The 55775-nt window shown below is 71.5% G+C and carries 56 protein-coding genes and 1 pseudogene (1 of these 57 running past the window's edge); 22 read left to right on the forward strand and 35 right to left on the reverse strand.

What is annotated here, in order from left to right:
• Positions 1–110: 110 nt before the first annotated feature.
• Positions 111–2039, reverse strand: coding sequence for a molecular chaperone HtpG (htpG, locus tag NIE79_RS04470; protein ID WP_238677329.1), 1929 nt, complete (start codon positions 2037–2039; stop codon positions 111–113).
• A gap of 150 nt (positions 2040–2189) precedes the next feature.
• On the opposite strand from htpG, the gene NIE79_RS04475 reads away from it, so the two are divergent.
• Positions 2190–2888 carry an SDR family oxidoreductase gene (locus tag NIE79_RS04475; RefSeq protein ID WP_238677330.1) on the forward strand — a complete coding sequence of 233 codons (699 nt, stop codon included), beginning with the start codon at positions 2190–2192 and terminating at the stop codon, positions 2886–2888.
• Positions 2889–2949: 61 nt separating this feature from the next.
• On the opposite strand, the gene NIE79_RS04480 is transcribed toward NIE79_RS04475, so the two are convergent.
• Entirely contained in the window at positions 2950–4404 is a 1455-nt protein-coding gene (locus NIE79_RS04480; RefSeq protein WP_238677331.1) for a M28 family peptidase, read from the reverse strand.
• A gap of 202 nt (positions 4405–4606) precedes the next feature.
• On the opposite strand from NIE79_RS04480, the gene NIE79_RS04485 reads away from it, so the two are divergent.
• Positions 4607–7384 carry an ATP-binding protein gene (locus NIE79_RS04485; RefSeq protein WP_238677332.1) on the forward strand — a complete coding sequence of 926 codons (2778 nt, stop codon included), beginning with the start codon at positions 4607–4609 and terminating at the stop codon, positions 7382–7384.
• Between the two features lie 14 nt (positions 7385–7398).
• On the opposite strand, the gene NIE79_RS04490 is transcribed toward NIE79_RS04485, so the two are convergent.
• Both NIE79_RS04490 and NIE79_RS04495 read right to left on the reverse strand, forming a co-directional pair.
• Positions 7399–8157 carry a hypothetical protein gene (locus tag NIE79_RS04490; RefSeq protein ID WP_238677333.1) on the reverse strand — a complete coding sequence of 253 codons (759 nt, stop codon included), beginning with the start codon at positions 8155–8157 and terminating at the stop codon, positions 7399–7401.
• Positions 8154–8654 carry a SigE family RNA polymerase sigma factor gene (locus NIE79_RS04495; protein ID WP_238677334.1) on the reverse strand — a complete coding sequence of 167 codons (501 nt, stop codon included), beginning with the start codon at positions 8652–8654 and terminating at the stop codon, positions 8154–8156. Before NIE79_RS04495 ends, NIE79_RS04490 begins: the two co-directional genes overlap by 4 nt.
• Before the next feature lie 138 nt (positions 8655–8792).
• On the opposite strand from NIE79_RS04495, the gene NIE79_RS04500 reads away from it, so the two are divergent.
• A complete protein-coding gene (locus NIE79_RS04500) occupies positions 8793–9623 on the forward strand; it encodes a DUF3152 domain-containing protein (protein ID WP_238677335.1) in 831 nt (276 codons plus the stop codon).
• A 13-nt stretch (positions 9624–9636) separates the two neighbouring features.
• Here NIE79_RS04500 and NIE79_RS04505 read toward each other — a convergent pair whose 3' ends face one another.
• The 3 genes and pseudogenes from NIE79_RS04505 to NIE79_RS34190 form a co-directional block, all read right to left on the reverse strand.
• Positions 9637–10284 (reverse strand): hypothetical protein, encoded by a 648-nt coding sequence (locus tag NIE79_RS04505; RefSeq protein ID WP_238677336.1) that lies wholly within the window; start codon positions 10282–10284, stop codon positions 9637–9639.
• Positions 10285–10410: 126 nt separating this feature from the next.
• Positions 10411–11115, reverse strand: coding sequence for a S1 family peptidase (locus NIE79_RS34185; RefSeq protein ID WP_443677164.1), 705 nt, complete (start codon positions 11113–11115; stop codon positions 10411–10413).
• 3 nt (positions 11116–11118) lie between these two features.
• A pseudogene (locus NIE79_RS34190) lies at positions 11119–11592 on the reverse strand (snapalysin family zinc-dependent metalloprotease); the annotation flags it as partial.
• Between the two features lie 241 nt (positions 11593–11833).
• Between NIE79_RS34190 and NIE79_RS04515 the strand changes: the two are divergent.
• Complete coding sequence (locus tag NIE79_RS04515; protein WP_238677338.1) at positions 11834–12397, forward strand: AMIN-like domain-containing (lipo)protein; 564 nt, start codon at positions 11834–11836, stop codon at positions 12395–12397.
• A 36-nt stretch (positions 12398–12433) separates the two neighbouring features.
• Here the strand turns inward: NIE79_RS04515 and NIE79_RS04520 are convergent, their stop codons facing one another.
• From NIE79_RS04520 to NIE79_RS04550, 7 genes are all read right to left on the reverse strand, one after another.
• Entirely contained in the window at positions 12434–13012 is a 579-nt protein-coding gene (locus NIE79_RS04520; RefSeq protein WP_238677339.1) for a dihydrofolate reductase family protein, read from the reverse strand.
• Positions 13009–14208 (reverse strand): RNA polymerase sigma factor, encoded by a 1200-nt coding sequence (locus NIE79_RS04525; protein ID WP_238677340.1) that lies wholly within the window; start codon positions 14206–14208, stop codon positions 13009–13011. Before NIE79_RS04525 ends, NIE79_RS04520 begins: the two co-directional genes overlap by 4 nt.
• 20 nt (positions 14209–14228) lie before the next feature.
• On the reverse strand, positions 14229–14582 hold the full coding sequence (locus NIE79_RS04530; RefSeq protein WP_238677341.1) for a YciI family protein: 354 nt from the start codon (positions 14580–14582) through the stop codon (positions 14229–14231).
• A gap of 39 nt (positions 14583–14621) precedes the next feature.
• The gene (locus NIE79_RS04535) at positions 14622–15035 is read right to left on the reverse strand and encodes a DUF6069 family protein (protein WP_238677342.1); all 414 of its coding nucleotides are present in this window, start codon (positions 15033–15035) and stop codon (positions 14622–14624) included.
• A 236-nt stretch (positions 15036–15271) separates the two neighbouring features.
• A complete protein-coding gene (locus NIE79_RS04540; RefSeq protein WP_238677343.1) occupies positions 15272–16234 on the reverse strand; it encodes an exonuclease/endonuclease/phosphatase family protein in 963 nt (320 codons plus the stop codon).
• A 44-nt stretch (positions 16235–16278) separates the two neighbouring features.
• Positions 16279–17106, reverse strand: coding sequence for a peptidoglycan-binding domain-containing protein (locus NIE79_RS04545; protein ID WP_238677344.1), 828 nt, complete (start codon positions 17104–17106; stop codon positions 16279–16281).
• Positions 17107–17283: 177 nt separating this feature from the next.
• Positions 17284–17640 (reverse strand): L-rhamnose mutarotase, encoded by a 357-nt coding sequence (locus tag NIE79_RS04550; RefSeq protein WP_238677345.1) that lies wholly within the window; start codon positions 17638–17640, stop codon positions 17284–17286.
• A 166-nt stretch (positions 17641–17806) separates the two neighbouring features.
• Here NIE79_RS04550 and NIE79_RS04555 point away from each other — a divergent pair, with 166 nt between their 5' ends.
• The 8 genes from NIE79_RS04555 (at position 17807) to NIE79_RS04590 (ending at position 25960) form a co-directional block, all read left to right on the forward strand.
• Entirely contained in the window at positions 17807–18487 is a 681-nt protein-coding gene (locus tag NIE79_RS04555) for a response regulator (RefSeq protein ID WP_238677346.1), read from the forward strand.
• Between the two features lie 12 nt (positions 18488–18499).
• A complete protein-coding gene (locus NIE79_RS04560) occupies positions 18500–19951 on the forward strand; it encodes a sensor histidine kinase (protein ID WP_238677347.1) in 1452 nt (483 codons plus the stop codon).
• The gene (locus NIE79_RS04565; RefSeq protein ID WP_238677348.1) at positions 19948–20847 is read left to right on the forward strand and encodes a Gmad2 immunoglobulin-like domain-containing protein; all 900 of its coding nucleotides are present in this window, start codon (positions 19948–19950) and stop codon (positions 20845–20847) included. The genes NIE79_RS04560 and NIE79_RS04565 overlap by 4 nt, the downstream gene beginning before the upstream one ends.
• Positions 20848–21226: 379 nt before the next feature.
• Positions 21227–21409, forward strand: coding sequence for a hypothetical protein (locus NIE79_RS04570; RefSeq protein ID WP_238677349.1), 183 nt, complete (start codon positions 21227–21229; stop codon positions 21407–21409).
• Positions 21406–22752, forward strand: coding sequence for a glycosyltransferase (locus NIE79_RS04575; RefSeq protein ID WP_238677350.1), 1347 nt, complete (start codon positions 21406–21408; stop codon positions 22750–22752). The genes NIE79_RS04570 and NIE79_RS04575 overlap by 4 nt, the downstream gene beginning before the upstream one ends.
• Positions 22753–22902: 150 nt before the next feature.
• Positions 22903–23532: a TetR/AcrR family transcriptional regulator gene (locus tag NIE79_RS04580; RefSeq protein WP_238677351.1), complete on the forward strand. Its 630-nt coding sequence runs from the start codon at positions 22903–22905 to the stop codon at positions 23530–23532.
• A 33-nt stretch (positions 23533–23565) separates the two neighbouring features.
• Positions 23566–25059: an MFS transporter gene (locus NIE79_RS04585; protein ID WP_238677352.1), complete on the forward strand. Its 1494-nt coding sequence runs from the start codon at positions 23566–23568 to the stop codon at positions 25057–25059.
• A 109-nt stretch (positions 25060–25168) separates the two neighbouring features.
• Positions 25169–25960 (forward strand): maleylpyruvate isomerase family mycothiol-dependent enzyme, encoded by a 792-nt coding sequence (locus NIE79_RS04590; RefSeq protein ID WP_238677353.1) that lies wholly within the window; start codon positions 25169–25171, stop codon positions 25958–25960.
• A 42-nt stretch (positions 25961–26002) separates the two neighbouring features.
• On the opposite strand, the gene NIE79_RS04595 is transcribed toward NIE79_RS04590, so the two are convergent.
• Together NIE79_RS04595 and NIE79_RS33570 are read right to left on the reverse strand one after the other, a co-directional pair.
• Complete coding sequence (locus NIE79_RS04595; protein WP_238677354.1) at positions 26003–27202, reverse strand: RtcB family protein; 1200 nt, start codon at positions 27200–27202, stop codon at positions 26003–26005.
• A 128-nt stretch (positions 27203–27330) separates the two neighbouring features.
• Complete coding sequence (locus NIE79_RS33570) at positions 27331–27456, reverse strand: hypothetical protein (RefSeq protein WP_274523609.1); 126 nt, start codon at positions 27454–27456, stop codon at positions 27331–27333.
• A gap of 137 nt (positions 27457–27593) precedes the next feature.
• On the opposite strand from NIE79_RS33570, the gene NIE79_RS04600 reads away from it, so the two are divergent.
• The gene (locus NIE79_RS04600; protein WP_238677355.1) at positions 27594–28559 is read left to right on the forward strand and encodes a helix-turn-helix transcriptional regulator; all 966 of its coding nucleotides are present in this window, start codon (positions 27594–27596) and stop codon (positions 28557–28559) included.
• Between the two features lie 37 nt (positions 28560–28596).
• On the opposite strand, the gene NIE79_RS04605 is transcribed toward NIE79_RS04600, so the two are convergent.
• The gene (locus NIE79_RS04605; RefSeq protein ID WP_238677356.1) at positions 28597–29904 is read right to left on the reverse strand and encodes an RICIN domain-containing protein; all 1308 of its coding nucleotides are present in this window, start codon (positions 29902–29904) and stop codon (positions 28597–28599) included.
• Positions 29905–30061: 157 nt separating this feature from the next.
• Here NIE79_RS04605 and NIE79_RS04610 point away from each other — a divergent pair, with 157 nt between their 5' ends.
• Positions 30062–31249: a spore photoproduct lyase family protein gene (locus tag NIE79_RS04610; protein ID WP_238677357.1), complete on the forward strand. Its 1188-nt coding sequence runs from the start codon at positions 30062–30064 to the stop codon at positions 31247–31249.
• A 3-nt stretch (positions 31250–31252) separates the two neighbouring features.
• Here NIE79_RS04610 and NIE79_RS04615 read toward each other — a convergent pair whose 3' ends face one another.
• The gene (locus NIE79_RS04615) at positions 31253–32101 is read right to left on the reverse strand and encodes a M15 family metallopeptidase (protein ID WP_238677358.1); all 849 of its coding nucleotides are present in this window, start codon (positions 32099–32101) and stop codon (positions 31253–31255) included.
• Positions 32102–32340: 239 nt separating this feature from the next.
• Here NIE79_RS04615 and NIE79_RS04620 point away from each other — a divergent pair, with 239 nt between their 5' ends.
• Complete coding sequence (locus tag NIE79_RS04620) at positions 32341–33378, forward strand: LacI family DNA-binding transcriptional regulator (RefSeq protein ID WP_238677359.1); 1038 nt, start codon at positions 32341–32343, stop codon at positions 33376–33378.
• Positions 33379–33510: 132 nt separating this feature from the next.
• Here the strand turns inward: NIE79_RS04620 and NIE79_RS04625 are convergent, their stop codons facing one another.
• The 3 genes from NIE79_RS04625 to NIE79_RS04635 form a co-directional block, all read right to left on the reverse strand.
• Complete coding sequence (locus NIE79_RS04625) at positions 33511–34359, reverse strand: peptidylprolyl isomerase (RefSeq protein WP_238677360.1); 849 nt, start codon at positions 34357–34359, stop codon at positions 33511–33513.
• A gap of 70 nt (positions 34360–34429) precedes the next feature.
• Positions 34430–35638, reverse strand: a complete 1209-nt coding sequence (locus tag NIE79_RS04630; RefSeq protein ID WP_238677361.1) for a D-alanyl-D-alanine carboxypeptidase family protein — start codon at positions 35636–35638, stop codon at positions 34430–34432.
• A 47-nt stretch (positions 35639–35685) separates the two neighbouring features.
• Complete coding sequence (locus NIE79_RS04635) at positions 35686–36414, reverse strand: MerR family transcriptional regulator (RefSeq protein WP_238677362.1); 729 nt, start codon at positions 36412–36414, stop codon at positions 35686–35688.
• A gap of 166 nt (positions 36415–36580) precedes the next feature.
• Here NIE79_RS04635 and NIE79_RS04640 point away from each other — a divergent pair, with 166 nt between their 5' ends.
• Complete coding sequence (locus NIE79_RS04640) at positions 36581–38875, forward strand: ATP-binding cassette domain-containing protein (RefSeq protein ID WP_238677363.1); 2295 nt, start codon at positions 36581–36583, stop codon at positions 38873–38875.
• A 141-nt stretch (positions 38876–39016) separates the two neighbouring features.
• Here the strand turns inward: NIE79_RS04640 and NIE79_RS04645 are convergent, their stop codons facing one another.
• The 5 genes from NIE79_RS04645 to NIE79_RS04665 all read right to left on the reverse strand — a co-directional run bounded on the left by NIE79_RS04645 (position 39017) and on the right by NIE79_RS04665 (position 43736).
• Positions 39017–39436, reverse strand: coding sequence for a protein-tyrosine phosphatase family protein (locus tag NIE79_RS04645; RefSeq protein WP_372471413.1), 420 nt, complete (start codon positions 39434–39436; stop codon positions 39017–39019).
• Positions 39437–39985: 549 nt separating this feature from the next.
• Entirely contained in the window at positions 39986–40549 is a 564-nt protein-coding gene (locus NIE79_RS04650; protein ID WP_238677364.1) for a hypothetical protein, read from the reverse strand.
• 580 nt (positions 40550–41129) lie between these two features.
• Positions 41130–41774: a response regulator gene (locus NIE79_RS04655; RefSeq protein ID WP_238677365.1), complete on the reverse strand. Its 645-nt coding sequence runs from the start codon at positions 41772–41774 to the stop codon at positions 41130–41132.
• Positions 41765–42943, reverse strand: coding sequence for a sensor histidine kinase (locus NIE79_RS04660; RefSeq protein ID WP_238677366.1), 1179 nt, complete (start codon positions 42941–42943; stop codon positions 41765–41767). Before NIE79_RS04660 ends, NIE79_RS04655 begins: the two co-directional genes overlap by 10 nt.
• A gap of 10 nt (positions 42944–42953) precedes the next feature.
• Positions 42954–43736: a DedA family protein gene (locus NIE79_RS04665; protein ID WP_238677367.1), complete on the reverse strand. Its 783-nt coding sequence runs from the start codon at positions 43734–43736 to the stop codon at positions 42954–42956.
• Positions 43737–43818: 82 nt separating this feature from the next.
• On the opposite strand from NIE79_RS04665, the gene NIE79_RS04670 reads away from it, so the two are divergent.
• From NIE79_RS04670 to NIE79_RS04680, 3 genes are all read left to right on the forward strand, one after another.
• Positions 43819–44517 (forward strand): carbon-nitrogen hydrolase family protein, encoded by a 699-nt coding sequence (locus tag NIE79_RS04670; protein WP_238677448.1) that lies wholly within the window; start codon positions 43819–43821, stop codon positions 44515–44517.
• A 221-nt stretch (positions 44518–44738) separates the two neighbouring features.
• Entirely contained in the window at positions 44739–45179 is a 441-nt protein-coding gene (locus NIE79_RS04675; RefSeq protein WP_238677368.1) for a VOC family protein, read from the forward strand.
• A 44-nt stretch (positions 45180–45223) separates the two neighbouring features.
• The gene (locus NIE79_RS04680) at positions 45224–45721 is read left to right on the forward strand and encodes a DinB family protein (RefSeq protein WP_238677369.1); all 498 of its coding nucleotides are present in this window, start codon (positions 45224–45226) and stop codon (positions 45719–45721) included.
• 9 nt (positions 45722–45730) lie between these two features.
• Here NIE79_RS04680 and NIE79_RS04685 read toward each other — a convergent pair whose 3' ends face one another.
• A complete protein-coding gene (locus tag NIE79_RS04685) occupies positions 45731–46606 on the reverse strand; it encodes an alpha/beta fold hydrolase (RefSeq protein WP_238677370.1) in 876 nt (291 codons plus the stop codon).
• A 71-nt stretch (positions 46607–46677) separates the two neighbouring features.
• Between NIE79_RS04685 and NIE79_RS04690 the strand changes: the two genes are divergently transcribed.
• On the forward strand, positions 46678–47202 hold the full coding sequence (locus tag NIE79_RS04690) for a GNAT family N-acetyltransferase (RefSeq protein ID WP_238677371.1): 525 nt from the start codon (positions 46678–46680) through the stop codon (positions 47200–47202).
• Here the strand turns inward: NIE79_RS04690 and NIE79_RS04695 are convergent.
• The 6 genes from NIE79_RS04695 to NIE79_RS04720 all read right to left on the reverse strand — a co-directional run bounded on the left by NIE79_RS04695 (position 47192) and on the right by NIE79_RS04720 (position 52083).
• Complete coding sequence (locus tag NIE79_RS04695) at positions 47192–47833, reverse strand: histidine phosphatase family protein (protein WP_238677372.1); 642 nt, start codon at positions 47831–47833, stop codon at positions 47192–47194. The genes NIE79_RS04690 and NIE79_RS04695 overlap by 11 nt on opposite strands.
• 33 nt (positions 47834–47866) lie before the next feature.
• Positions 47867–49330, reverse strand: a complete 1464-nt coding sequence (locus NIE79_RS04700; protein WP_238677373.1) for a serine/threonine-protein kinase — start codon at positions 49328–49330, stop codon at positions 47867–47869.
• Between the two features lie 98 nt (positions 49331–49428).
• Positions 49429–49632, reverse strand: a complete 204-nt coding sequence (locus NIE79_RS04705) for a hypothetical protein (protein WP_238677374.1) — start codon at positions 49630–49632, stop codon at positions 49429–49431.
• Between the two features lie 2 nt (positions 49633–49634).
• Complete coding sequence (locus tag NIE79_RS04710; protein ID WP_238677375.1) at positions 49635–50678, reverse strand: LacI family DNA-binding transcriptional regulator; 1044 nt, start codon at positions 50676–50678, stop codon at positions 49635–49637.
• 135 nt (positions 50679–50813) lie between these two features.
• Positions 50814–51701 (reverse strand): Sco1979 family transcriptional regulator, encoded by an 888-nt coding sequence (locus NIE79_RS04715; RefSeq protein WP_238677376.1) that lies wholly within the window; start codon positions 51699–51701, stop codon positions 50814–50816.
• A 142-nt stretch (positions 51702–51843) separates the two neighbouring features.
• On the reverse strand, positions 51844–52083 hold the full coding sequence (locus NIE79_RS04720; RefSeq protein WP_091406718.1) for a DUF397 domain-containing protein: 240 nt from the start codon (positions 52081–52083) through the stop codon (positions 51844–51846).
• Positions 52084–52347: 264 nt separating this feature from the next.
• Here NIE79_RS04720 and NIE79_RS04725 point away from each other — a divergent pair, with 264 nt between their 5' ends.
• Positions 52348–52998: a GGDEF domain-containing protein gene (locus NIE79_RS04725; protein ID WP_238677377.1), complete on the forward strand. Its 651-nt coding sequence runs from the start codon at positions 52348–52350 to the stop codon at positions 52996–52998.
• A gap of 100 nt (positions 52999–53098) precedes the next feature.
• Here the strand turns inward: NIE79_RS04725 and NIE79_RS04730 are convergent, their stop codons facing one another.
• Positions 53099–53335 carry a GntR family transcriptional regulator gene (locus tag NIE79_RS04730; protein ID WP_238677378.1) on the reverse strand — a complete coding sequence of 79 codons (237 nt, stop codon included), beginning with the start codon at positions 53333–53335 and terminating at the stop codon, positions 53099–53101.
• A 629-nt stretch (positions 53336–53964) separates the two neighbouring features.
• A complete protein-coding gene (locus tag NIE79_RS04735; protein WP_238677379.1) occupies positions 53965–55038 on the reverse strand; it encodes a phosphotransferase enzyme family protein in 1074 nt (357 codons plus the stop codon).
• 229 nt (positions 55039–55267) lie between these two features.
• Between NIE79_RS04735 and NIE79_RS04740 the strand changes: the two genes are divergently transcribed.
• Positions 55268–55775, forward strand: the 5' portion of a protein-coding gene (locus tag NIE79_RS04740) for a flavodoxin family protein (RefSeq protein ID WP_238677380.1). 137 nt of this gene lie beyond the right edge of the window; only the first 508 of its 645 coding nucleotides appear in the window; its start codon is at positions 55268–55270; its stop codon lies off the right edge, out of view.

Here is a 55775-nt window from a genome sequence, read left to right on the forward strand (position 1 = left end):
CGAGCCCAACGGGGTGGCATCGCCTGCTGGCCGGGTCGGGTGGCGCCGCGCCGTGGAGGGGCCCGGCCGGCGGGCCCGCTACTCGGGCGGGCCGCCGGCCGGGCGTACGCCTACAGGGTGCGCGCCAGCCGGTCGGCGAGCGTCCGGGTGAAGCGGGCCGGGTCGGTCAGCTCACCGCCCTCGGCGAGCACCGCCAGGCCGTGGAGCAGCTCGGCGGTCTCGGTCAGGGCGGCCGGGTCGCTGCCCTGCTCGTGGGCCTTGCGCAGCCCGGACACCAGCGGGTGACCGGGGTTGATCTCCAGGATCCGCTTGGTCGTGGGGATCTCGTGCCCCATCGCCCGGTACATCTTCTCCAGGGTCGGGGTGAGGTCGTGGGCGTCGCCGACGACGCAGGCCGGTGAGGTGGTCAGCCGCGACGACAGGCGGACCTCCCGGACGCTGTCCGTGAGAGTGGTCCCCAGCCAGTCGAGCAGCCCGGCGAACTCCTGTCGCTGCTGCTCGCGCTCGGCCTCGGCCTGCTGCTTCTCCTCGTCGGTGTCCAGGTCGATCTCGCCCTTGGCGATCGAGCGCAGTGGCCGGCCGTCGTACGTGCCGACCCGCTCGACCCACACCTCGTCGACCTGGTCGGTGAGGAGCAGCACCTCGTGCCCCTTGGCCCGGAACGCCTCCAGGTGCGGAGAGTTCTCGATGGCGGCCCGGGACTCGCCGGTGGCGTACCAGATGTCGCTCTGGCCGTCCTTCATCCGCGACACGTAGCCGGCCAGGTCGGTGGGCTCGGCCGGGTCGTTGGTGGAGGCCACCGACAGGATGTCCAGCAGGGTGTCCCGGTTGTCGGTGTCGTCGATCAGCCCTTCCTTGACCACCGCGCCGAACTCGGTCCAGAAGGTGCGGTAACGCTCGGCGTGGTTGGCCTTGAGGTCCTTGACCGTGGCGAGGACCTTCTTGACCAGGCGGCGGCGGACGATCTGGATCTGCCGGTCCTGCTGGAGGATCTCCCGGGAGATGTTCAGCGACAGGTCGTGCGCGTCGACCACGCCCTTGACGAAGCGCAGATAGGTCGGGACCAGCGCCTCGCAGTCGTCCATGATGAAGACGCGCTTGACGTAGAGCTGGACGCCACGGCGGCCCTGCGGGGAGAACAGGTCCAGTGGGGCGTGGCTGGGCAGGAAGAGCAGCGCCTCGTACTCGAAGGTGCCCTCGCCCTTCATGTGCACGACCTCGAGCGGGTCGGCCCAGTCGTGGCTGACGTGCTTGTAGAACTCGTTGTACCCGGCGGCGTCGACCTCGTCGCGGGGCCGCGCCCAGAGCGCCTTCATCGAGTTGAGGGTCTGCACCTCGCGGGTGGCGGCCTCACCGTCGGCGCCGGGGCGTTCGACGCTCATCCGGATCGGCCAGGCGATGAAGTCGGAGTAGCGCTTGACGATCTCGCGGACGGTCCACTCGGCGGTGTAGTCGTGCAGGTTGTCCTCGGTGTCTGCCGGCTTGAGGTGCAGCGTCACGGTGGTGCCCTGCGGCGCCTCGTCGACCGCCTCGATCGAGTAGGTGCCCTCGCCGGTGGACTCCCAGCGGGTGGCGCCGGTCTCGCCGGCCTTGCGGGTCAGCAGGGTGACCCGGTCGGCGACCATGAACGCGGCGTAGAAGCCGACGCCGAACTGACCGATGAGGTCCTGCTTGGCGTGGGCGTCGGCGGACTCGCGCAGGTGGCGCAGCAGCTCGGCGGTGCCCGACTTGGCGATCGTGCCGATCAGCTGGACGACCTCGTCGCGGGTCATCCCGATGCCGTTGTCGCGCACGGTGAGGGTGCGGGCGTCGCTGTCGATCTCCAGGGCGACGTGCAGGTCGTCGGTGTCGGCGACGAGGTCCTTGTCGACGAGGGTGGCCAGCCGGAGCTTGTCCAGTGCGTCGGACGCGTTCGAGATGAGTTCCCGCAGGAAGACGTCCTTGTTCGAATAGATCGAGTGGACCACCAACTGGAGGAGCTGACGCGCCTCGGCCTGGAATTCCAACGTTTCGGCCTGGTTGCTCACACCGTCTCCCATCTCGGCTCGTGCGAAGGTTCGCGGAAAGGATACGAGTCGTCACCGGTCGGGGTGTGGGCGCGTCCGGGTCGTATTCCCGATCCGGTCGGTCCGCCCACGTGACATAGCTGACTTTGCCTAACAGAAGTCAGGTCGGATAGCGTGACGGCCATGAAGATCGCTGGAAGCACCGCCCTCGTCACCGGCGCCAACCGTGGCCTCGGCCGGCACCTGGCCGCCGAACTCCTCGCCCGGGGCGCCACCGTCTACGCCGGCGCCCGCAACCCCGACAGCGTCGACCTACCCGGCGTGACGCCGGTCCGCCTCGACATCACCGACCCCGCCTCGGTGGCCGCCGCCGCCGAGCTGGCCGGCGGCGTGAACCTGCTGATCAACAACGCGGGCATCGACACGCGGACCGACCTCCTCGACGGCGACCTGGACCTCGTCCGGCTGGAGTTGGAGACCCACTACATCGGCACCCTGTCGACGATCCGGGCGTTCGCGCCGGTCATCGCCGGCAACGGCGGCGGAACGATCCTCAACGTGCTCTCCGTGCTGTCCTGGTTCGGCTCCCCCACCCACGCGGCCTACAGCGCCGCCAAGTCCGCCGAGTGGGCGATGACCAACGTGCTGCGCGTCCAACTGGCCGACCGGGGCGTCCGGGTCGCCGGCCTGCACGTCGGCTACCTGGACACCGACATGGCCGCAGACATCACCGGCCCGAAGTCCGACCCGGCGGCGGTCGCCCGGATCGGCGTGGACGGCATCGAGGCCGACGCGTACGAGATCCTCGCCGACGACCTCAGCCGCCAGGTGCAGGCCGGGCTGGCCGGCGGCGTCGCCGCGCTCTACCCGCAGCTCCCCTGACCCACGACGCGACGGGCCGCCACCGGGAAGAACCGGTGGCGGCCCTTTGTCGGGTACGCGGTCAGCTCGCCTGCAACGTCACGTCGTCGATCACGAAGGTGGTCTGCAACGACGAGTCCTCGGTGCCGGTGAACCGCAGCGTGACCGTCTGCCCGGCGAACGCGGCCGCGTTGAGGCTGCGCTGCACGTAACCGGTAGCGGCGTTGAGATTCGAGTACGTCGCCAGCGTTGTCGAACCCGCCTGCACGGTGAGCCGGTCGTACGCCGTGGAGCTGGTGGTCTCGGCGGTGTCGATGTGCAGCCAGAACGACAGCGTGTACGTGGAACAGCCGGCGGGCAGTGTCACCGACTGCGACAGACTCTCGGTGCGGGTGCTGCCGTATCCGTTGAGCCACGCCTTGTACGACCCGGTCCGGGCCGGCTGGCCGCTGGCGTTGGTGATCACACCGGAGGACGCGGTCCACGGCGTGCTGCCGCTCTCGAAGCCACCGTTTCCGACCACCTGACCGCCGGTGCAGGTCGGGGTGCCGCCGCCCACGGCGAGCTGCCACAGTGCGTACGCGACGCCGTCGGCCGCCCGGTTCAGCACTGTGGCGCTGACGTTGGCGGTGGTGTCGCAGGACCGGTGGTAGCAGGGGTCGTACGCGGAGTTGGCGGTGCCGCCCCACTTGGCCGCCTGGGCGCTGGTCTTGCGGGCGCTGGCGCCGGCGGCGTAACCCGAGGTGGGGATGCCTGCCTGCTGGAAGTAGTAGTCGTCGGAGCGGCCCTGGCCCTCGACGTTCTCCTCCGGTTGCAGGCCCAACGAGTCCCAGTACGCCTTCAGCGGCGCCGCAGTGGTCGAGCTGACCCGGTTGATGAAGTAGCCGCCGTTTGTCGAGCCGACCATGTCGAAGTTGTAGTAGCCCTTGATGTAGCCGCGCTGGGTGGCGCTGAGCGAGTTGACGTAGAACCGGGAGCCGTTGAGCCCCTGCTCCTCGTCGGTCCACCAGGCGAACCGCACCCGTTTGGTCACTGTCGGGTTCTGCGCGGCCAGGACCAACGCGTTCTCCAGCAGGGTCGACGAGCCGGTGGCGTTGTCGTTGATGCCCGGACCGGCCGAGACGCCGTCCAGGTGCGCGCCGAACATGACCACCTGGTCCGCCGGGCCGCCGGGCCACTCGGCGATGAGGTTGTTCGAGGGGTACCGGCAACTGGAGCAGTACTGCTCGCTGACCGTGTAGCCGGCCGACTGGAGCCTGGTCTTGACGTAGTTGAGTGAGGCGGTGTAGCCGGCCGAGCCGGCCCGTCGGTTGCCACCGTTGCTGGTGGCGATGGCGTTGAACTGGGTCAGGTGCGCCTGGACGTTGGTGATGGAGATGTCCGGCGCGGCCAACGCGGCGGCGGCCGCGGCGATCGGCCGGGTCACCGCCGTCGTCGTGGTCGAAGGTGACGCGGTCGCCGGCTGGGTGGCCAGCGTCACCGTCATCCCGGCGAACACGGCAAGCGCGATTCCCGCGCTCAGCGTTCTGCCTCTCATGGGGGCTCCTCGGGGTTGGAGAGATACCCGAGACACTTACAGATATCTATTTATTGAGCATCGGTCGTTCGTCCCGAACCGCCGCCGCTTCGACGATGGGTACCGGCGTCGGCACAGGTGAGTAGAGGTGTCAGGATGGGTAGGTAACGCGGCAGGGGTCGTCGGGCCCGGAACGGGGGCTTGCGATGGGGTCGGATCGAGCGTGACACGACCCAGTACTGACCTGTTCCTCGGCGGCGGCGACACCGGGCGGTTGATGGCACGACTGGACTGGGCCGGCACTCCGCTCGGCCCGGTCGGCGAGTGGCCACAGAGCCTGCGCGCCGCCGTCCGGATGGTGCTCTCCTCCCGCTATCCCATGCTGCTGCTCTGGGGTGAGAGCTACTCCCAGCTCTACAACGACGCGTACTCCGCGCTGATCGGCGACAAGCACCCCGACGCGCTCGGCGACGACGTACGGGTGACGCTGGCCGAGGGCTGGAACGTGCTCGCCCCGCTGATCGAGGAGGCCATGGCGACCGGCGTGGCCAGCTGGGTCCCCGCGCTGCAACTGCTGCTGGAGCGGGCCGGCTACCGCGAGGAGGCGTACTTCAGCGTCTCGCACGCCCCGGCCCGCGACGACGACGGCCGCACCGTCGGCGTACTGACAGTGTGCAGCGAGGTCACCCAGCAGGTGGTCGGCGAACGCCGGTTGCGTCTCCTGCGCGACCTGTCAGTGCTCGGCGACGGGCGCACTGTCGACGTGGACGCCACCGGCGCCCGGCTGATCGACGTGATCGACGGCCACCCCCTGGACGTCCCGTTCGCCGCCATCTACCTGCGCGACGGCACCGCGCTACGCCGGGTCGCCTGCACCGGCGGCGACCACTGGCACGCCGTGGCCCTGCCGGACGCCGTCGAGCTGACCGACCCGGGCCCACCCGCGTACGCCTGGGGGCTGGCGGACGCCGCCGAGGGCCGGGCGACACCGGTGACCGACGTCGCCGACCGGCTGCCACTGCCCGCCGGCCCGTGGAACGACCCGGTCCGCACCGCGCTGGCGCTGCCGCTGCCCTCCGCCGACGAGGATCAGCCGATCGGCGTCCTGCTCGCCGGGGTCAGCCCCAGCCGAGGGCTCGACGAGGCGTACCGCTCCTTCCACCAACTGCTCGCCCAGCAGATCTCCGTGGCGTTGCGAAACGCCCAGGAGTACGAGGAGGAGCGGCGCCGGGTCGAGGCGATGGCGGAACTGGACCGGGTCAAGACCGACTTCTTCGCCAACGTCAGCCACGAGTTCCGTACCCCGCTGACCCTCATCCTCGGCCCGCTGACCGACGCGCTCACCGACGCCACAGCGCCGTTGGCGGCGGTGCAGCGGGAGCGGGTGGAGACCGGCTGGCGTAACGCCACTCGGCTGTTGACGCTGGTCAACAGCCTGCTCACCTTCTCCAGCCTGGAGGCCGGGCGGGCGCGCAGCGACGCCCGGGTGGTCGACCTGGCCGCGCTGACCGCCGAGCTCGCCGGAGTGTTCCGGGCCGCCGTCGAGCGGGCCGGGCTGACCCTCGAGGTGAGCTGCCCACCGCTGCCCCGGCCGGTCGCTGTCGACCCGGTCAACTGGGAACGCATCGTCACGAACCTGCTCTCCAACGCGCTGAAGTACACGTTCATCGGCCGCATCCGGGTGACTCTCGACGCCGACGACGAGGAGGTGCGCCTCACCGTCGCGGACACCGGCATCGGCATCGCGGAACGGGACCTGCCAAAACTCTTCGAACGCTTCCACCGGGTGCGGGGCGCCCGCTCGCGCAGCCACGAGGGGACCGGCATCGGCCTGGCCCTGGTGCACGAGTTGGCCCGGCTGGAGGGCGGCGACGTGCGGGTGACCAGCCAGGTGGGCGTCGGCAGCAGGTTCACAGTGACGCTGCCCTGGTCGGCGGCGCACCGCACCGCGGTCACCGGGCCGGCGGTGGACGCACGGGGCGACGCCGCCCGCGCCGCCGTCGAGGAGGCGATGGGCTGGCTCACCGAACCGGACGACGCGCTGACCGAGCCCGATCCCGCGTCCGGGCCGGCCACTGACGAACTGGCAGGGGCCCGGATCCTGCTCGCCGACGACAACGCCGACATGCGGGCGTACCTCACCCGGCTGCTCACCGGGCAGGGCTGGCGGGTGCGGGCCGTCACCGACGGCCGGCAGGCCCTCGACGAGATCCACCGCGACCTGCCCGACCTGGTCCTGACCGACGTGATGATGCCGGTGCTGGACGGCTTCGACCTGGTGCGCCGGCTACGCGCCGACCCGGCGACCCGGACGCTGCCGGTGCTGGTGCTCTCCGCCCGCGCCGGTGGGGAGGCCAGCGTGGAGGGCCTGAGCCTGGGCGCCGACGACTACCTGGTCAAACCCTTCGCCGCGGCCGAGTTGATCGCCCGGATCCGGGCCAGCATCCGCCGGGCCCGCGACCGTGCCCCGGCCGCGGCCGTGGCGGGCGACCCGGCGACGGTGGCGACCCCGACTCCCTCGGCTCGACCCGCCCCGGTCGGCCCCGGCACGCCGGCCCCGGCGGCCGAACCTGTCCGCGACGCGTCAGTGCTCGGGCAGGCGCCGGCCGACCCGGACGGGTTGGGCGACGTTCTGGACGTCGGATGGACGTACCCGTCCGCGCCCACCTCCGCCGCCGCGATGCGTCGGGACGTCCGGGGCGCGCTGGACGACCTGGACGTCGACCCGGACGTGCTGGAAGATCTCCTGCTCGCCGCCTCGGAGGCCATGAACAACGCTGTCGAGCACGCGCAGCGGCCCAGTCGTCCGGAGGTACGGGTGCGCGTGCAGGTCGGTGGCGGGCTGAGCCGGATCTCGGTACGGGACTTCGGCACCTGGCGGGACCGCCGGCCGGCGATGGACCGGGGACGCGGCGCGCTGCTGATGAACGCCTACGGCGACGTGTCGCTGGTCTCCACCGCCGAGGGGACGACGGTGACCATCGAGCGTCGACTGGCCTGAGTGCCGGCGGCGCGTCAGAGTCGGCGGCCGCTGCTGTCGTGGGCGATGATGCCGTCCAACCGCTCCCCCGGGGTGAGCTGCGCCGGGTCGAACCAGAAGATCAGCACCTGCTTGTCGACACTCCAGCGCGCCACTCGGGCGTCGACCTGCCGACCGTCGACCGTGCCGATGATCCGCTTGGCGGGGCCGACGAAGTAGCCGAAGGTGGGCACCGGCGCGGCAGAGCCCTCGTCGTAGCCGATCTGGTGGAAACCGGCGCTGCGGTCGCTGCCGTCGACGTCGTTGACCAGGATGTCGGTGGTCACCGAGCCGTCCGGCGCCTGGCGACCGGCGGCCAGCCCGATGGACACCTTGGGCTCACCGTCCACTGACACCCGGACGAAGTAGTAGATCCGCCGGTCGGTGCCGTGCTTCACCCCGCTGTCCACGAACTGGCCCAGCGGCTTCGGTGGCGGCTCGTCGCGGCCCACCGTCGGCGGTGGCGTGGAGCCCAGCGACTTCTCCGCCCACGGCGAGACACCGACCGGCGGCGGAGCGACGGCGACCGGCGGTGGGTGCCCGGTCGGCGCCGGATCGCCCGGCCCGGACGCACCGACCGCCACCACGACGACCACGGCGGCCAGGCCGGTCGCGAGCGTCGCCGCCCCGGCCCCGGCGACGCGTCGACGGGTACGCAACCGACGTCCCTCGCGCATCAAGGAGTCCAGGTCGAGCACGGCATCGGGGCGCTCGGTCGCCCGCATCGCGTGGCGGAGCCGTTCCAGCTCACTCATCGACGCGCCTCCTCATCGACGGTGCGGGGCCCGGCGGTGCGCAACTTCTCCAACGCTCGCGAGCTGGTGCTCTTGACCGTGCCGACAGACACGGAGAGTTCCCGGGCCACCTGCGCCTCCGGCAGGTCGAAGTAGTAGCGCAGGACGACGATGGCGCGCTCCCGAGGGCTGAGCGCACCGAGGATGGTGATCAACCAGCGCCGGGTGGCCACGTCGTCGGCCAGGTCGCCACGCCGCTGCTCCGGCACCTCGTCGGTGGGGTACTCCCGCATCGGCCGCCGCCACCCGTCGACCAGATGGTTGACCAGCGTGCGGCGGGCGTACCCGTAGGCGTCGTCGTCGTGGATCCGCGACCACGACGCGTAGGTGCGCACCAGGGCGGTCTGCGCGGCGTCCTCGGCCTGGTGGTGGTCACCGGTCATCAGGAACGCGGCGTGCACCAGCCGCGCGGACGCCGCCCGCGCGAACTCGACGAATTCCGCGTCACCCCGCGCCACCGCGAACCCTCCCCGTGCCACAGAGCTAGAGACGGGCGAGGCCGGCAAAAGGTTGAGCCCTGGGTCACATCAACTTTTCGCCACTGTCACCCGTCTTCTCCTCCGCGCCGCCGCTGAGCGACGCGCGAGGGGAGAGACATGTCGACGAAGGTTACCCACCGCCGGGGTACCGCCCTGATGGCGTCGCTGCTGGTGGTGGAGCTGCTCACCGGATGCGGCGTGCCCGCCGCCGGGCAACCCGCCACCGACCCGGTCGCCGCCGGACCGCTGCCCAGCGGACCGGCGACACCTGCCGGTCGGCCGACCGGGGCCGCCGAGGTCCGACCCAGTTCCGCGCCCGTCATCCCGGTCAGCTACCCCGCCACCGGCGCTAACCGCTGGTCCGTGGCACCCGGCGAGACAACCCCCGGGCGCGCGACGGCCGGCCGGTTGCTGCGCTACCGGGTCGCCGTGGAGCGCGACATCCGTGGCCTGCCGGCGACAGACATCGCCACGGCGATCACCACGACCTTGAACGACCCACGCGGATGGACGGCGGGCGGGGCGTGGCGACTGCGCCGGGTCGGCGCCGGCGAGCCGACCGACTTCACCATCTACCTGGCGACCCCCGGCACCCGCGACGCCCTCTGCCAGGACGTGCCGGACGCCTACACCTCCTGCCGCAACGGTGGCCGGGTGGTGCTCAATGTGGCGCGCTGGGTCAAGGCGGTGCCGGGTTACGGCGCGAGCCTGGAGACCTACCGGCAGTACATGGTCAACCACGAGGTGGGGCACAAGCTCGGGTACGGCCACGAACGGTGCCCCGGGCGGGGCCGGTCGGCGCCGGTGATGCAGCAGCAGACGCTGGGCCTGCACGGGTGCACCGCGAACGCCTGGCCGTACCCGAAGGGCAAGGCCCGCTACAGCGGGCCGGTCGGGGCGTACGACGACGAGATCCCTCGGCGTGAGGGCGCCTATTCGGCGTCGTAAGGGCGGCGTGCCCTCAGGTTCGCCGACGGCGTTCCTGTTCGAGTCGCTCGTCCTGGCGGCCCATCTCGTAGATGGCGTTGAGGCTGGTCGGTAATCGGCTGACGTTCTCCGGCACCGGGCCGGGATCCGGTGCCGGCCCGGAGTCTGGCACCGGATCGGGGTCGGGTGCGGCGGCGGGGACCGGGGCCCGGCGGCGCAGGAGCAGCAGACCCAGCACCGCGAGGACCGCCACGACCAGCAGGTACGACACGGGTGGCCAGGCATTCCGGGTGGGGTTGGCGAGCGCGGGCGGTGCGGTCGGTGCGGGGGTGTCGCCGTCGCGCCACGGCACTGTGGCCTCGCGGGTGCCGGTGCCCTCCCCGGCGGTGCGGCGATCGGGGGCTGCGGGTGCGGGAGCACCGCCCGCCGAACCGGCGGGCCTGGGGATCGCTGTGGGTTCCGCCGGGCTGGGCCGGCCGGCGACCGGCGGGCGACTCGGCGTGGCCGCCCCGGTGGGGGTGAGGCTCGGCGTCGGAGCGGCACTCGGGGTGTCGCCGCCGAGCAGGTCGTCGACGATCTGGCCGACGCCGCCGACGATGTCACCGAGCGGATTCGAGGTGGCCGACGCTGACGGCGCGGGCGCGAGGGCGAGGGTCAGCGCGAGGACGACGACGGTAGGCATGACGCCACCTCCGATATGCCGGATCTGCCATGCACCGTATCGCATCGTGGGATCGCGTGGGTGACGCCGGCACACCGGGGCGGGGGCGCGTCTGGCGCTCACCCCCACCCGCGGTGTCGTTGGTGGTCAGACCGGCAGGCCACCCACCTGAGTGGAGATCCAGGATCGGATCGACGGCAGGTCGACGTAGATGGACGGGCCGGTGGCGCAGGTGGAGTTGTTGTTGCCGGCGCGACTCGTGGCGCCGATCAGGTTCCACACTCCGTTGACCCGGCGCACCTGCGGCCCACCCGAGTCGCCGTAGCAGGCGCCGGAGTTGCCGTTGGTGTTGTTGGTGCAGATCTCGTACGGGCCGTTGATGCCGGAGCACCGACTGTCGGCCACGATGGACGTATCGAGTTCGTTGGCCACGGCCGGAGCCGAACCGCAGCCCCGCGGGGCGCAGGTCTGACCCCAGCCGATGATCCGGGTGGCCGTGCCGACCGCGCCGGAGGTGCTCGGGATCGGGGCCGGCGCGTACGTGACCGAGCTGGCCAGTTGCAGCAGCTTGACGTCGACGCTCGGGTGGTTGACCGCCCGGGTAACCCGCACCACCGTCCCGCCGCTGGAACGGTTGGTGCTGCCCACGCGCACCGAGGACGGCGTCGAACAGTGCTTGGCGGTGACCGCCCAGTTGCCCTTGATCAGCGTGCCGGTGCAGCCGGAGACGTACACCATGAAGGGGTAGTTCTCCGATGCCGGCCGGCCACCGACCACCAGCGGGCTGATGTCGGAGGCGCCGGTCCAGGTGTAGGTCGTGCTGGCCGGCGCGGTCAGGGTGCCGGCGAACAGCGAGTTCACCCGGCTCGCCTCGGCGGCGCTGGGGTTCGCGTTGCGGCAGGAGACCGGTGCGCTGCTGCCGGACATCAGGTCGGAGCAGAGGCCGGTGCGCCGGTCCGGCAGACCCAGGATGTGGCCGACTTCGTGGGTGGCGATGCGGGTGCGGTCGTAGCCCTGGTTGACTGCCGTGCGGCCCATCCAGATCCGGCCCGAGCCGAGGCTGGTCGGTTGCGCGCGGGGCCAGCCGTCGTCGACGTAGATGGTGATGCTGGCCGGGGTGCCGGGCAGGAGTCGGACGGTGCTGACCCGACTGTTCCAGATCTGCGCCGCCTGGTCGAAGTTGGTGCGGAACTCGCCGGTCCGGCTCGCGTCGTAGTAGACGGTGCGCACGGCGGCGGCCGGCGCACCGGTGGCGAGCTGAATCCCGGCCGCTGCCAGGATCGCCACCAGCATGGCCAGCGCCGCGCGTCTCAGTTGTCCTCGGAACATCGGGTACTCCCCTGCTGTCGTCCGGCGGCCGTCGACCACCGGGTCATCGATGCACGTAGATATTAATGTGACGGCGATCGATGTTCGGCATAGCGGAAGCGTCATACCGGCGAGATGGCGGCTGTTACTCAGCGGTTACGTCGCGGCGAAGCGCCTGTGCCGGGGCAGGACGACGGTGACAGCAGAGGGTCACCGGCAGCGCCGCCGCGACGTGACCCCGGTACCGAACGGAGAAACCACAATGAGGATCAGGAGCGCACTGACCGCGTTGGCGGTCGTCCTCGCCGGGCTGATCGCCAGCGCCGGCAGCAGCACCGCCGCGGGCACCACGACCGGAGCGGCGTACTGCGGGATCACCTGGGGCAGCGCGGAGAAGACGGCCGGCGCGCTGAGCGACGCCCCGCTGGTCGACGTACGGACGGGCCGGCACGACTGCTACGACCGGGTCGTGTTCGAGTTCGACGGCCCGGTGGACGGCTACGCGATCGGCTACGGCGAGACGTGGACCGAGGGCGAAGGGCTGGCGCTGTCGCCCTACACCGCCGGCGGCGCGCTGCTGCGGGTCTCGCTGCGGGCCCCGGCGTACGACGACGACCACCTGGGCACGGTGCCCTACGCGGTCGGCGAGCACGTGGGGAACCTGCTGCGCTACCCGACGCTGCGCGACGTGGTCTTCGGCGGCAGCTTCGAGGGCTACAGCACCTTCGCCGTCGGCATACGGGCGCGGTTGCCGTTCCGGGTGCTCGTGCTCGCCGGCCCCGGCACCCACAGCCGGGTGGTGCTCGACGTCGCCCACCAGTGGTGATCGGAGCCGGCCGACCCGCCTGGGCGACACACTCAGTCAGACGTGCAGGGTGGGTCGATAGACGAGTTCCTGGGTGCGGCCGTCGAGGGTCCGGCTCCCGATCAAGTCCAGGTCGAAGTCGGCCGCGCCCTGGAAGATCGGCTCGGTGCCGGTCTGTCCGGTGATCACCGGGAAGACCGTCACCTGGACGAGGTCGACCAGCCCGGCGGCCATCAGCGCCCGGTTCAACGACAGGCTGCCGTGTGATCGCAGTGGCACGTCGGACTCCTGCTTGAGCCGGGCGACGACGTCGACGGCGTCGCCGGGCACGACTGTCGCGTCCGGCCAGTCGAGGGGGCCTTCCAGCGTGTTCGACACCACTGTCGCCGGGAGGTTCCTCATCCGGGTCACCCAGGCGTCGCGGACCTCGGACTCGTCGGTGCTGGCGGCCAGCATCCGCGCGAACACCCGGTACGTGGTGGCACCCAACACCATGCGCTGCTCCGCGCCGTACGCGGACAGGCGGTGCGCGAGCAGTTCGGGGCCCTGCTTACCCCAGTACCCACCCCAGTTTCCGCTTGTGGTGCCGAAGCCGTCGAGGCTGGAAAAGACGTCGACGGTGTAGGTGGCGGTCATGATGCTCTCCGTTCACTGGTGAGTTCGGTGCGACGTGTGTGCAGGTAGGCCCGCTCGGTCTCGTTGGTGGCCAGTGCCGCGGCCCGGTCGTAGGCGGCACGGGCCTCGTCGTCGCGTCCGAGCCGGGCCAGCAGTTCGGCCCGGGTGGCGGGCAGCCGGTGGTAGCCCGGGAGGGCGACGTCCTCCAGCGCGGCGAGGGCCACCGCCGGCCCGTGCACCTCGGCGACGGCAACCGCACGGTTGAGCGCCACGACCGGGGTTGGCGCGAGTGCGAGGAGTTGGTCGTACAGTGCCAGTACCTGCGGCCAGTCGGTGGCGGCGCCGTCGGTGTGCACAGCACTGATCGCGGCCTGGATCTGGTACGGGCCGGGCCGGTTGCGGCGCAGGCAGCGGCGGACCAGGTCATGGCCCTCGGCGATCAGCGGCGCGTTCCACAGTGACCGGTCCTGGTCGGCCAGCAGGACCAGTTCACCGGTCGGGCCGAGCCGGGCCGGGCGGCGCGCCTCGGTCAGCAGCAGCAGGGCGAGCAGGCCCAGGACCTCGGGCTCGTCGGGCATCAACGCGGCGAGTTCGCGGGCGAGCCGGATCGCCTCGGCGCACAGGTCAGTCCTGATCAGCGGGCCGGCGGTGGACGCGTAACCCTCGTTGAACATCAGGTAGAGCACGGCGAGGACGGGCGGCAGCCGGTCCGGCAGCTCATGTTCGGCCGGCACCCGGTACGGGATGGCGGCGTCACGGATCTTCTTCTTGGCGCGCACGATCCGCTGGGCGACGGTCGCCTCCTGGACCAGGTAGGCCCGGGCGATCTCCGGCACTTCGAGGCCGCCCAGCAGGCGCAGGGTGAGCGCCGTCCGCGCCTCCGGAGCCAGCGCGGGGTGACAGCAGGTGAAGATGAGTCGCAGCTGGTCGTCGCGCACCGGTCCCACCTCCGAGGGCTCATCCTGGTGATACAGCAGCAGGGCCTGGGCGTGCCGGGCCTCGCGGGTCGACTCCCGGCGAAGCCGGTCGACGGCACGGTTACGTGCGGTGGTCACGATCCAGGCGCCCGGGTTCGGCGGCAGGGTCTGCCACTTCTGCAGCGCCGTGGTGAAGGCGTCCTGGACGGCCTCCTCGGCGAGGTTGATGTCACCGAGGAGGCGGGCCAGGGTGGCGACGCAGCGGCCGTACTCCGCGCGGTAGATGCTCGCCAGGTCCATGTCGGGACGCCGGCCCCTGGTCAGGCCTGGGACAGGTCGTCGAAGGGGCGCACCTCGACCGGTCCGCAGGCCACCGCGCACCTCTCGGCCCAGGCCAGCGCCGCGTCCAGGTCCGCGCACCTGATGACCCAGAACCCGGCGATGTGCTCCTTCGTCTCGGCGAACGGCCCGTCGCTCATGACGGTGGTGCCGTTCTCGACCCGGACGACGGTGGCGCTGTCCGGCGAGGTGAGGCCCCCGCCGAAGACCCAGGCGCCGGTGGCCTGCATGTCGTCGTTGATCCGGCCCGTCTCCTTGAACATGGTCTGCGTCTCCTCGTCGGTCGGCGTCGGCGCGCCCTCGACGACGTGCACGGACAGCAGGTACTGCTTCATGACGATCCTCCAGTAGGTCGATGGTCAGATGGGTGCAGGTCAGACGGCCAGGCGGCGCGCGACAGCGGGGATCACGATCGCGGCCGCGACCAGGTGGGTGAGCATCAGCAGCGCCTTGGTGGCCACCCCGGCGTCGGCGATCACGTCGGGCACCAGGGACAGGGCCGTCAGCACCACAGTCGTGCGGACGAACGTGAACCGGGGGCGCCGGGCGAAACGCGCCAGCGACGCGGCGATGAGCACGCCGATCAGCGAGAAGACGGCGGTCAGCACGCCGAACCCCGTCACGGGGATCGGGGCGTCGCCCAACTCGAGGCTGATGCCGGCCAGGTGTCCGGCGGCGGCGACGGCCATGGTGGCGACGCTCGCCGCGACAGTGGCGGCGACACCGGTCCGGATCACCGCACCGACGTTCGACGTGGCGGCGCGGGTCGTGTTCGCAGTGGCGGTCATCGTGCCCTCCAGTGGGTGTGCGGCCCGTTGCGATGCCGGGCTCTCACCAGGGCTACGAACTGAGCCGATCCCAATCGACAGGCACGCCCAAGAATTTGTCGAAGACTTTCGACAGCGAGGCAGTTTCGGGACCTGACGGGCGAGCCCGACCACCGATTCTCGCAGCTTGGCCGACCGGTAACCGACGGCACGCCGGCTGGATCACCGGCCGGCGTGCGGTCCAGCTGGGTGGGTCGTCAGTAATTCACGTAGGCGGTCACGGCGCGGTGCTCGGAGTACTCGCCGCCGGTCATCGACGGCGTGATGGTAGCGGCGTTGCTGAAGCCGTTGCCGCTCTTGACCAGCAGGAAGTCGATCCGCCGACTGCCGTTGGTGTCGTACGCCGAGGAGCAGTCGCGGCTGCCGCACTTCTCGGCGATCGGGTCGCGGTACCCGTCGGCCTTGCCGTCGTTCCACCAGCCCGCGTCCTCGGGCTCGGCGTTGGCATCGCCCGCGACGATCTTCAGGGCGCCACCGAGTCGGTCCATCGCCTCGTCGGCCTCCTTGATGTTCTCGTCGGCGCACAGGGGCCCGTGCCAGGTGTTGGTCGGCCAGTGGATCGAGGCCACCGACACGTCCTCGTTGCGGAGGTTGTCGTGCAGTCGGACGGCGATGTTGTGGACGCGGTCCTGGCTGCTGCGCGTGGGTTCGAGGTTCTGGCACCCACCGGTGCCGGCGTCGTAGTCCTCTGGGGCGTCGGATCGCCACCGGGTGGCGTCCTCGAACGTGAACCGGTCCGAGCGGTAGATGACCGCGTTGGTCTGCTGGTTCTTCAGCTTGCCGCAGGTGCTGGTGTAACCCATCGAACCCGGGCTCGCGATCGCGATCTGTCCGGCGTACGTACCGGGCAGTTCGTCGGAGAGGCGCCGCGTGAGGGTGTCGAGTTGCGTCTGGTTGGACACCTGCTGCACGGTGAAGATGTCCGGGCTCAGCGGCCGGCCTTTGAGGTAGGTGATCAGGCGGTCCCAGCTGTACCCGTCCGCGCAGGAGCTCGGCAGCCAGTTCTCGATGTTGTTGTTGTAGACCACCAGGTAACTCGTCGAGGTGTTCACGGCCGCCTGGGCCCCGGTCGAACTGGCGACGCTGATCGCCGCGGTGGTGAGGATCGTGGTGAGCGCTGCGGCGGTGCCGCGCAGGAAACGGCTACGACGGATGGACATCTTCGCTCCTCTGTACGCCAAACAGCCGGCATCGAAATGGGGCCTCAGAGCGTGCGCTGGTACTCCTCCCAGGTCCGCTTCGGGCTGACCGCCGGTCCATCATCGACGCCCCGGTTGGCGAGGCCGTTACGACCGAGGTAATAGTCGCCGGCCTGGTTCTGCGCACCGGTCGACTGGTCGGTGTCGGAGAGCGCGATGGCGTGGATGTGGTAGCCCCAGTCGCCCTGGGCCGGGGTCCGCAGCCACGCGGCAAATCCCACGGTGCGCAGTCGACGCAGCACGTCCGTCCGGACCGCCGAGGAGAGACCGCTGACCGACAGGTCGAGCGCGCCGCCGCCGTCGTGCGTGCCGGCGGAGGCGCCCACACCGCTGCTGTACGAGCCCTGCGTGATGCCGAGTTGGCGGCCGAGCAGGCGTTCGGCCTCGAACAGCATCGACCTGGTGCGGGTGTTGACCTGCACACCGCGCAGTGTCACCACGCTGCCGGGCGAGATCGCCCTGGCCACTGTGTACCGCCCCTCGCCGAGCGATCGCAGCGACGACGGGCCGGGCAGACCTGTGGCGTCGAGACCGGTATAGCCCAGCGACCGCTGGTACGCGGCGTACGCGGCGATCGTGCTGGTGCCGAAATGACCGTCGACGTACGCCGACGAGAGCAGCCCTCTCGCCTGGAGTGCGCGCTCCACCAGCAGGACGCTGTCCTTGGCCCCCTCGGTCAGCGCGGTGTCCGGCCGACGCGGGTCGATCTGCGCCGCCTTGATCAGCGCCTCCATGTCCAGCTGCGGCAACGCGGCCGAGGCCGGGCCAGCCAGCGGTACGGCGCCGACCACCGCCGCACCGGCGGCGACGAGCAGGTTCCTTCTCGTGAGCACGCTTCCTCCGTAAGATATCGGCAGATCTACATTCCGGAATGAAGCTATTCTTCAATGCGGGAGCTGAGTTGTCACCCCGCTGGGGCGTACCAACGTCCTCGGGACCGCCTCCCACCGGTAGACACGGATGGTTGGGACCGACCGGCCCCGACCATCCGATGGCGCCAGTCCGACCGGCTAGCTGCCGGAACTCCGCTGGGTCGGGTCGGGCGCCTGCCCGCCCGCCTCGTCGGCGAGGTGCCAGACCTCGCGCATCGGGGCCCACCAGTCCCCCGAGCCGGGCTCGGCGATCGACTCCTGACACGGGTCGGTCAGCTTCCACCACTCCTGCGTCTGCGGGTCCGCCGCGATCAGCCGCAGGTCGGCCTCGTAGTCGTCGCCCACGTACTCGTAGTAACCGAAGAGCAGGTCGTCGTGGAGGAAGATGGTGTAGTTGCGGAAGTTCGCCTCGCGCAGCGTCTTCTCCACGCTCGGCCAGACGGCGGCGTGCAACCGCAGGTAGGTCTCCCGCTGCTCGGGGCGGAGTCGGATCACGCAGCCATGACGTTTCACGTCGTGCCCTTTCGTGTCAACTGGTTCAGGGGTGCCCAAGGGCACCTGACCGTAGCCGTTGGACAGTGCCCGGAGGGGGCCAGCCGGCCACCGATGTCGACCGTTTTGCCAGGACTACGCACTGTGGCGCCGGGTCTACCCTCGGGTGATGGAGGGCCGCGTGTTGGTGGTCGAGGACGACTTCTCGATCCGGGAGGTCACCGCCCTCGGTCTGCGCCGCGCCGGTTTCCGGGTCGACACCGCTGTCGACGGGCGGCAGGCCCTGGCCGCGTTCCGCGCCCAGCCGGTCGACCTCATCGTGCTCGACATCATGCTGCCGGGCCTGGACGGCCTGGAGGTCTGCCGGGAGATCCGGCGGACCAGCCAGGTGCCGATCCTGATGCTGACCGCGCGCACCGACACCATCGACGTGGTGGTCGGGCTGGAGTGCGGCGCTGACGACTATCTGCGCAAGCCCTTCGACCTGCCCGAGCTGGTGGCCCGGGTCCGCTCGGTGCTGCGTCGGGGAAGCGCGCCGACCCCCTCGACAGTCATCGAGATCGGCGGCCTGGAGATCGACCCGGGCGGCTTCGTGGTCCGCCGGCACGGCCAGGAGGTGGCACTCACCGCCACCGAGTTCCGCCTGCTCCTGGAGCTGGCCCGCCGGCCCGGTCAGGTCTTCACCCGGGATCTGCTGCTGGACCTGGTCTGGAACCACGACTTCCTCGGCGACTCCCGACTGGTCGACGTGGCGGTGCAGCGGCTACGCGCCAAGGTCGAGGACGACCCGGCGCAGCCACGGCTGATCCGGACCGTACGCGGCGCCGGCTACAAACTGTCGACGGGCTGACGGGGGGCGGCGATGGCCGGACGAGCGGTGTTCCCCGGCCGCCTGCGACGCCGACTGACGATCGCGTTCGTCGTGGTCGCCGGTGTCTCGGCCGGGCTGCTCGCCGGCGGGACCGGGCTGCTGCTGCGGCAGTCCTGGTTGGACGCATCGCTGCACGAGGCCGCCGCCGACGCCCGCTACCAACTCGTTCTCGCTGGGCAGTTCCTGCCGTTGACCGAGCAGCGCAGCACCGAACTGCTCACCAGCTTCGAGGCCAGCGGTCGGCACGTGCTGCTCGTCGACGGCCCGGCCCGCGCCTCGCACCCCGCGTACGCCCCGGTGCTGGGCACAAGGTTGCGGACCGTCGTCGCGGACGGGCGGCTCGGCTATCAGCGCTCCGCGCCGACGGAGCGTCCTCGGCTACTGGTGATCGGTGCGCGCATTCCCGGCTCGACCGCCGAGCTGTACGTCCTGACCGTGGAGGACGAGGTCGCCACCGACCTGGGTCAGTTACGCACCGCGTTGGTGGCCGGCTGGGTGCTCGTGGTGCTGCTCGCCGCGGCGGTGGGTCACACGTTGGCCCGGCGCACGTTGGAGCCGGTGGGCCGGGCCAGCCGGGCGGCCCGAGCGCTCACCGAGGGCCTGCTCGCCACCCGCCTGCCGGTACGCGGGCGCGACGAGTTCAGCGTCTGGGCGGCGACGTTCAACGAGATGGCCGACGCACTGGAGTCGAAGATCGCGGCGCTGTCGGCCGCGCAGGCCCGCGAGCGGCGGTTCACCGCCGACGTCGCGCACGAGCTGCGTACCCCGGTGACCGCGTTGGTGGCCGCGGCGTCGCTGCTGCGTGAGCACCTCGACCAACTGCCCGACGACGCCCGGCCGGCGGCCCGGCTGCTGGTGGGCGACGTGGTCCGACTGCGCCGCCTGGTCGAGGATCTGATGGAGATCTCCCGGCTGGACGCCGGGCGGGAGCAGTTGGCCGTCGGGCCGGTCGACGCGTTGGCACTGCTGCACGGCATCGTCGCGGCGCGCGGCTGGTCGCCCCGGGTGCGGGTCACCGGTGATCCGGTCGCGGTGCGCACCGACAGGCGTCGGCTGGAGCGTGTGTTGGCCAACCTGGTCACCAACGCGGTCGAGCACGGCGGTGGCGAGATCACCGCCAGCGTGGCGGGCGCGGGCCCCCTGGTCGTCTTCGAGGTCACCGACGAGGGGCCGGGCATCCCGGCCGAGCATCTGCCCCGCGTGTTCGACCGGTTCCACCAGGTCGATCCGTCCCGCTCCGCGCCGGGCAGTGGGCTCGGGCTGGCCATCGCGCGGGAGCACGCCGAGCTGCTCGGCGGCGTGCTGGGCGTGCGCAGCGAGCCGGGCGAGGGGACCCGGTTCCGGCTGGAGTTGCCAGCTGACGGTCCCGCCGGCCCGCACTGTGACCTGCCGCTCCCGGGTGCGGATGGGCGTACCGCCGACGCGCCGGGCGGCGTGGGATGACCGGCCGTGGCGCGGTCGGGCTGGGCGTACCGGTGCTCGTCGCGGCGCTCCTGCTCGGCGGCTGCGGTACTCCCCGCTCCGGCGACCTCGGCCCGGCGCCCACCGCGCCGCCGCCGAGCGCCGCGCCCACCGAGCGCCCGGAACCCACCCCGACCCGGGCCGCGGAGCCGACGCCACCACCCACGAACCGGCCGCCGAGTCCGTCGACGGCGGCGTCCACCGGCACGCGCCGGCCGGACCCGGTGACCATCGAGCTGTGGTACGTCCGCGCCGGGCTGCTCGTGCCGACCCGGCGCACCCGGCCGGCCACTGTCGCGACGTCCCGGCTGGCGCTGACCGAGCTGGCCGCCGGACCGAGCCCGGCTGAGGCCGCCACCGGGATGTCCACACTGCTGCCGGCCGGCGTCGAGGTCACCCGCATCGCCGACGGCGTGGCGACGCTGCGGCTGCCGTCCGTCGGCGACCCGGCCACCCGGCGGCTGCGCGAGGCGCAGGTGGTGTGGACGCTCACCCAGTTCCCCAGCGTGCGTCAGGTCCGCCTCGACGGTGCCGCCCCGGTGGACCGGACGGACTACGCGGACCTGCTGCCACCGATCGTGGTCACCGGCCCGATCCCCGGCGAGCGCGTCTTTGCCCCGCTCGTGGTCACCGGCACCGCCACCGTGTTCGAGGCCACTGTGAGCGTCCGGGTGCTGGACGCCGCCGGCCGGGAGGTGGCCACCGGCTTCGGCACCGCCAGTTGCGGCAGCGGCTGCCGGGGTGGCTACCGGGTGGTGGTCGGCTGGCGCGCGGTCCGGGAACAGAAGGGCACCGTCGAGGTGTACGAGGTGTCCGCCGAGAACGGCGCGCGGATCAACCCGATGGCAGTGCCGGTGGTCCTCGCACCCCGCGACTGACCGCCCTGCCCCAGAGGGTGTTAACCCGATGCGTCATCCATTTGTCGACGGCGACGTGCCGGCCTGACGTCTACCCGACAGCCCAGATCCTCAGCGGCATTCCCCGGGCTGGCGCGGCCACCCGGTGAAAGCGCAGGCCACATGCCGTGGAGCCGGTGAGAACGTCTCCGACACGCCGGCAGCGGGAGGGTTCGTCGGGCTTGGCTGGACGACAGTTCACGTGACCTCCGAGATTGACCTGGGCAGACATGTTTGCGAACGTGAGCGCGGCGTTGCACAGAGTCATATTTGCTGTTCAGCCCCGTGCCGGCCGGGCCACATCGGAGTCGTACCGGTCGCCGCGACAGCCTCACCATCCCTCACAGAGCGGAGATACATCATGTCCGGTGGCAGCCTTCCCCGTACCGGTATGGGCGTTGTCACGATCGGCGGCGCGGCCGGTATCGGCAGCTACGCCCTCCCCCTGCCGCTCACCATCGCCCTCACCGGAGCGACAGCCGTCCTCATCGGCTTCATCATGATCCGGATGACGTTCCGTCGTAAGCAGACGGTCGGCCAGTGACCGCGAGCGTCACGAAGGGTCGTGTCCTGTTCGCCGCGGCGGTCGTCCTGGCCGCCGCGGCGGCGTGGACCGCCCATCACGTCCTCGCCGTGATCGGCGCCATCGACGGAGGCGGTCACCGCTTCACCTTCGCGTACGCCGCCATGTTTGTGCTGCTGATCTGGCAGCTCGGCACCTCCTATCTGGAGAAGCCCGCAGTGGTCACCGACCGGATGCAGGGACACCTCGACGCTCTGCACGTGGTGGGTATCGTGCCGGCGTACAACGAGGATCCGGGCGCGCTGCGGGCCTGCCTGGAGTCCATGATCTTCCAAACACGCAAACCCGACGCCATCTACGTGGTGGACGACGGGTCGAAGCTGACCGAGGGCTACCAGCCGATCAAGCGGTGGTTTCTCGACGTCGCCCCCGTACACGGGATCATCGCCGCCTGGCACATCCAACCCAATGCCGGGAAACGGCACGCCCAGGCCGCCGCGGTGCTGTCGACACCGGCGGCCGACGTCTACTGGACGGTGGATTCGGACACCATCTCGGACCCGAACGCCCTCCGGGAGTTGTTGAAGCCCTTCGCCGACCCGGCGGTGCAGTCGGTCGCCGGGGTGGTGATGGCCGCGAACGTGCGCAGCAGCTTCCTCACCCGGTTCACCGACCTGTGGCTGGTGACCGGGCAGCTCACCGACCGGTCGTCGCTGTCGGTGTTCGGCTGCGTGTGGGTGAACTCGGGTCCGATCGCCGCCTACCGCGCGGCGGTGGTTCGCGACAACCTCGGCGCGTATCTGACCGAGACGTTCTTCGGCCAGCGGGTGCCCTTCTCCGACGACTCCCTCCTCACCCTCTTCGCGATGGTCCGGGGACGTACCGTGCAGCAGCCGTCGGCGTTCGCGTTCTCCCTCATGCCGGAGAACACCGGGCACTTCTGCCGGATGTTCCTGCGCTGGATGCGCGGCAGCTTCATCAGGACCTGGTGGCGGGTCCGGTACCTGTCGTTGCGGTCGATCGCGTGGTGGCTGCATCTGCTGCGGTGGGCGGCCACGGTGGTCGCGACGGTGCTGTTCGTCGCGGTGGCGATCCTGTCGCCGATCATCGACCCCGATCCGCGGGCGATTCCGTGGCTGGTGGCTGTGCCGTTGATCGTCGGGTACGGGCAGGCGCTCCGCTACATGACGGTGCGACGATCGGACCAGTCGACGGCCTACCAGTGGGGCACCTGGCTCCTCACGCCCGTCGCGGTGGTGTTCGCCCTGGTCGTGCTGCGGGCGATCCGCTGGTACGGCATCGCCACCTGCTGGCGGACCGGCTGGGGCACCCGCACGAAGGTGGAAGTGGCGCTGGGTTCCTGACCACGCGATCCGTGCCGGTCTGACACCTGGGCTGACGGCATGTGAAACGTGATCGTTTCGCCGGCTCGGTGCGAGGCAACTCACGAAAACCTGCACGATCAGCCAACCGCGAACTAGTGTCAGTACGACATCGTTTCGCGGGGGGTCGGGATGCTGGGTGGTCAGCAGGTGGGCGCGGGTGCCGGGGTTCCGGCAGCCCGGGCTCCGCGCTGCACCGACAGCGACCTGTTCGCCGTCGTCATCGACACCCTGCGCGAGGTCGGCTTCGACCGGATGACCATCGACGCCGTCGCCGCCCGCGCCCACGTCAGCAAGGCCACCATCTACCGGCGCTGGGACGGCAAGGCCGAGCTGGTCGTCGCCGCCCTGCGCGACCGGCACGTGGGTGTCCACAACCCGCCCGACACCGGCAGCCTCCGCGGCGACCTGATCGAGTTGCTGCGGGCCACGGCCGCGATCTGCACGGCCGACTGTGACCTGATGCAGGCGTTGACCTTCGCCATGCGGACCAGTCCCGAGCTGGAACGTCTGGTGCGTCACCAGGTGCTGCCGGCCGGGCGGGTGGCCAGCACCGCCATCCTGGTCCGGGCCGCCGCCCGCGGGGAGATCCCGCCGGAGGCCGGCGAGCGGGAGCTGTTCCACGATCTGGCGCCCGCGCTCACCATGTCCCGCATAGTCGCGCACGGCCTACCCGCCGATGACGCGTTCCTCACCCAGGTCGTCGACCAGGTGCTGATCCCGGTACTCCGCTATCAGCACGACCGTCCGTCGCCGGCCTGAATCTCCGATATTCGCAACACGGAAGGCTTCACCATGCCCGGAACCACCTCGACCGCGCCCGGCGCGCCCAACGCCGGGGCATCGACAGGCGCACCGCACCCGCGGCGCTGGATCGCGCTGGCGGTCATCGCGGTCTCACAGCTGATGGTCGTCCTGGACGCCACCATCGTGAACATCGCGCTGCCGCAGGCCCAGGCCGACCTGGGGATCACCGACGCGAACCGGCAGTGGGTGGTCACCGCCTACACGCTGGCCTTCGGTGGTCTGCTGCTGCTCGGCGGTCGCATCGCCGACTACTGGGGGCGCAAGCGCACCTTCCTGGTCGGCATGACCGGTTTCGCGCTCGCCTCCGCCCTGGGCGGTCTGGCCACCACCGGTGAGATGCTCTTCGCCGCCCGCGCGTTGCAGGGTGCCTTCGGCGCGCTACTCGCCCCGGCCGCGCTGGCGCTGCTCACCGTCCTGTTCACCGAGGCCACCGAGCGGGCCAAGGCCTTCGCTGTGTACGGCGCGATCGCCGGCGGTGGTTCGGCGGTCGGCCTGCTGCTCGGCGGGGTGCTCACCGAGTACGCCGACTGGCGCTGGTGCCTGTTGGTCAACATCCCGGTCGCCGCCATCGCCATCGCGTTCGCGCTGCCGCTGGTGCCGGAGAGCCGGGCCCACGGCAACACCCGCTACGACGTGCCCGGTGCGATCGTGGTGACCGCCGGCCTGGTCTCCCTGGTCTACGGCTTCACCAAGGCCGCCGAGGACGGCTGGGACGCCACCGCGACTCTCGCTTTCATCGCCGCGGGCGTGGTGCTGCTCGCCGCCTTCGTGGTGATCGAGCTTCGCTCCAGCCACCCGCTGCTGCCGCTGCGGATCCTGCTGGACCGCAACCGGGGCGGTGCGTTCCTCACCTCGACGCTGATCGGCGCCGGCCTGTTCGGGGCGTTCCTCTTCCTGACCTTCTACTTCCAGGTGGTGTTGCAGTACAAGCCCCTGGAAGCCGGTCTCGCGTCCCTGCCGGTCACCGCCGGTGTGCTGATCGCCGCGGGTGGCGCCAGCCAGCTGATGCCCCGGCTGGGTGCCAAGCCGCTGATGGTCGCCGGTTCGGCGCTCGCCGCCCTGGGCATGCTGGTGCTGACCCAGATCGACGTGGACACCTCGTTCCTCACCCACCTGCTGCCCGCGCAGGTCGTCCTGGGCCTGGGGCTGGGCTTCACCTTCGTCCCGCTGTCCAGCCTCGCCCTGGTCGGGGTGCCCGAGCACGACGCCGGCGCGGCCAGCGCGACGCTCAACGCCACTCAGCAGATCGGTGGCTCGCTCGGCACCGCGCTGCTGAACACCTTCTACACCAGCGCGGTCGCCGCCTATCTGGTCGGCCGGGCGCCGAACCCGGTCAACCAGGTCGAGGCGCTGGTACACGGCTACCGGGTGGCCTTCGCCTGGGGCGCGGCGCTGATCGTGCTCGCCGGACTGGCAACCCTGGTGCTGGTGAAGGTCCGCAAGGAGGACGTCCCGACCGGCAACACAGTGCACATGGGCTGAGCTGACCGACGTGGCCGCCGGCCGGAGCGCCCCGCCCCTGGGGTGGGCCGGCCGGCGGCCACGTCCGGTAGCGTCCCGACCATCGTTGAAAATCCGTTTGAGGAGATCCATGTCGACCCCTGCTGACCAGATCATCACAGCTCTGCGCGCGGGCCACGAGGAGCTCGCCGCGCTCGTACGGGACCTCAAGGAGGACGACCTGCTCCGGCCGTCGGGGGCCAGCGAGTGGCAGGTCTCCCAGGTGCTGAGCCACCTGGGCAGCGGCGCCGAGATCAACCTGGCGACGCTGGACGCCGCCCGTTCCGGCGCGCCCGGCCCGGACGGGGACTTCAACCGTGGCGTCTGGGCACGCTGGGACGCGATGGCCCCGGCCGAACACGCCGCCGGGTTCCTCGCCACCAACGAACGGCTGGTTGAGGCGTACGAGGCGCTGGACGCCGAGACCCGGGCCTCGATGCGGATCGACCTCGGCTTCCTGCCGGAGCCGGTCGACGTGGCCACCGCGGCCCGGTTCCGGCTCAGCGAGTTCGCCCTGCACCAGTGGGACGCCGAGGTGGCGTTCAACAGCTTCGCGGCGGTGACGCCGGGGGCGGTGGCGCTGCTGCTCGACCAGATCGGCGGCATGCTGGCCTGGACCAGCCGACCGCAGGAACTGGCCGGCCGGGAGGCCACTCTGCTGGTCCGGCTGCACGCGCCCGAGCGGACGTTCGGGCTGCGGCTGGGCGAGAAGGTCGAGATCGTCGACGCGCCGGAGCGTCCCGACGGCGAGCTGGTGGCCCCGGCCGAGGCGTGGCTGCGGCTGGCCACCGGCCGGCTGGGCCCGCAGTACACCCCCGAAGGGGTGCAGGTGACCGGCTCGGTGACCCTCGACGACCTGCGCCGGGTCTTCGTCGGCTTCTGACCAGCGGCCGTGCGGGCCGGTCTCCCCGGCCCGCACGGCACGTCAACCCTTCACGCAGACCACCTGCTTGAGGTGCGCGACCACCTCGACCAGGTCCTCCTGCTGGGCCATCACCTCGGTGATGTCCTTGTACGCGCCGGGGATCTCGTCGACCACACCGGCGTCCTTGCGGCACTCCACCCCGACGGTCTGCGCGGCCAGGTCCTCCGTGCTGAACGTCCGCTTGGCCTGCGCCCGAGACATCCGACGTCCCGCCCCGTGCGACGCCGAGCAGTACGCGTCGGTGTTTCCCCGCCCCCGCACGATGTACGACCCGGTGCCCATCGACCCGGGGATGATGCCCAGGTCACCCCGGCCTGCCCGGATGGCGCCCTTGCGGGTCACCAGCACGTCCACCCCGTCGTAGCTCTCCTCGGACACGTAGTTGTGGTGACACGAGACCGACTCGTCGAAGGACACCTGCGGGAAGTGCTCACGCACCACGCCGCAGAGCAGGGCCAGCATGACCGCCCGGTTGCGCCGGGCGTACTCCTGCGCCCACCACAGGTCCCGCCGGTACGCGTCCATCTCCGGCGTGCCGGCGAGGAACACGGCCAGGTCCCGGTCCGGCAGGTCGGCGTTGTGCGGCAGCCCCCGGGCCACCCCGATGTGCCGCTCGGCCAGCTCCTTGCCGATGTTGCGGGACCCGGAGTGCAGCATCAGCCAGACCCGCCCCTCGTCGGCGCCGCCCTGCTCCAGGCAGACCTCGATGAAGTGGTTACCCCCGCCGAGGGTGCCGATCTGCCGCTGCGCCCTCGTCTCCAGCTGCGCCACCCGCCGGTCCAGGCCGGCGAACCGGCCCCAGAAGTCGTCCCAGCCGGCCTGCTCCAGGCCCCGGATCCGACGCGTGTCGACCGAGTCCTTGCGCTGGGCGAAGCCGACCGGGATGGTGGCCTCGATCGCGGAGCGCAGCCCGGCCAGGTCGTCCGGCAGGTCGGCGGCGGTCAGCGAGGTACGGACCGCCGACATCCCGCAGCCGATGTCGACGCCGACCGCGGCCGGCGAGACGGCCTGCCGCATCGCGATCACCGAGCCGACCGTGGCGCCCTTGCCGAAGTGCACGTCGGGCATGACGGCGACACCCTGCACCCAGGGCAGTGCGCCGATGTTGCGCAGCTGCTTGGCGGCCTGCGGCTCGATGGCGTACGGGTCGGTCCAGACCCGGACCGGTGCCCGGGTACCGGCGAGGGGGGTGAATCCCATAGTGGTTTCCTTCTGTCGTGCGGTGACCGTTATTGATCAGAATGTGGCGGTCAGCGGCGGTGCGCGGATACGAAAGGGCCGCCCGATCCCGGTGGGATGGGCGGCCGGCGGACGCGTCAGCGTCGGCGTCAGTCGCGCCACCCCGGCTCGATGCGCCGCGATGGGCGGCAGGCACGGGCATTGGCGGTGAGCTGCAAAGGGGTGCCGGCGGAGAGCAGGCACCAGCGGGCGTCGGTGCGGACGCGTCGCGACATGATGTACTCCCCTCGGGGTGTGATCGGTTGACAGTGCACCGACGAGACTAGGAGGGCGTCGGCACGTCCGCAATGGATATCCCCTGCGGACCCTCGACGAACCACCTCCCGGCGGGTCGTAGGGCAGACTCGCGGGCATGGTGGAGACCTCCGTGCGCCTGCTTCGGCTGCTGACTCTCCTGCAGGTGCGCCGGGAGTGGTCCGGCGCCGAGCTGGCCGAACGGCTCGCGGTCACCACCCGCACGATCCGCACGGATGTGGAGCGGCTGCGGGTGCTGGGCTACCAGATCGAGTCACACCCGGGGGTCGCCGGCGGCTACCGGCTCGGTGCCGGGTCGGCGCTGCCACCGCTGCTGCTCGACGACGACGAGGCCGTGGCGGTGGCCGTCGGGCTGCGGGCGGCGGCTGGCGGCTCGGTGACCGGCATCGAGGAGACCTCGCTGCGGGCGTTGGCCAAGCTGGAGCAGTCGTTGCCGTCACGACTGCGGAACCGGGTGGACGCCCTCCGCTCGGCGACGGTCTCCGCCGCCGGCGGTGGCCCGACAGTGGACGCCGACACACTCACCGCCGTCTCCACGGCCGCGCACCGTCGGGAGCGGCTGCGGTTCGACTACGCCGGCCATGACGGCACGGTCAGCGTGCGTGACGTCGAGCCGTACCGTCTGGTCTACACCGGGCGGCGGTGGTACCTGCTGGGATGGGACACCGACCGGGCCGACTGGCGGACGTTCCGCGCCGACCGGATCCAACCCCGGGTGCCGACCGGCCCGCGCTTCGCGCCGCGGGAGCCGCCAGGTGGCGACGCGGTCGCGCACGTGCTGCGCGGCGTCGGCTCCACGGCCTGGCCACACCCTGCCCGGGTACGCCTGCACGCGTCGGCCGAGGCGATGGCGCAACGGGTTCCCACCACGGCGGGTCTGTTGGAGGCGATCGACGAGCGGGCCTGTCTGCTGCACACCGGCGGCGAGTCGCTGGGCAATCTCGCCGCCTTCCTCGGCACCCTGGCTGTCGACTTCGACGTGCTCGACCCACCGGAGCTGCGCACCGTCGTCCGGGAGGTCGCCGCCCGTTTCGCGCGCGCCGCCGGCCCCACGCCGGGGTGAGCTTGCGGTTCACCCCGGCGCGGACGTGGCAGTGGAGCTATGACTGCGGCACCAGCCGGAAGGACTGCGCCGCGGTGCCGTTGCAGGTGTACTGGATGAGCTGGACGCTGTCCGCCGTGGACGCTCCCGGCACGTCGAGACACTTGCCACTGTTGCGGTTGACCAGGCGGTAGTAGCCGCCGCCCTCGGGCTCGGCCCGCCACTGCTGGTTGTTGCCGCCGCTGTAGGACCAGAGCTGGATGCGTGCCGAGTCGGCGGTCGACCGGTCAGTCACGTCGATCACCTGGGCGCTGTTGTTGCGGTTGTTGACCCGCAGGTACCCACCGCTGGTCGGCACGAACTGGTACTGCTGCGCGGTGCTGCTGTTGCACGCGTACTGCTGGATGGCAGTGCCGTTCGCGCTGGCCGCGGCCCGCGCGTCCACGCACTTGCCGCTGGCCCGGTTGACAGCGGTGTGCCAGGCGGTCGGCGAGATGCCGTCGGACGGCGGAGGCGTGGTCGGCGGGACGGTGCCGACGCCGGCCAGCCAGTGCAGCCCGTCGATCAGCAACTGGTTCTGTTGCGCGCTGTCGAAGGTGGAGGACAGCCCGGTGTTGGTGCTGTAGTTCATCGCGTTGTGGCCGAAGTTGGCGTAGAGCATCTTGTACTGCCTGTTGCTCCAGACGAGCGGGTAGTAACCGCCGTACCAGGACTGGTTGGGGTCCGTGCCGACCGGGAAGCTGGACGGGTCGACCGAGGCGAGGATGTCGATGTTGGGGTTCTGCCGCAGGTCGTTGCTCCAGGAGTACCACTCGCTGATCGACGACGGGAACGTCGCCGGGAGGTTCCGGGTGGCGGCGTGGGTGCGGTTGTCGGCGCGCATCGTGACCCGGGTCGGTCCCCAGGTGTTCGTCTGGAACGAGCCGGTGCCGAGGAAGGTGTTGTAGTACCAGCTCCAGCTCGACGGGTTGTCGGTCCACGCGCTGACGTGGAAGCCCAGCCACGCCCCGCCGTTCTGCATGTACTGCTGGAACGCGCCCCGCTGCGCGGCGGGCGGCGCGTCGTCCAGGAACATGACGACCTTGTACTGGGCCAGGTTGGCGGTGTTCAGCAGACCCCAGTTGTTGGTGGCCTCCCAGGAGAAGCCGTGCTGGGCGGCGGCCTGCGGGAACCAGGCCCGGGCGTCCTTGACGAAGTCGATGTGCGCGGCGTCCCAGGTGCCGTTGTAGAAGGCCAGGACCTTGAACGTCGGCGCGGCCTGTGCGCTGCGCGAGGCGTTGACCGCGAGACCGGCGGTCATCGCGACGACCAGGGCGACGAACAACGACAGGATTCGTCTGGTACGGGAGGGGAGTTCTGCGATCACCTGATCGTCCCTTCGGTCGGGACGCGCGCCGCCGCGTCGATGTACATCTGTTCACAAGGTTTACAGATAGATGAGAGGTTATGCCCCCGGTTCGGCGGCGTCAATCGCGGAGCGGTCGATCGGGTGGGATTCCTGCGGCAATGGGTACCCCGGCCGGATGACCAGCCCGGACGCCGTCGACGTCGACCAGCCGCTCGCGGTGGATGTGCCCGCCGCGCCGCACGACGCCAGCGGCGAACGGGTGCCGACCCGCGACCTGGCCGGCCTCGCGCCGCCGACCCGCTCGGCGCGCCGCTGGACGCCGAGCCGGGTGGTGGCCACCCCCGCCGCGCTCGACCACCCGCACGGCCAACGGATCGTCGAGCGGGTCCGGGCGCTCGGCATCGAGGTGGAACACCTGCGCGCCAACCGGCTCACCGGGGTACGCGGGCAGACCGACCGGGAGACCTACGCCCGGGCCAAGTCGACGATGGCGATAGTGGTGAGCCCACCCTCGCGGCGCATCCTGCAACCCATCGCGCCCAGCGCGGACTGGCGGGTCGACCTGGCCGAGGGCTGTCCGGCGCACTGCCAGTACTGCTACCTCGCCGGATCCCTGTCCGGCCCGCCCGTGACCCGGGTGTACGCGGACCTCGACGACATCCTCGCCGGCCTGGCCGCGTACGCCGGGCGTGGAACGGTGACCAGCCGCAACGCGCGGCGAGCCGACGAGGGGACCACCTTCGAGGCATCCTGTTACACCGACCCGCTCGCCCTGGAGCACCTGACCGGCAGTTGGCGGCGGGCGGTGCAGCACTTCGCCGACTGGGACGCCCCGGTGCAGTTGCGCTGGACCACCAAGTACGCCGACGTGGAGACGTTCGTGGGGCTGCCGCACGCCGCCCGGACCCGGGTCCGCTTAAGCGTCAACTGCGCCCCGGTCAGTGAACGGTTCGAGGGCGGCACCGCCCGCGTGCCGGACCGGCTGGCCGCGCTGCGCCGGCTCGCCCTCGACGGCTACCCGGTCGGGCTGACCATCGCGCCGATCATCGCGCTGCCCGACTGGCGGGAGCACTACGGCGAACTGCTCGACCAGGTCCGCTCGGCGGTCGACGGGGTGCCGGACCTGGACCTGACCGCCGAACTGATCACCCACCGGTTCACGCCGGGCAGCAAGGAGGTGCTGCTCGGCTGGTACCCGCGCACCCGGCTGGAGATGGACGAGGAGTCCCGCACCCGTAAGCACGGCAAGTTCGGCGCGGTGAAGTACGTCTACCCGCGTGAGCAGATGGCCGAGCTGCGCGACTGGTTCACCGCCGAACTCACCGCCCGCGTACCAGCCTGCCGGGTCCTCTACTGGACCTGATGGTCAGCCGACCGAGGAGCGGGCGACCGGGGCGGCGAAGAACGTGTCCGGGTACGGCTCGTCGCGCAGGCTGTAGTGCCACCACTCACGGTCGTAGTTGACGAACCCGGCGTCGGTCATCAGCCGCTGCAACAACCGACGGTTGTCCCGCGGCGTACCGGTGACGCGCGGGTCGGCGGTGTGCGCCCGCGGGTCGAAACAGTCGAAGCCCGTACCCATGTCGATGCTGTTGTCCGCGAAGCGCTGCCCGCGCGGCGCGGTGCAGGCGACCAGCGGTTGTCCGACCCGGTACGGGGGTTGGTTGGCGGCGGGCTCGTCGACCAGTGTCAGGTCCACTGTGCTGCCGCGGCTGTGCGCGGTGGGTGCCCCGATGTAACCGTCGACGAAGAGCCGGTTCTTGGCCAGGTCCGGGTAGAACTCGGCCTTGGTCTGCTGCTCATCGGGGCGCTTCGACCAGGCGACGAAGTCGTCCACCGCCGGTTGCGGGCGGTAGCAGTCGTACACCTTGAGGCTGTGCCCGCCGGCGAGCGCGGCGTCCTGCACGCGGCGCAACGCCTCGGCCGCCTGCCGGGTGAGCAGGCACAGCGGCTCGCGGTAGCCGGTGATCGGCCGGCCGACGAAGTTGTGCGGGGTGGCGTAGCGGATGTCGGCGTGGATGCGCGGGTCGTGGTCGGTCAACACCACGAACCCCGGCAGCGGGGCTGCCACCGAGGTGGACGGGGTCGGCGCGGGTGTGGGTGTGGGGCTCGCCGACGTCGGCTGCGGCGCGGCCGGCGCGGGGCGGGGCTCCGACCGCGAGCAGCCGCCGAGCAGCGCGGCGAGCGCGAACACGACGGCCAGGCGGTAGCGCACGGTTCCTGTCTATCAGCCCAACCGGGGCCGCCATCCCAGGATCCATGCGGTCCGCTGGCCGAAAGTAACCGGAAAAACTCCGGAACTTTTCCGCAACTCTAACGAAGCTTCGGTCGACCTGGCATGTCGTCAACCCCCGTCGGTGAGGCAAGATGGCGCGTGGGACGGGCACGCCGTTTCGGGACACACGGTGGGCGACGCCTGGTGGTCGTTCCTCCGGCTCGGTGAAGGAGACGCGGGTGGGCGCGGACGACGGACGCAGGGTGACCATCACCGCGATCGCACGGGAGGCCGGGGTGTCGGTGCCGACCGTGTCACGGGTGCTCAACGGACGCTCCGATGTGGCCCCGGACACCCGGGAGCGGGTCGAGGAGCTGTTGCGCCACCACGGCTACCGGCGCCGCACCAGCCGCAGCGTTCGCCGCGCCGGTCTCGTCGACCTGGTCTTCAACGACCTGGACAGCCCCTGGGCCGTGGAAATCATCCGGGGCGTGGAGGATGTCGGGCACGGCGCGGGCGTCGGCACCGTGGTCTCCGCCATCCACCGGCAGCCCACCGCGGCCCGGCAGTGGTTGCAGAACCTGCGTACCCGGGCCACCGACGGCGTCATCTTCGTGACCTCGCACCTGAGCCCGCCGCTGCACGCGCAGCTGCGTCGCCTCAACGTGCCGGTGGTGGTCGTCGACCCGGCCGGGGTGCCGGCCATGGACGTGCCGACGATCGGCGCCACCAACTGGGCCGGCGGGCTGGCCGCTACCGAACACCTGCTCGCGATCGGGCACCGGCGCATCGGTTTCGTGGCCGGGCCGACGCACCTGCTGTGCAGCCGGGCGCGGCTCGACGGTTACCGGGCCGGGCTGGAGGCCGCCGGGGTGCCGGTGGACGACAAGCTGGTCTATCCGGGCGACTTCTACCACGCCTCCGGCTTCGCCGGCGGGACCGCGCTGCTCGACCTCGCCGACCCGCCGACCGGCATCTTCGCCTCCAGCGACCAGATGGCCTTCGGCGTCTACGAGGCCATCCGACGCCGCGGGCTGCGCGTCCCGGACGACGTGAGCGTTGTCGGTTTCGACGACCTGCCGGAAGCCCGGTGGGCCTCACCGCCGCTGACCACAGTGCGCCAACCGTTGGTCGAGATGGGACGGTTGGCGGCCCGGACCGTGCTGCGCCTGGCCCAGGGCGAGGGCATCGACTCGCCCCGGGTGGAACTCGCCACCGAATTGGTAGTTCGGGACAGCACCGCCGCCCCGCCGACCGGGTCGCCCGCGTCGGCGTGACGGCCGGAACTGCGTCGGAAACCGGTTGGACCGGTTCCGGTCCGTTCCCGAAAATTCCGGCCGCCGTGAGCGACCGGGGGTTGCCACGGTGGGCGCGGTGAGCGACCGACTGTCACCCACCGCGCCGCACGGTCAGTGGTGGTGGTGCCAGCGGACGGCCTTGCGGATGGTCACCGGCAGTGCGGGCGCGCCGTCGACCGGTGCCGGGTCCTCGGCGGTCCGTGCCACTCCCCCGGCGGCGATCCGGTCCAGGGTGGCCAGGCCCGCCCCGTCGACCTCGCCGAAGATCGTGTAGTTGGGGCGCAGCGCGGAGTTGGCGCAGACCAGGAAGAACTGGCTGCCATTGGTGTCCGGCCCGGCGTTGGCCATGGCCAGCACGCCCCGGGCGTACACCCGGCGCTCCCCGGTCGGGTCGGTGGGCGCGGGCGGCAGGTCGGTCGGCAACTCGTCGCGGTACCGGTAGCCCGGGCCGCCCTCACCGGTGCCGGACGGGTCACCGCACTGCAACACGCTCAGCGTCGGGTACGCGGTCAGCCGGTGGCACGGGGTGCGGTCGTAGAACCGCTTGTTCACCAGGTGCAGGAAGCTCTGCACAGTGCACGGCGCGGCGGCCCGGTCGAGTGTCAACCCGATCGGCCCGTGGTTGGTCGCCAGGGTCACCCGGACGCTGCCCCGGGCCGGGGTGCGTCGCGGGTCGGGCGGCAGCGGCACCGGCCGCGCCGCGGGTTCGTCCGGGGTCTCGGTGTACGCGCACGGGCCGTGGGTGGTGCGCGGCGGTCTGGTGGCGGTGTCGACAGCGGCGGGCGGGGCGGCGGAGACGCGCACCGCGTCGGCCGACGGGCCCGGCGCGGCGAGCGCGGTGGCGGACGAGCCGACGACCAGCGCCCCGGCGAGCACTGTCAGCCCCGCGAGGCGGGTCAGGGCGCGCACCTGGCGGCGGGGTGCCGCCGTCGCGGGGCGCGGTTCGAGTTCACTCGACACAGGGATCCTCCTGGACTGGTGGTGCCAGAAAGACCGGAGTCTATGGATGGCAGCGCCCGATGTCGATCCGTCAGGGCATCCGACGACGACGCCGCCACAGCAGACCGCCCAACAACGCCACCACTGTCGCGCCACTCACAGCGGTCACCGACCAGAGCCACCCCGAGCCGGTACGGGCGGGCCCGCTGGCCGCCGCCGGTCGGGGCGCGCCGGGTGCCGCCAGCGCGGACGGCGCCGCCGACGGGGTGGCCGTCAGCTCGCCGGGCTCGACCAGTCGGCCCACGGCGACGTCCCGGGGCAGCGTGAAGCCCCAGTCCAGGAGGGCCGCGCCCTGCTCCCAGCCGCGGACCGGTGCCGATTCGGCGCCCAGCAGGGTCACCACCAGCCGCCGCCCGCCGCGTTCCGCCGCCCCCACGTAGGTGTGCCGGGCCAGGTCGGTGAAGCCGGTCTTGCCGCCGAGCGCCCCCGGGTACCGGTAGATCAGCTGGTTCTCGTTCTGGATCTCGAAGCCCTTGGTGCGTTGCGCCGGCTGGGTCGGGATCGACGTCTGCTCGGTCAGCGCGTACCGGCGGAAGGTCGGCTCGGCGAAGCAGGCCCGGGCGATCAGCGCCAGGTCGTACGCGCTGGTGAACTGCCCCTTGCCGTCCAGCCCGGACGGGGTGACCGCGTGCGTCTGGAGCGCGCCCAGGTGATGCGCGTGCTCGTTCATGGCGCGCACGCCGGCGGCGCTGTCCGTCCCGCTGCCGAGTCGGGCCAGCGCGTTGGCGGCCTCGTTGCCGGAGTTGAGCAGCAACCCGAGCCAGATGGTCTCGATGGTGTACCGGCCGCCCGCGACCAGGCCCACGGCCGAGGAGCCGGGTTCGATGTTCATGTCCGCGTCGGTGACGGTGACCGTCTGCTTCGGGTCGAGCCTGGGCAGCATGGTGGCCGCCAGCAGCAGCTTCTGCACGCTCGCCGGTGTGCCGTACTCGTGGGGGCCGCAGCCGCCTAGCACCTGGCCGCTGTCCAGGTCGGCGACCAGCCACGACGTGGCGGTGACCCTCGGTGGCGTGGCGACGCCGGCCGGCACGACCAGGCCGGCCGTGTCCAGCGCCGCGCCGCCGATCATCCGCTGCTCAGCGACGGCGGGCGGGGGCGACGGCCGGGGCGGGCGGGACGCCGCTGGCGCCGGGACCCGGGGGCAGCGCACAGTCGGCGCGGCGGACGCTCCCGTCGCACCGACCGGCACGGGAGCGAGCAGGACGGCGGACGTCGTGGCCGCCAGCAGCGCAGCTCTCATGTGCCCGACCCTAGTCAGGAAGATCGCCCGGCGGGACGGGTTGCCGGTCAACTCGCGTCGCCGCGACCGCGCAGGTAGTCGTGCAGGGCGGCGCTGCCTCGCAGCCGGCGCAGGCTGCGGGTGTGCAGCTCCTGCTCGCGGCGGGCCAGCTCGGCGCGGACCCGCTGAGCGCTGCCGGTGGTCCGCAGTTCGCCCAGCACCGCGGCGATGATCTCGAAGGGGTACGCGCCCCGGCGCAGCAACGCGATCACCTGCGCCGCGCGTAGCTCCGCCTCGTCGTACACCCGGTAGTTGGTGCCCGGGGTGCGGCCCGGCCGCAGCAGCTCGCGCTCCTCCCACAGCCGTAGCTGGGAGGTCCGGACCCCGACCAGGGCGGCGACCTCGCCGATGCGGACGCCGTGGCGTGGTGCGGGCCGGGCCGCCGGTGCGCTGGCCAGCACGGTCTCGAAGGCGCCGAGCACCCGGCGGATCTCGGCGCGTTCCCGGTCCAGCTCGGCATGGCCGCCGTCGAGCGCCGCCAGGGCCGCCGGCAGGTCACCCTTGTGCACCGCCGCCATGATCTCCCGGGTACGGCTCCAGCCGTGCCCCTCGGCCAACCGCCGCGCCACGCTCAGCGCCCGGGCGTGCTCGCTGGTGAAGATCCGGTAGCCGCTGGCGGTGCGGCGCACCGGCGGCAGCACACCCAACTCGACGTAGTTGCGCACCTGCTGCACCGAGATCCCGACGGTGGCCGCCAGGTCCACGGCGCGCAGCCGATCCTTCGAGGCGACGTCCACGCGAGCCACCGTACCGCTTACGACGTGATTTGAGACTTTCCCGGACGTAGCGCTGGAGTCTGCGCCCGGACGTCGGCAGAACTGTCTACATGGGGATGAATGAGACAATGGAACCCGCCAGTGCCCGGCGGGGCAAAGTCCCGCCACGATTCCGTGAAGGGTTCGTATGTCGCAGCCAGCATGGTCCGCCGCCGACAGCCACGACATGATCGAGGTACGCGGGGCGCGGGAGAACAACCTCGCCGACGTCTCGGTCGACATCCCCAAACGCCGGCTGACCGTCTTCACCGGTGTCTCCGGGTCGGGCAAGTCGTCGCTGGTCTTCGGCACCATCGCCGCCGAGTCCCAGCGCATGATCAACGAGACCTACAGCGCGTTCCTCCAGTCGTTCATGCCGAACCTCAACCGGCCGGACGTCGACTCGCTGCGCAACCTCAGCGCGGCCATCGTCGTCGACCAGGAACGGATGGGGGTCAACTCCCGCTCCACCGTCGGCACCGCCACCGACGCGTACGCCATGCTGCGGATCCTCTTCAGCCGCCTCGGCCAGCCGTCCATCGGCGGCGCCGGGGCGTTCAGCTTCAACCTGCCCGAGGGCATGTGCCCCACCTGCGAAGGGCTGGGCCGGGTCTCCGACCTCGACGTCAACGAACTGGTCGACGTCGAGCGCTCCCTCAACGACGGCGCGATCACAGTGCCCAACTTCGCCGTCGACTCCTGGTACTGGCAGACCATCGTCGGCTCCGGCCTGTTCGACCCGGACGTCAAACTCCAGGACTTCACCCCGCAGCAGTGGGAGGACTTCCTGCACAAGCCGGCCACCAAGATCAAGGTTGGCAGCAACAACTGGACGTACGAGGGGCTGGCGGTCAAGGTCAAGCGGCTCCTCCTGGCCAAGGACCGCGAGTCGATGCAAGCGCACATCCGCGCCTTCGTCGACCGGGCGGTCACCTTCACCATCTGCGGCGACTGCGGCGGCACCCGACTCAACGCGGCGGCCCTGTCCTCGCGGATCGCCGGGCACACCATCGCCGACTGCTCGGCCATGCAGATCAGCGACCTGGCCGCGTTCATCAGCACCGTCGACGACCCCGGGGCCGCGCCACTCGTCGCCAACCTTCGCGACCTGCTCGACTCCCTGGTCGAGATCGGTCTGGGCTACCTCAGCCTGGACCGTGAGTCCGCGACCCTCTCCGGCGGTGAGGCGCAACGGGTGAAGATGGTCCGGCACCTCGGCTCCAGCCTCTCCGACGTCACGTACGTCTTCGACGAGCCCACCGTCGGCCTGCACCCGCACGACATCGCCCGGATGAACGACCTGCTGCTGCGGCTGCGCGACAAGGGCAACACCGTGCTGGTGGTGGAACACAAACCGGAGACCATCGCCATCGCCGACCACGTGGTCGACCTCGGACCGGGCGCCGGCGCCGACGGTGGCCGGATCTGCTTCACCGGCGACATCCCCGGCCTGCGCCGCTCCGACACGCTCACCGGGCGGCACCTGGACCACCGGGTGACAGTGCGCCGGGCGGTACGCCAACCCACCGGGCAGCTCGCCATCCGCCAGGCCGACCTGCACAACCTGCGCGACGTGGACGTGGACATCCCGCTCGGGGTCCTCACAGTGGTCACCGGCGTGGCCGGCTCCGGCAAGAGCTCACTGATCCACGGGTCGCTGCGCGGCCGGTCCGGGGTCGTCGTCGTCGACCAGTCAGCGATCCGTGGCTCACGACGCAGCAACCCGGCCACCTACAGCGGACTGCTCGACCCGATCCGTACCGCCTTCGCCAAGGCCAACGGAGTCAAGGCCGCGCTGTTCAGCGCCAACTCCGAGGGCGCCTGCCCGGCCTGCAAGGGCATCGGGCTCACCTACACCGACCTGGCGATGATGGCCGGCGTCGCGAGCGTCTGCGAACGGTGCGAGGGGCGACGCTTCACCGACGAAGTGCTCACGTACACGCTGCGCGGCAGGAACATCAGCGAGGTGCTGGCCATGTCGGTCGCCGAGGCGCACGCGTTCTTCCCTGGTGGTCCGGCGCACCTCATCCTCGGTCGGCTGGTCGACGTCGGGCTGGGCTACCTCAGCCTCGGCCAACCGCTGACCACCCTGTCCGGCGGGGAACGGCAACGACTCAAGCTCGCCATCCATCTGGCCGAGAAGACCACCACGTACGTCCTGGACGAGCCGACCACGGGTCTACACCTGGCCGACGTGGACCAGTTGTTGGCCCTGCTCGACCGAATGGTCGACGCCGGAAACACGGTGATCGTCATCGAGCACCACCAGGCGGTCATGGCACACGCCGACTGGCTCATCGATCTCGGCCCCGGCGCCGGCCACGACGGAGGCCGCATCGTCTTCACCGGCACACCTGCCGAACTGATCGCCACCGGCGACACCCTCACCGCCGTGCACCTCCGCGAGTACGTCAACGCCCCCGCGCTGGTCGGCCAGGGCTGACACCGCCACCGCGGGCGGCCAGGGCCGGCAGCCAGGGCCGGCGGCCCGGGCAGCCAGGGCCGGCGGCCAGGGCAGCCAGGGCCGGCGGCCCGGGCAGCCAGGGCAAGCGGCCAGGGCAAGCGGTGGCCCGGCCGCCCGCGGTCAGGAGACGCGGCGCAGCCAGCGCCGCTGCCAGGGGGTCTCCACCGCCTTCGGGTGGTAGCCGGCCCGAACAAACGGCACCGCCCGTTCGACCGGCAGGCCGTCGAGGATCGCCAGCGCGGCCAGGGCCGTTCCGGTGCGACCCACCCCACCCCGGCAGGCCACCTCGACACGTTCACCCTCGTGGGCCCGTCGCAGCGCCTCCCGCAGGACGTCGAGGGCTTCGGCGCTGTCGAGCGGCACCCAGAAATCGGGCCACCGGATCCGCCGGTGCGGCCAGGCCGGCTCCGGACCGGGAGCCAACAGCACGGCGAAGTCGGCCGGCGAGGTCGCGGCAGCGACGCGGCGTCCGCGCACCATCGCCCCACTGGGGAGTACGAGTACGCCCGACTGCCCGGACCACGGCTGCGCGTCAGTCACCCGGACATTGTGCCGCCACGCACTGACGGATGAGCACAGACAGCGCCGCCCCCGGCCGGTGGGCCGGGGGCGGCGCTGGTGTCGGTGTGCAGGTCGCCTCTCGGCGAGTGGCACGACGCGGCTCCAGCCGAACGGTATTCCGCGAAGGCGATATTAGGTGAGGCCCGGGGACACTGAGTCACACCGACACCCTCCACAACCAGCCCGCACCCCACGTTGTTCCCCCGCCCCCGCCGGGCCGGGTGCCGTCAGGCCCATCGCCACACCGCCGGTCGCCTCACGGCCAGGACACCCGCCATCCCGCCGCGAAACAGCCATGCCCCGCGAGATCTTGGACAGTTTCCGTTAGCGCGGAACGGAAACTGTCCAAGATCTGCTGGCAGCCACCAACCGAACCGCGCCATCCGCTGCCGGCGGACACCCCGCAGGGCGGCACCCGCGACCAGTGACACGTGTCTGCCGCACGCAAACGGAAATGCCGCTGGCCGGCACCCCGGGTTGCGGGTGCCGGCCAGCGGTCGGTGTCGTGCTGCGTGCTTGTCGTGCGGGTCAGCTGTTCCAGTGCTGGCCGACCAGGTCGGTGGCCTGCTGCTCCCACTGGGCGTAGGCGTCCGGGTACGCCGACACCTGCACGGTCTGCGCCGCCTGGGTCAGGGGCATGTCCTGCCAGCCGTCGACCTGCTTGAGGCCCTTGAGGAACGCGGTGGTGGAGTACTCGGGGTTGGTGATCTGCTCCGGGGTGCCCCAACCACTGGTCGGGCGCTGTTGGAACAGGCCCAGCGAGTCGTGGTCGTTGGCGTCGCCCAGGTGACCCAGGTTCTCCAGCTTGGACTCCTGCAGGCTCGTCGCGATCGAGATGACCGCGGCCCGCTCGGGCAGGCCGGCCTTCTTCGTGGCGGCGATGATCGCCTTCACGTTGGCGGTCTGCTCGTCGTTCAGGGTGATGTGGGACTGGTCGCCCTGCGGCTTCGGCGCCGACTGCTGCACGGCGGCGGCGACGGGCTTGCCATCGGCCGGGGTGGCGGCGTGGGCGGCGATCGGGCCGGCGAAGACACCACCGGCGAACGCGAGACCAGCAACAGACAGCATGCTCTTACGGAAGATCGTGTTCATGAGGGGTAGCTCCTTCGGGGGTAGGACACCCCAACCGCCAATAGGGGGCGGCGGCAGGGTGTGAGCACCTCGTCCGGCGCTGCACATAACAAGGGGAAAGTCTTGGGAGGTGGACGCCGTGTCGGGCGTCCGGGGTCGGCGGCCTGCGAGCGGGGGCTCGTGGCGCCGGGTCCAGATGTAACGACCGGGGGGCCGAGGTCATTCCGGGGCCGGCACCCTCGTCGGAGCGGTGCCAGTCGGTCGTTCGTGGGGACTGTAACGAACGGGTCCGGGCTGGCATTCCCACCTGCGCGACCAGCCCCCAGGGGGTGGGCGGCGGGTCGGTGGTACTGCGATCGTCAGGGTATGTAACGACCCCGACCCCGCCAGGATTCCACCCTGAGCGTGCGCCCAGTCACCACCCACAACCACCCACCACCCGACAAACCACCCAGGCGACACGCCGTCCACAGGGTCGAATCCGCCCGCAGCCACGTGATCCACTCGGGCTCACGGAAGTCGCGGCATCCCCGACGCCGGGACACCCCGACGTCAAGGAACCCGAGTCGATCATGTCGACTCCGCCCGCGCGGCTGGCGGATCAGGTGCCCAGGTAGCGGAGGATCGCGAGGATTCGTCGGCTGTAGCCAGTGGTGTGCGCGAGGTCGAGTTTGTCGAAGATGGCGTTGACGTGCTTCTCGACAGCGCTCTGCGAGACGTGCAACCGCTGGGCGATGGCGAGATTCGTGTGCCCCTGGGCCATCTCGTGCAGGACGTCCCGTTCCCGTGGCGTGAGCCGACCGAACGGGTCGGGCCGGTCCGAGCCGGCCACCACCTGGCGGACCACCTCCGGGTCGAGGGCGGTGCCTCCGGCGGCGACCCGGTCGAGTGCGTCGAGGAAGTCGTCCACCTGGGCGACCCGGTCCTTGAGCAGGTAGCCGACCCCCTCGGGACGGTCCGCGAGCAGCCGCCCGGCGTAACGCCGCTCCACGTACTGGGAGAGCACGAGGACGCCGGTGTCGGGCCACCGACGACGGATCTCCAGGGCGGCCCGTAGCCCGTCATCGGTGTGGTTGGGTGGCATCCGGACGTCGGTGACGACCACGTCGGGACGGGTTCGTCCGACCGCCTCGACAAGGTGGTCGGCGGTCCCGACCGCCGCGAGCACCTCGTGCTCCTCGTCGGCGAGCAGCCGCGTCAAGCCTTCCCGGAGCAGCGTCGAGTCTTCGGCGAGGACTAGTCGCACGGCAGCTGCGCCAGCACGGTCGTCGGGCCGCCGGGCGGGCTGGTCACCAGCAGGCGCCCGTCCAGCGCGGCGACCCGCCTCGCCAGCCCGGACAACCCGCGCCCGGTCGGTTCGGCCCCGCCGACGCCGTCGTCGTGCACGCGCATCCGGATCCACCCATCCCGTACTCCGATTTCGACAGTGACCAGGGTAGCGGCGGCGTGTTTCGCGGCGTTGGTGAGCGCCTCACAGGCCACGAAGTACAGCACCGTCTCGACCTGCCGCTCGGGGCGGGCCGGCAGCTCGCAGCGGATCCGCACCGGCACCTCGGATCCGCGGGCGACGATGGCCAGGACCTCGCCCAGATCGCTGTCGTCCAGTGCTGACGGGTAGACCCGCCAGGCGACCTCGCGTAACTCTTCGATGGCCCGCTGCACGTCCTCGTGTGCCTGCGCGAGCAGTGCGTGTGTGCGGTCGGCGTCGCGGGCGCGCCGGGCCCGGCCGAGGAGCATGCCGAGGGCGACCAGCCGCTGTTGGAGGCCGTCATGCAGGTCGCGTTCGATGCGCTGCCGTTCGGCGTCGACGGCGGCGATGACCCCGGCCCGACTGGCGGTCAGCTCGTGGACCCGCCGCGTCAGCTCCGCCCGGCTGCCCGGCCCGAGCAGTCGTCGCGCCAGCCGGATGTCCAGCGCGGCGATGCTGGCAACGGCCTGAACGTTGAGCAGTAACAGCACCGCCCCGACGGCGATCTGGGACAGGGCGTCGAGGAGGGTCAGCTCTCCGCGCACCGCTGCGCGCAGCACGATCCCGGCCAGCACCACGCCGACGCCGAGCACCGCGTATGCCAGCAGGGCGAGCGTGCCGGGTACCAGTCGGGCGGCCAGGTAGCCGATCTGCCGCCGGGTCGCGACGGCGTTCGGCACGGGCAGGTCCTCCGCGGCGAGCAACCCGGCGAGGCGGCGATGTTCCATCCCTACCAGCCGGCTCGCGTACCGGTCGGTCAGGTCGGCGACCCGACGGCCGGCCGCGGGCGCGACCGCGCGCACGCTGGATGCGGCGGCCGCGACGACGAGGAAGCCGAACTCGACGGCGGCCGTCGCGATCCCGACGGCGACGCCGAGAGGCAGACGGAGCCGAAGCCACCACGCGCCGGGTCGCCACTCCCCCACCACCTCGCCCGCCTTCCACACCGAGTCTTGGCTAGCGCTCGTCCGAGGCCCAGGTTCCGCTTCGGTAGAGGGTGCCGCGACCGCCCGGGTCGGGCATCCCGTTCAGGTCGCTCTGCTCGGGCTCGGTCGGCTCGGGGTTCCGGGCGGCGCGGCGGGCTTTGCGCACGCGGGACCCGACGAACCAGGCGGCCGCCGCCACGCAGACCACGATCACCACTTTCTGGAGCGTGCCGACGTAGCCCTCGACGAGGTGCCAGTTGTCGCCCAGCAGGTAGCCGGCGAGCACGAAGGTGGTGTTCCAGATCAGACTGCCCAGCGTGGTGTAGAGCAGGAACGTGGTCACCGGCATCCGTTCCACGCCCGCCGGGATGGAGATCAGACTCCGGAAGATCGGAATCATCCGGCCGAAGAAGACCGCCTTCACACCGTGCCGCAGGAACCACGCCTCGGTCCGGTCCACGTCGCTGAGCTTGACCAGTGGCAGCCGGGACACGATGGCGCGCATCCGGTCGCGCCCCAGGGCCGCGCCGATCAGGTAGAGCGCGAGCGCGCCCACCACCGAGCCCAGCGTGGTCCAGAAGATCGCACCGACCAGGCTCATCCGTCCCTGCGCGGCGACGAACCCGGCCAGCGGCAGGATCACCTCACTGGGGATCGGCGGGAAGAGGTTCTCCAACGCCACCGCCAGGCCGGCACCGGGCCCGCCGAGTCGTTCCACCAGGTCAGTGACGTAGCCGACGATCCCGTCCTGTGGTGGCTCCGCTGCGGCGGCGGGGGTTCCGGTGGCGAACACGGCGTGGGACGTTCGAATCATGCGCCCACGTTACGAAGTCATCCTGAGAGTCGACCATGAGGCCGACCGCCCGACCCCACGGGTCGACCACACCGGCGAGGGTGTGGAAAACCGCACCCCGCTGCGGCTCGCTGTGGTCCAGCCGCCGTGCGTACCCCTGGATGTCGCGGCAAACGCGCGGGCGCACGCCGCAGCGGTCCGCGCGGCGCGCGCCCGGGTGGTGGTCTTTCCAGAGCTGTCGCTGACCGGGTACGAGTTGGACGCGCCGGTCGTGTCGGCCGATGACCCGCGATTGGCGCCGCTGGTCGAGGCATGCGCCGAGGCGGGCGCGCTGGCCCTGGTCGGCGCGCCGGTCGTCGGCGACCACATCGCGATGCTGGCGGTGACCGGCGTCGGTGCGACGGTGGCGTACCGCAAGATGTGGCTGGGGGACGCGGAGGCCCGCCGGTTCCGGCCCGGCGATGCCCCGGTCGTGCTCGATGTGGACGGTTGGCGGGTGGGGCTGGCAATCTGCAAGGACACCGGCGTGGCCGCGCACGCGGAGCGGACGGCCGCGCTCGGGATCGACGTGTACGCGGCGGGCGTCCTGGAGTCGGCCAGCGACGCCGCAGTGATAGACCAGCGGGCGCACCGGATCGCCACCGCGCACCGGGTCTGGGTGGCGGTGGCGAGCTTCGCCGGGTCGACGGGAGGTGGCTACACCGAGGCGGCGGGGCTCTCGGGCGTCTGGACGCCAAACGGCGAGGTGTACGCCCGCGCGGGCACCGAACCGGGCGAGTCGGTCAGCGTCAGCATCGGCTGACTGGAAGTCGACGCGGACCCGTCCCCTAGCGTGGGGCAGTGTCATCGACACGAGGAGGAGCGCATGGACTAGGCCGCGACGACCGGCACTGTCCGCTCGGCGGACGGCACCACCATTGCGTACGAGCGCAGCGGCGCCGGTGCTTGCCGACCACTTCTCCGGCCGCGCCGACTGAACGGCGACGCCTGGCCGCTGTCGTACGCCTCGGGCAGGATCAGCTCATGAGCACCGTCCCCTCCCGTCTGTCAGTGGTCACGCTGGGAGCACGCGACATCGCCGCGCTGCGGTCGTTCTACCGGTCGTTGGGGTGGCCCGAGCTGCCGGCCAGTGACGACGACTGGTCGGCCTTCCTGCTCGGTGGAGTGCTGTTCGCGCTCTACCCGCTGCCGGAGTTGGCCGCCGAGGCGGCGCCGGGAGCGCCGGCGCCGGCCGGTGGTTGGTCCGGCGTCACCCTGGCCTGCAATGTCGACAGTCCTGAGCAGGTCGACGCGGCCTTCGCGGCGGCCGTCGCGGCGGGGGCGACGGTGGTGGCGCAGCCGACCGACCGGTCCTGGGGTGGGCGCTCCGGCTACATCGCCGACCCGGAGGGCAACCGGTGGGAGATCGCCTGGGCGGGCACCGCCCGCTTCGACGAGCGCGGCGCTCTTCTCTCCTTTGGCTGAGTGTGCTGTTTGCACGGCAGCGACGACCTTGGAATGCTTCGGGAATGACAGCCTTTCCCCCGACCTTCGCCGACGATGTCGTCGGCCAGTCAGCTCAGACGCAGTTCGAGGCGTTCATCGACGAGCACCGCAGAGCGCTCAACGGCTACCTGGACGGGCTGACCGAGGAGCAGGCGCGCCGGTCGTTGGTGCCGTCCCGGACGACACTGCTGGGTCTGGTGAAGCACGCCGCGTTCGTGGAGAAGGTCTGGTTCGACGAGGCTGTCACGTGTCGGTCCCGTTCCGAGATCGGCATTCCCGCGACGCCGGACGAGTCGTTCATCCTCGACGACGACGACACGATCGCCTCGATCCAGCGAGCACACCGCGAGGCGTGCGAGGCCTCCCGCCGCGCGACGGCGTCGCTGGGCCTGGACGATCTGCTGCGCGGCAACCGGCGCGGCCCGCTGCCGCTGCGCTGGGTGTACCTGCACGTGCTGCGCGAGCTGGCCCAGCACTGCGGGCACGCCGAGATCCTGCGGGAGCAGCTCCTGGCCAAGTAGCGCGGCCGGTCAGCCGGCGCCCAGCACCTCGCGCAACCGCACAGCGAACTCCTCGGGCTTGCCCGCGTAGCCGAACTCACCCCCGAGGAAGCCGCCGTGGTGACTCGGGAACACCACTGGCTCTTGACCGAGCAGGGCCGCCAGGCCGAGGGTCGTTCGCGCGGTGTACGTCCCCGTCGACTCCTCGCCGACCGCGATCACGATCCGGGTCGGTGCCGCGGTGAGCAGGCTGGCGTCGGGCCGGTAGTCGGAGACCGCCCACGAGTTCTGCGACAGCAGCGGATCGTCGCGGGTGCCGTCGTCGTCGGTCGACATGCCGAACATCGCCGGGTCGGGGGTGGGCTGGGCGAAGTAGGCATCGGTAAACTCGCCCTGCCACGACGTCATCGCGATGAACGCGGCCATGCCGGCACCGCTGCCCTTCGCCTGGTACGCCTCGTAGAAGCCGGCCCGCGCGCGCTCGGCGGCCCCGGCGTCGGGGAGCACCGCGTTGATCGGCGGCTCGTGCGCCACCAACGTGACGACGTCGCGCGGGTACGTGGCGACGAGGTCGAGTGCCGTCACCGCACCGCCGCTGCTGGCGAACACGTCGACCGGGCCGGCGCCGAGCGCCGTGATCAGCAGGTGCAGGTCGGCCGCCTGCTGCTGCGGCGTGTGGTCGATGCGGCGGTCCGTGCGGACGCTGCGGCCGAGCCCGCGCGGGTCGTAGGTGACGACGGTGCGGTCGGTGAAGTGCGGGGCGAGCGCGGTGAAGCCCTCCGCCGTCATCGGTTGACCGATCATGAGCAGCACGGGGTGCCCGCCGGACGGGGGCAGCGGGCCCCGGACGTCGTAGACCAGGTCGACGCCGGGTACGGCGAGGGTGTGTGTCTGCGTTGTCGTCATGTCGGTGAGACTACGGCCGGCGGAAACCGATGGGCGGGTACGACGTGCCGGCGGGCGGCTACCGTCGCGGCATGCCCGAGTTGCTCGCGCCCACCGTCCGACTGCACGCCGCCTGGCTGGAGGCGCACGACGAGTGGGGCCCCGGTCTCCACGAGGACGGTTTCGGGCTGCGGTCGACTGACGAGGTGCGCTCGCCGGAGGGGTTCGCGGCCTGGGTGACCCGACTGGCCGACCAGTCGGATCCGGCGAAGCCGTTGGACGCGGGTCGCGTGCCGTGCACGTACCTGTGGATCGCCGAGGACGACCGGGTGCTCGGCGGGATCGCGCTGCGACACGAGCTCAACGACCACCTGCTGTGGGCTGCCGGCCACATCGGCTATGGCATCCGCCCGTCCGCACGCCGCAGGGGGCTGGCGACCTGGGCGCTGGGCCGGATGCTCGCCCACGCGCGGGCGCTCGGCGTGGATCGGGTGCTGCTGGTCTGCGAGGCGGGCAACGACGCGTCGTCGACGACGGTCGAGCGTTGCGGCGGCGTCCTGGAGGGCATCCGGGACACCGACCTCGGCCCGGCACGGCGGTACTGGATCACGCTCTAGCCCACCCGCCGGTGTCGGCGAAGCGACGCAGCGTCCAGCGGGCCGGCGGCCAACCGCCGGGGTCGTGGTCGGTGGTCCATTCGGTGATCGAGGCCGGGGGCACGTCCAGGTCGAACGCCCGGAAGACCGGCTGCGCGCCGAGCGCGTGGAAGGCGCCCTCCACGGTTTCGCTGTGGCCGACCAGGACCACTGTGGAGCCCCGGTGCCGGTGGGCGATCTCCATGATCGCGCGGCTGACGCGGACCACCAGTTCGGCCCAGCTCTCGTTGCCCTCCTCGAACGGTCGGAACACGCCGCCACCGGCCACCGCGTGGTCGGTGCGGAAGAGGGCGGTCGGCAGGCCGTCGGCGTACGGGGGTGTGTGCCAGGTGCAGAGACCGCAGTCGGCCACGGGTCGGACGCCGAACGCCGCGCCGATCGGTTGCGCGGTCTCGACGGCCCTGCGCAGCACGGACGAGTAGACCGCCACCGGCCCGGCGGCGGTGACCTCACTGGTGAGCCGGTTGGCCAGGTCGTGTGCCTGCTCGTGGCCGAGGGCGGTGAGACCCCGACAGCCACGTGGCCCGCCGACGATTCCTTCGAGCTGGTGGACCGACTCGCCGTGTCGCACGAAGATCAGACGTGTCCGCATCGGGACATCATGCCAGCGGTATCGACGCGGGTATCAGTCGTCCGTACGGCTGGTGGAGAAGCTGCCGGCCTGGGTGAGCAGAGCGTCCAGTTTCGCGCCCGTCTGCGCTGGTAGGCGGTCTCGCCGCACCAGCTCGGCGATGTGGTCCCGTAGGTCGGCGACGCGCTCGGCGCGGTCCCTGGTGCGGCGGTTGAGATCGGCGAGGTCGTCACGCAGATCCTCGGCGGTCTTCGGGTCGACGTCGCCGCGGGCGACAGCGGTGGCGAGGATGGCGGCGAACTCGCTGCTCACCTCCCGGAAGCTGACCGGTAGCTGCTGCCCGACGGTAGGGGGCGCGGTGCTGGCGCTGGGGCGTGGCGGGGGCGGTGCGGCCGGCGTCGGCGAGTGTGTCGTGGGCGCGGGGGCCGGGGCGGAGGTGGAGGTCGACGGCGCGGCCGCGATCTCGGTCGGGTCGGGTGTGCCCGGGTTGCCGAGCGGATTCTCCACGAACAGGACGCCGACGCCGATCAGCACGGCGAGCACGGCCGCGACGAGCACGGCGAGGGGCCGACGCGATCGGCGTCGGGCCGGTGCGGCGGTTGCCGGGACGGGGCCGGCCACCACCGACCTGTCGATCAGGGTGGGCGGGTGGGCGGCCGGCCGGATGCGCAGCAGCTCGGTGGGCGGCTCGACCGGCTGACCGGCGCCGAAGCGGCGGGCCAGGTGCGCGGCGCTCGGCCGGTCGGCCGGGTTGGCGGCCAGGCAGGCGACGGTCAGCTCGGCGATGTCGGCGGGAAGGCCGGGCACCCGCAGCGGCGGCACCGGGGTGCCCCGCCGGTGCACCTCCAGAGCGTCCTCCCAGCTCTGCACGGGCAGCGGCGCCCGCCCGGTGAGGGTGCGGTAGAGCAGTGCGCCGAGGGCGTACACGTCGCTCGCCGGGTCGGGCGGGCCGGCGGTCAGCCGTTCCGGGGCGAAGTAGGCGGGGGTGCCCATCAGCGGTTCGCCGGACTGGCTGTCGAGGCCGCCGAGCGCGGCGATGCCGAAGTCGAGCACCTTGGCGCCGGTGTCGGTGAGCATGACGTTGCCGGGCTTGACGTCGCGGTGCACGACGCCGATGCGGTGCGCGGCGGCCAGCGCGGCGGCGATCTGCCCGGCCACCCGGACCGCTTCCGGCCAGGGCAGCGGCCCGTTGCGCAGCCGGTCGGCCAGGTTGTGACCGTCGACGAGCTCCATCACCAGGTACGGGACCACGACGCCGCCGGCCAGGGTCGCCTCGGCGTAGTCGTACACCTGGGTCACGTGTGGGTGGGTCAGCCGGGCGGCCGCGCGGGCCTCGCGTTGGATGGTGGCCCGCAGCTGTGGGTCGGTGGCGAACTGCCCGGCGAGCACCTTGATCGCGACCGGCCGCCCGAGCACCTCGTCGTCGCCTCGCCACACCTCGGACATGCCACCGAGACCGATCCGCTCGTGCAGTACGTAGCGGTCGTGGAGGCGGAGAGTGGGCGTGAGCGGCGACATGGCTTCACCAGTCTGCCTGGCAACACCGCCCTCGACCACTCTGCGTGCCCGGACCCACACTGTTCGTCCCGTGCGTACCGGAATGGGATTGGTGCGGGTCAGGAGCAGCGCGGGCTGGCGGGCAGCGGTCGCGGCTGGATGCGGTCGGCGAGCCGGCGCAGGGCGAGGGCGGTGGCCTGCCGGGTCGGGGCGAGCAGTGCCCGACGGGGGTGTTCGACCTGGACCGGAGCGTCCGGTCGGGCCGAGTTGATGTGCCGGTTCATGGCGTCGAGCGCGGTGAGGTATCCGGTGGGAAGTTCCATGGTCAGCTCCTCGGGACAGGTCCGGTGGAGTCCCGGACGACGAGTTCGGTGGGCAGCAACACGTGACCGGCCGCGGCGTCCGCAGGCGGGTCGAGCAGCAGTTCGGCGGCGATGCGGCCCTTCTCCTCGGCTGGTTGCCGGACGGTGGTGAGGCCGGCCGCGGCGGCCTCGGCGACGTCGTCGAAGCCGGTCACCGAGACGGTCGGGCGATCATGGGCCGGCCGTGCCGCCAGGGCGTCCAGCACACCGAGCGCGAGGACGTCGGAGCCGGCCAGCACGGCGGTCGGCGGTGCGGGTTGGTCGAACAGCCCGGCGATGGCTGCGGCCGCCGCCGACCGGCTGTTGCCGGGGACGTTGACCAGTGTCAGCTCGGCCCAGCCGACGCCGACCTCGGCGAAGGCGTCGGCGAACCCGCCGAGCCGACCCCGGGTGGTCGGGTGCGGCACCTGGTCGACCCCGGCCACTGTGAGCGGGCCGGCTGGCGCGTCGGGCAGCACCGAGTCGGCGAGGAGTGCCACCCGACGGTGCCCGAGCCCGACGATGTGCGCGGCGGCGCTGCGCGCGGCGGCCCGCTCGTCGATGCCGACGAACCGTTCGTCGGCGCTGGCGTCGTCGCGGGCGGCCGTGCTGACGAACGGCAGCCCGCGTTGGCGGATCACGTCCAACGCCCACTCCTCGTCGGCGACGCAGTAGACGCAGAACCCGTCGACGGCGGCGTTCTCCACCGCCCGTCGGGCGTCGGTCACCGCCGGAGGCAGGGGCACCAGCAGCATGCTGGTGCCGTGCCGCTCGGCCGCCGCGCCGACACCGGCGAGGAAGCGGACCGCGAACGGGTCGGTGAAGGCGTACGACAGTTGCGAGGTGAACAGCACCCCGATCGACCCGACGAAGCCCCGGCGCAGGGAGCGCGCGGTGGGGTTGGGGCCGGGGTACCCGAGTTGCCGGGCGGCGTCCAGGATCCGCTCGCGCAGGGTGGCGGAGAGCTGGTCGGGGCGGCTGTAGGCGTTGGACACGGTGCTGCGGGAGACGCCGACGGCGTCGGCCACGGCTTGCAGTGTTGGCTTCACCGGCACCTCTCTGTATCGATCCAGTCTGTATCGATACAGAGACTAGCCCGACTGTTCGGCGTCGGTCAATACGTGAGCTACGAGTCCCGCCTGAGGAACCGGCGCGGTCTGGAGTCAGGCCGGGTAGAGGTCGTCCAGCAGGCCGCTGAGGATCTCCGCCGTACGCTCCGGCGGCTCGGCCTCGACGCAGAGCCGCTCCATGGCCACCGCGTAGTAATCCAGATCGTCGCGCTTGTCCAGGTAGATGGCGCTGGTGAGCTGTTCGATGTAGACGATGTCCGGAAGCTCCTGGTCGCCGAAGCGCAGGATGGTGAAGGCACCCCCGGCGGCGGCGTGGCCACCGGCGGCGAACGGGATGACCTGGAGCCGGATGTGCGGCGACTTGGTCGCCTCGATGAGCGCGGTGAGCTGGCCGCGCATGACCTCCGCGCCGCCGATCGGCCGGCGCAGGGCCGCCTCGTCCACCACGGCCCAGAGTTGCGGCGGGTTCTGCCGCTGGAGCAACTGCTGACGCTGCATCCGCAGCGCGACGCGTCTGTCGATCTCACCCGGACCGGCCGCGCCGTGCCCGAGCAGCACGACCGCCCGGGCGTACTCCCGGGTCTGCAGGAGGCCGGGCACGAACTGCACCTCGTAGCTGCGGATCAGTGCGGCGGCGGCCTCCAGGCCCAGGTACGACTGGAACCAGGACGGCAACACGTCGCCGTAGCGGTGCCACCAGCCAGGGCTGTTCGCGTCCCGTGCGAGCTTGAGCAGCGCGTCGCGCTCGTGGTCCTCGGTGACGCCGTAGAGGGTCAACAGGTCGGCGACGTCGCGCTCCTTGAAACCGACCCGGCCCAGCTCCATCCGACTGATCTTGGATTCGGAGGAGCGGATCTCCCAGCCGGCGCCCTCCCGGGTCACACCGCTGGACTCCCGGAGTCGGCGCAGTTGGGCGCCGAGCAGTATGCGCAGCACTGTCGGCCCGGTTGTCGGGCCACCCTCGGCGGGAACGATCGTCACGTGCGGACCTCCGGACACCGACCCACGGCGGCCGGGCGCCCCGGCCCGGCCGACGTGTAAGCATGCCATGGACCGACAGTGAGATGAACTCCTCCGCGCCGGTGAATCAGTCCCGTCACCGGGACGACCCACCCCCGGACGGTCAGTTGATCAGATGGTCGAAATCTCCGTCCCGCGCACCGAGAACGAAGGCGGCGATCTCGTCCACCGTGTAAATCAGCGCCGGCCCTTCCGGGTGTCGTGAGTTGCGGACCGCGATGCCCGCTCCCTCGGGCAGTTCGGCCAGTTCGACGCAGTTGCCGCTGGGGTTGCTGCGGCGACTCTTCTGCCAGCTCAGCGGAGGCAACTGGTGGATCGGTACGCCATTGGGTGGCTGCTGCATGGAGGCGTCTTTCTGTTACGAGCCCGCCGGTGGCCGTGGGAGGAGCGGTGACGGCGAGGGGGTGCGGTATCGACATTGGACGGTTCTGCACGTGCATCTGCTATTGCATCTGCATCCGACGGCGAGCATGATAACGCACATGATCGGTGCCCATCCGTTCACTTTGTGTTACCCCCACACGGGCAACGATCAGGCAAAACTGGGCCCGACGCGGCGCGCCGCGTCAACCGAAGGCTGGAGGCGGTCGCGGCGATGGGAGGGTTCGTGCCGGATCCGATGAGTGTCGCCTCCGGCGTCTGCGCAGCCGGCGCACTGCTCTCCTCCTGGCAACTACGCCGACGAGCGGTGCGTGCCGAGGCTGAGATCGGCCACCTCCAGGCGGAGCTGGCCGCCGAACGGCACGCCGCCAGTCACGACCCGCTCACCGGGCTGCCCAATCGACGCGCCTTCTACCGTCTGGCGGCCGCCCTGCTCACCGACGCCGCCGGCCAGCCGCTGATCGCCGTGGTGCTCGACCTGGACGACTTCAAGCAGATCAATGACCGGTACGGGCACGCCGCCGGCGACCAGGTGCTGATCAGTGTTGCCGAGCGGCTCGCCGGCTTCGCCGGTGACAATCTCGTGGCCCGCCTCGGTGGCGACGAGTTCGCCGGGCTGCTCTCCAGCCCCACCGTCGACCGGCGCTGGATCGAGCACTCGACCCGCCGGCTCAGCGAGACCGTCGCCGCGCCGATCCGGTTGAGCGGGTGCAGTGTCCGGGTCACCGCCTCCGTCGGGCTCGCCCCGGTGACCGGCCCGGCCCAACTCACCGACGCGCTCAGCCGCGCCGACGCGGCCATGTACCAGGCGAAGAGCCTCGGTGGCGCCCGATCACCCCGCCAACTGGTCGACAGTGCCTTCCTGTCGGAGCGCTGACCTGTTCAGCTGGCAGACACGCCGGACCACCGGGGCAATTGATCAATCAGGTCCCGCGCTCGGCGCTCTTGACCGCCCTGCCCTAGCCGGGATGGGCCGTTCAGCTCTCCGGCTGGCCGACGTACGTCCCGCGCTGCGGCACGGTGTAGACCAACCCGCGCTCGCGCAGTGCGGCCACGGTGCGCCGGGCCGTTCCGCGTGCCACGCCGAATTCCTGGACGATCGCCGACTCACTCGGGATCGGCCGGTGGGGTGCTAGTTCTCCGCTGGCGATGCGGGCGGCCAGGATGTCCGCCACCTGCTGGTACACCGGCACGGGGCCGTGCGGATCGATCATGGGACGAGGCTAGTTGAGCAGACATGACGCGGATTCTTTAGATACGTTCCTAGACGTTCATACTCGTACACGTCTAGCCTGTGGCCTGGGGGCCGGGCGGACGAAAACCCGCGAGGGCTCTTTCGGTGAGCGGTCTGGGTTCCTGATCAGGGATCGGTGCCCGGACCTGCCCGACTCGGGAGGTGGAACCGTGGCGATGGACGACGGACCCGTAACGCCAGCGCTGGTCATCTGGACTGCGCAGCGGGTGATCACCCAGCATTACGGGTCACCGAGCCGCTGCCTGCAGTGCCAGGACGACGGGTGCGAGATGTTGACCTGGGCACGCGACACGCTCAAGGCGCACCGCAGATGATCGAGCGGGAGTTGCCCCGGTCGGTGTGGGTACTGATGCTGGCCCGGCAGACCATCACGCAACACCAGGCACCCGGATCGTGCCCTCGCTGCCGGCCAGACGGGTGCACCGAGCTGCGGTGGGCGCGCGACCGACTGGAGACAAGCCGACCGCAGCGTCACGAGAAAACTCTCATCGACTCAACCCGGACAGCCGCAGCCCGTCTCCATGTCCACCCCTAGGGTGTTGCCGCCCCACCCCTGCCCCGCCGATCTTGCGCTTTTCTGTCGCCGTTTCACGGCTTCTGTGACCCTTGCCCGGGCAGAAAGTGCAAGATCGCGGGAGTGCCGCGCCGCCGGTCGAGACCGCGCATCGCCGTGTCGGCGAGGGTGACCAGGCCGACGGGCGACACCAATCCCCGTACGATCCGCGCCGCACGGCTTCGGTCAGACGCCTCGGCATCGCGGTTCAACGCCTGGCGGGTCCAGTCGCTGAGGTCGTCGAGCGCGCGGACCGCGAGGAACCAGGCCAGCCGTGCCGGGTCGACGTCGGTGGTGCCGTAACCGGCGAGCACGGCCTTCTGCTGCTCGGCGGTGATCGGCGCGAACGCGAGCACCCCGCCAAGGACGAACATCAGGTCACACTCGACCGGAGCGAGCACCGCGTCGTCCCAGTCGATCAGCCAGACCTGTCCGTCCGCGCCGAGCAGGAGGTTGCCCAGGTGCGGGTCGCCGTGGCAGACGACGCCCGAGCCGGGTCGGGCCACCAGGTCGACGGCGCCGCGCTCGATCTCGGTGGTCAGGACGCCCAGCCGGTCGGCCGCCGCGGACCACACCCCCGCCAGCTCTGCGAACAGCGGATCCACGAGGTCGCCCGCGTCCGGGTCGCGCAGCCGCGCGGCCATCGCGCGGGTCGCGGCCACGATCGAGGGGTACGCGGCGCCGCCCGCCGGCAGCAGCCGACTCAGCTCCCCGGTCACCGGGGCCGCGTGCACGGCGGCCAGCACCGCACCGTACGCGCGCCAGTGTGCGCTGGTCATCGGGCCGTCGAGTGCCCGCTGGTCGGAGACCCACGGCACCACCGAGAGGCGGTGGTTGCCGTGGTCGACGAACAACCGTCCGTCGTGGATCCGCAGCGGCGCGGCGATGCCCGGCACTCCCTGGTCGGCCAGGTACGCCGTCACGACCAGGCCGGCCGATGTGCCACCACCGCTCAGTTTGACCGCGTACCGGGTGCCGTCGACGGTGGAGGCGAGCCACAGTCGGGCGTGCTGATCCGCACCGTGGGCCACCCGGTCCAGCGTGGACAGCCGCAGGCCGAAGTGCGCCCACACCTGGTCGGCCACCTGTCGCGCGAGGTCCTGCGCCATGCTGCCACCATGCCAGCACCCGGGTCGCCGGCCCACCGATTTCGCCGGCCGCGACCACGCTTGGCGCAGCGTGGCCAGGTGCCGGTCCAGCGCCGTGTACGGCTCGGCAGCCCCGATCATGCCGTCGCGCCGGGCCGTGGTGTCGACCAGCTCGCGCGGCTGAGGTGTCTTCGATCGTTTGCCGGGTATGGGAGACAGCATCCGCATACGACGGCCGGAAGGAACCGACGTGGCCAGCATTCGCGCCCTCGTCCTCAACTGCACCCTCAAACCGTCGCCGACGCCGTCGAGCGCTGAGCAACTCGGTCGGGAGGTGCTCGCCGAACTGGCCACGCAGGGCGTGGAGGGCGAGATGATCCGGGTCGTCGACCACGACGTTCGCTTCGGGGTGTCCACCGATGAGGGCGACGGCGACGGTTGGCCGGCGATCCGCGCCAAGCTGATGGCAGCCCAGGTGCTGATCATCGCCACGCCGATCTGGCTCGGCCAGCCCTCCAGCGTCTGCAAGATGGTCCTCGAACGCCTCGACGCCGAACTCTCCGAGACCGACGCCGAGGGCAGGCTCCGCACCTACGGCAAGGTCGCCGGTGTCGCAGTGGTCGGCAACGAGGACGGCGCCCACCACACCATCGGCGAGGTGCAGCAGGCGCTCAACGAGGTCGGGTTCACCATCGCCGCCGCCGCCGCTACCTACTGGGTCGGCGAGGCACTACAGACAGTGGACTACCGCGACGCCG

The sequence above is a fragment of the Micromonospora trifolii genome, assembly GCF_022229005.1.
GTDB lineage: Bacteria > Actinomycetota > Actinomycetes > Mycobacteriales > Micromonosporaceae > Micromonospora > Micromonospora trifolii.

Coding starts and splice junctions, on each gene's coding strand:
- NIE79_RS04475 (WP_238677330.1), top strand. CDS start 2,190: ATGAAGATCGCTGGAAGCACCGCCCTCGTCACCGGCGCCAACCGTGGC.
- NIE79_RS04585 (WP_238677352.1), top strand. CDS start 23,566: ATGCCCGGAACCACCTCGACCGCGCCCGGCGCGCCCAACGCCGGGGCA.
- NIE79_RS04630 (WP_238677361.1), bottom strand. CDS start 35,638: ATGAGAGCTGCGCTGCTGGCGGCCACGACGTCCGCCGTCCTGCTCGCT.
- NIE79_RS04535 (WP_238677342.1), bottom strand. CDS start 15,035: ATGACCGCCACTGCGAACACGACCCGCGCCGCCACGTCGAACGTCGGT.
- NIE79_RS04580 (WP_238677351.1), top strand. CDS start 22,903: ATGCTGGGTGGTCAGCAGGTGGGCGCGGGTGCCGGGGTTCCGGCAGCC.
- NIE79_RS04540 (WP_238677343.1), bottom strand. CDS start 16,234: ATGTCCATCCGTCGTAGCCGTTTCCTGCGCGGCACCGCCGCAGCGCTC.
- NIE79_RS04705 (WP_238677374.1), bottom strand. CDS start 49,632: ATGGAACTTCCCACCGGATACCTCACCGCGCTCGACGCCATGAACCGG.
- NIE79_RS04695 (WP_238677372.1), bottom strand. CDS start 47,833: ATGCGGACACGTCTGATCTTCGTGCGACACGGCGAGTCGGTCCACCAG.
- NIE79_RS04525 (WP_238677340.1), bottom strand. CDS start 14,208: ATGGACCTGGCGAGCATCTACCGCGCGGAGTACGGCCGCTGCGTCGCC.
- NIE79_RS04610 (WP_238677357.1), top strand. CDS start 30,062: ATGACCAGCCCGGACGCCGTCGACGTCGACCAGCCGCTCGCGGTGGAT.
- NIE79_RS04665 (WP_238677367.1), bottom strand. CDS start 43,736: ATGATTCGAACGTCCCACGCCGTGTTCGCCACCGGAACCCCCGCCGCC.
- NIE79_RS04735 (WP_238677379.1), bottom strand. CDS start 55,038: ATGGCGCAGGACCTCGCGCGACAGGTGGCCGACCAGGTGTGGGCGCAC.
- NIE79_RS04720 (WP_091406718.1), bottom strand. CDS start 52,083: ATGCAGCAGCCACCCAATGGCGTACCGATCCACCAGTTGCCTCCGCTG.
- NIE79_RS04555 (WP_238677346.1), top strand. CDS start 17,807: ATGGAGGGCCGCGTGTTGGTGGTCGAGGACGACTTCTCGATCCGGGAG.
- NIE79_RS04570 (WP_238677349.1), top strand. CDS start 21,227: ATGTCCGGTGGCAGCCTTCCCCGTACCGGTATGGGCGTTGTCACGATC.
- NIE79_RS04515 (WP_238677338.1), top strand. CDS start 11,834: ATGAGGATCAGGAGCGCACTGACCGCGTTGGCGGTCGTCCTCGCCGGG.
- NIE79_RS04600 (WP_238677355.1), top strand. CDS start 27,594: ATGGTGGAGACCTCCGTGCGCCTGCTTCGGCTGCTGACTCTCCTGCAG.
- NIE79_RS04730 (WP_238677378.1), bottom strand. CDS start 53,335: ATGATCGATCCGCACGGCCCCGTGCCGGTGTACCAGCAGGTGGCGGAC.
- NIE79_RS04560 (WP_238677347.1), top strand. CDS start 18,500: ATGGCCGGACGAGCGGTGTTCCCCGGCCGCCTGCGACGCCGACTGACG.
- NIE79_RS04650 (WP_238677364.1), bottom strand. CDS start 40,549: ATGAACACGATCTTCCGTAAGAGCATGCTGTCTGTTGCTGGTCTCGCG.
- NIE79_RS04675 (WP_238677368.1), top strand. CDS start 44,739: ATGAGCACCGTCCCCTCCCGTCTGTCAGTGGTCACGCTGGGAGCACGC.
- NIE79_RS04590 (WP_238677353.1), top strand. CDS start 25,169: ATGTCGACCCCTGCTGACCAGATCATCACAGCTCTGCGCGCGGGCCAC.
- NIE79_RS33570 (WP_274523609.1), bottom strand. CDS start 27,456: ATGTCGCGACGCGTCCGCACCGACGCCCGCTGGTGCCTGCTCTCCGCC.
- NIE79_RS04680 (WP_238677369.1), top strand. CDS start 45,224: ATGACAGCCTTTCCCCCGACCTTCGCCGACGATGTCGTCGGCCAGTCA.
- NIE79_RS04520 (WP_238677339.1), bottom strand. CDS start 13,012: ATGACCGCCACCTACACCGTCGACGTCTTTTCCAGCCTCGACGGCTTC.
- NIE79_RS04690 (WP_238677371.1), top strand. CDS start 46,678: ATGCCCGAGTTGCTCGCGCCCACCGTCCGACTGCACGCCGCCTGGCTG.
- NIE79_RS04685 (WP_238677370.1), bottom strand. CDS start 46,606: ATGACGACAACGCAGACACACACCCTCGCCGTACCCGGCGTCGACCTG.
- NIE79_RS04530 (WP_238677341.1), bottom strand. CDS start 14,582: ATGAAGCAGTACCTGCTGTCCGTGCACGTCGTCGAGGGCGCGCCGACG.
- NIE79_RS04595 (WP_238677354.1), bottom strand. CDS start 27,202: ATGGGATTCACCCCCCTCGCCGGTACCCGGGCACCGGTCCGGGTCTGG.
- NIE79_RS04500 (WP_238677335.1), top strand. CDS start 8,793: ATGTCGACGAAGGTTACCCACCGCCGGGGTACCGCCCTGATGGCGTCG.
- htpG (WP_238677329.1), bottom strand. CDS start 2,039: ATGGGAGACGGTGTGAGCAACCAGGCCGAAACGTTGGAATTCCAGGCC.
- NIE79_RS04640 (WP_238677363.1), top strand. CDS start 36,581: ATGTCGCAGCCAGCATGGTCCGCCGCCGACAGCCACGACATGATCGAG.
- NIE79_RS04565 (WP_238677348.1), top strand. CDS start 19,948: ATGACCGGCCGTGGCGCGGTCGGGCTGGGCGTACCGGTGCTCGTCGCG.
- NIE79_RS04700 (WP_238677373.1), bottom strand. CDS start 49,330: ATGTCGCCGCTCACGCCCACTCTCCGCCTCCACGACCGCTACGTACTG.
- NIE79_RS04480 (WP_238677331.1), bottom strand. CDS start 4,404: ATGAGAGGCAGAACGCTGAGCGCGGGAATCGCGCTTGCCGTGTTCGCC.
- NIE79_RS04505 (WP_238677336.1), bottom strand. CDS start 10,284: ATGCCTACCGTCGTCGTCCTCGCGCTGACCCTCGCCCTCGCGCCCGCG.
- NIE79_RS04490 (WP_238677333.1), bottom strand. CDS start 8,157: ATGAGTGAGCTGGAACGGCTCCGCCACGCGATGCGGGCGACCGAGCGC.